Origin of the sequence: Hymenobacter sp., assembly GCF_031398885.1 — a bacterium.
GTDB lineage: Bacteria > Bacteroidota > Bacteroidia > Cytophagales > Hymenobacteraceae > Hymenobacter.
In genome coordinates this window covers 1-53,995 of record NZ_JANNOD010000036.1, presented here as the reverse complement: position 1 = coordinate 53,995, position 53,995 = coordinate 1, and the positions used below count along the sequence as shown (strand labels likewise).

Here is a 53,995-nt window from a genome sequence, read left to right as displayed (position 1 = left end):
CGGCCTCGACGCCTACGACCTGAGCTTTGCCCCCGACCTGCCCGTGGAATTCCTCGACACCGCCGGCTTCGGCTTCCAGGAAATCACCATTCCTGAAAGCCGCTCCACCGCCAACCCCGAAGAAGCCGACCTGCTCCTGCGCCGCCTGGCCCAGCTGCTGGAGCCCTACGACCAGGCCGAGCACGAAACCGACCTGCTCACCATCGGCGTCATCGCCCCCTACCGCGCCCAAATCAACTACCTGAAGGACGCCATCGAAGAAAACGACGAGCTCAATGGCCTCATGCAACACCGGATGCTCAGCGTCGGCACCGTGGACTCGTTCCAGGGCCAGGAGCGCGACATCATTGCCATCTCGCTCACTCGCAGCAACACCCACGGCGAAATCGGCTTCCTGAGCGACATCCGCCGCATGAACGTGGGCATGACCCGCGCCCGCCGCAAGCTGCTGCTGGTCGGCGACTCGTCCACGCTCAGCTCCAACCCGTTTTTCAAGGACTTACTGGCCTACGTGGAGCGCATCGGCGGCTACCGCACGGCCTGGGAACTGGAGTGACGCTGCGCTTAATGAGGAATGAAGAATGAGGAATTCGCAAGAGTCTGTAAATTTCTCATTCTTCATTCTTCACTCCTCATTCCTCATTCTTCTCAAGGCAGGTCAATCACCGACATTGTGTGCGGGGCGTCGGACTTGGTGTTGACAAAATTCTTTTCCGGCTTGTCGAAGTCCGACACGTAGAGCCGCTTGCCTTTGAGCAGCACTTCGGCCGGCTGGTCGAGCAGGCCGCCGGTACCGTCGGTGTCGCCGTTTTGGGCCAGGGTGGTCACGGCGTTGCCGTTGCGCAGGTCCACCACTTCGATGGCGTTTTCGCGCGAGTTGCAGAGGTACATTTTGTCGCTGGCCCGGTCAATGACGAGGCCGTCGACGCAGGGGATTTTCTTGCCGGTTGGCGTGAGCACTTCCTGGCTGGCCAGACTGCCGTCTGGTTTTAGAGACACTTTGTACAGCGTGCCGTCGCCAAAGGAGCCGGTGTAGAGGTTGCCCTTGCTGTCATAATCCAGCCCGTCGGCGCCGTTGTCCACGCCGGTTTCGTTGACCCGGGTGGTGAAGAAGGCCAGCAGGTGCGCGTCGCGGGTCTTGGGCTTGAGGTGCACCACGCCCTTGTTTAATTCGGCCAGGCTGAAGCGCAGAATGGCGCTGCCTTTGTCGTCGCCGGGCAGGTCCCACTGGCTGTCGGTCACGTAGATGGTGTTGCCTTTCCAGAGCACCGCGTTGGCCAGCGCGAAGCCGTCGACCACGGTTTCAATCTGGCCGGGGCGACCGTTTTGCACCCGCACGCGCATCAGGCGCGACTTGAAGTTCTTGTCGTTTTCGTACTGATTCTCCGCGTAGTACAGGTTGCCATCGGGCCCGAAGGCCAGGTCCATGGGCGCGGCTTTTTTGGTGGTGGGCTCCACCGGCAGGTTGCTGGCGTAGGGCCGGAGCGAGTCGCCCACAATCTCCATGAGCGAGGCCGGCGGGCGGTTGTCGGCCAGGTTGGGCACCGAGAGAATCAGGTGGCCGTCGGGCGCCAGCGCCAGGCCGTCGGGGGTGTTGTGGGCGTCGTCGAGCGTGAAGAGCAGCTTCGGGCTGCCGATTTGGGGCGTGTTGCCGGAACGGGCCGCGCCGGTATCCGCGGCGGTCGAAACCACGGCTTCCTTGGCCACGGCTTCTTTTTCGGTTTTGGGGTCGGTGGCGGCCTGGCAGCCGGCCAGCAGGGCGCCGCTCAGCAGCAGCGGAAGGAGCCTGTTCGGCAATGGTTTGTTCATGAGTAAGAAAGACGAAAATCAGGAGGGAGAAGCCGCAAGGCCTCCCGGCCTAACGAAACCGGGGCGGCGGGGTTTCGCCGCGCTGCCCGCCGCCCGCCCGCGGCCCGGACTGGAGGTTCGTCTTTTTCGGCGTTTTTGCGTAGTTAATTTGTCCCGAAATTTTACCCAACCCTTTCCCCGCCGGGGCCGCCCGGCATCTCATTTTATGGCCGCAATCAGCGACAAGAAAGTCGTCACCATCACCTACGACCTCAGCGTGACCGACGAAAACCAGGAAAAAGTGCTGGTCGAATCCGCCGAAGCCGACGCCCCCATGGTCTTCCTCTTCGGCCACAGCGGCCTGCCCGAGGAATTTGAAGCCCAGCTCGACGGCAAAAACCCCGGCGACGCCTTCCAGTTCAGCCTCACCCCCGAGCAGGCCTACGGCGACTACGACGACCAGGCGCTGGTCGAAATCCCCAAAGAAGTTTTCCTCATCGACGGCCAGCTGGACGAGGAAATGCTGCAAATCGGCAACTTCCTGCCCATGGCCGACAACGAGGGCAACCACATGCAGGCCAAGGTGGTAAGCATCGGCGACGCGGCCGTGCAAATGGACTTCAACCATCCCCTGGCCGGCATGGTGATGCACTTCGCCGGCAAAGTGGAGGAAGTGCGCGACGCCACCGCCGACGAGCTGGCCCACGGCCACGCCCACGGCGAAGGCGGCCACCAGCACTAGGCGCAGCCCCCGGCTGAGCAGCACGGGCATTCTTGCTTTGATTCGCCATGCTTCATTCCAACACCTCCGCCACGTACCGTTGCAGTTGCGGGAAGAACTCCCGAAAGTCGGCCTCGTAGGCTGCGTAGTTGGCTTGCAGCTCCGCCACGGCGGTTTCCATGCCGGAACCCGGCGTGGCGCGGCGGCTCAGGCCGCCCAGGGCCCGGCCAATGCCCCCGACCTCAGCATAGCCCAAGAGCCAGTTGTGCTGTACCATGTGGGGCAGGAAATACTGCACACGCGGCGGCATATCGGCCTGCCGGGCGATGAGCAGCGCGTACACGCGCCGGGTGAAATCGGCCAGGGGCTCGGCGGTGAAATCCGGGAAATTCCGGGCCAGGAAATGGTCCAGGAACATGTCGGAAATCACGCCCGCGTACTTGCCGTGGCCGGCAGCGCGCAGGCGCTGGGTGGCCCGGCGCACCACGAAGTGCTGGTCGGTGTAGGTGTCGATGGCGCGGTGCAGGCGGATGCCGGCCTGCACGGCCGGGGGGTAGCGCTCGAGCTGCTTGCCGGGCACGGAGTCGGCCATGAAGTTGCCGAGCAGCACGTCCGGGTAGGCGGGGGCGGCGGGCGAGCCGGACAGAAACAGGTGGGCGAGGAAATTCATTGGGGCTGCAACCGCCAAAGGGGCCGGAAGTCCCGGCGGCCGGGCCTCAAAGGAAACAACTGGCCGGCGGGGCCGTAAACGAAGCAGCCCCGCCGGGGGCTTGTTCTTTCGTTCATTTCCCCAAACACCCCTTTCCCATGGCCGACCAAGTTGCCGTAAGCCACGACGTGACCAAGCTCGTCGAGAAAATCAAGGACATCAGAATTGCCATGATGACCACCATCGAGAACGGCAACGAGCTGCACTCGCGCCCGATGTACACCCAGGAACCGGAAAACGACGGTACGCTGTGGTTTTTTACCGAGCAAGACTCCCAGAAAGTGGACCAGCTCCAGCAGGACCGCCACATCAACCTGGGCTACTCCAAGCCCGACGATAACCTGTACGTGGCCATTACCGGCACGGCCCACGTGGTGACGGACCGCGCCAAAATCAAGGAGCTGTGGAGCGAAGGCCTGCGCGGCTGGTTCCCCAAAGGCTCCGACGACCCCAACATTGCCCTGCTCAAAGTCACGATTGACAAAGGCGAGTTCTGGGACACCCCCAATTCGACGCTGTTGCGGGCCTACGCCTACGCCAAGGCCGTCATCACCGGTGAGCGCGACCAGCCCGGCCCCGACCGCCAGTCGGTGGTGATTCCGAAGTAAGCGGACCTCAACCGAACCAAATGCAGAAGACCGGAAGCAATTCCGGTCTTTTTTTGTTGCTTGAAATCCGCGGGCCGCTTTCCGGCGCGCCCGCTTTGCTCCCGCATGCCGCACACTACGCTCACCGTTTTCACCCTCGGGCCCGGCAACCGGCGCTGGGGCCTGGCCCAGATGGGCACTTCGCCCGGACCGCTGAAAAAGGTGGCGGGCCTGCGGTTTTTTAAGCTTTTGGGCAGCGGCGCCAACAACGGTTTCGGGCTCTGGCCCAACCTGGACCGCTACGGCTTCATGGCCGTGTGGGAAGACGAGGCGGCGGCCCATGCTTTTTTCACGCACCACAAGCTGTGGGCCAACTACCAAACGCGCAGCGTGGAGCTGTGGACCCTGCAGCTCGCGCCCCTGAAAGCGCACGGCCTCTGGGATGGCCACACGCCCTTTGATTACGCCCCCGCAACTCCCGTGCCCGTGAACGCGCCCGTGGCCGTGCTCACCCGCGCCAGCATCAACTGGCGCAAAACGCGGCGTTTCTGGCAATTTGTGGAGCCCACCAGCGCGGCGCTGGCCCAGGCGGTGGGCGTGCGCGCCGCCATCGGGCTCGGCGAACTGCCCGTGGTGCGCCAGGCCACGTTCAGCGTGTGGGAGTCGGCCCAAGCCATGCAGGAGTACGCCTACCGCGACGCCCGTCACCGGGAGGTCATCCTGCTCACCCGGCGCGAAAACTGGTACGCCGAAGAGATGTTCGCGCGCTTTGCGGTGCTGGGCAGCGCTGGCACGCTCGGCGGGGTGGCCCCCCTGGCGGGGCTGTTTGCGGCGAGCCGGGCCTAGTCGGGCAGGTTGTAGCGAAGCAGCCAGCCGGCGGCGTTCGCGGTGAGTTCAGGGTGCGGGTCGGCCTCCACGGTCACGCCGGTTTTGTTGCGGCGGGCGTCGCCGTCGGGCCCGCTGTACCACGTGAAATCGGTAAGGCTGGCGCGGGCTCCGGCGGTGCGCGTCACCCGGTCGCGGCCCGCGCCGTCGTAAATATTCACGGCGAAACCGGGGGCCACGGGCGGCACAATTTCAAATACGTCGTTGCCAGCCAGGCCGTAGAGGTTCACCTCCCGGGTGTCTTTGCGGTCATACACCCGTTCGGCCAGCAGGCTGTCGGCCGGGCCGGGCCGCCGGGCCAGCACCCGCACGCGCACCCGATTGGGGCCGGCTTCGCTGATGAGGAACCGCTCGGCTTGGTCGGTGCCCACCAGCCAGGCCTCCGCCGCCAGCACTTCGTAGAACCGCCGGGCCACGGCCGGCAGCTGCGCCCGGCGGGCGCGCAGCAAGGGCCCCAGGCGCGCCGCAATCGTCGCCCGCGTTTCGGCCGGGCCGGCGGCGAGGGCCCGGTCAATCTGCGCATCGGTGAGGCCCGCGCGCAGGGAATCGGCTTCCTGGCGGAAGTCGTCGGCGGTGAGGGTGCTCAGCAGGGTGCGGTCCAGGGCGCGGGCCGTGGTGGTGAGGCCGTCGACGGCGCCGGGCCGGATGCGGGCGTGAAAGCTGCTGTACTTGGGCACCAGCCAGGAAATCAGGCGGGTAAGAAAGCCATCGTCAAGCAGAAAAAAGGCCTGGTCGCGGTCCCGCGGGATGGGTTGGTACTGCACGCCGCCCGGCCGCGGAAAGCTGGCCCAGCGCCATTGGTCCGCGCGGCGGCTCCAGTCGCCGAGCCACACGTCGAGCAGGCGGGCCCGCAGGTAGGCCCGGGCCGCGGCCCGGGCGCCGGGCCGCTGGTGCGTGCGGGCCAGCATGTGGGCCGTGCTCACCACGGCCGGCGAGCGGCCGAAGGTGGCCCGGACCCGCTGGTCGCCATCGGGCCGCTCTTCCAGCAGGTACAGCGCGTTGGCGTAATCGGCCCGAAATTTTCCCAAAGCGGGGTCAGCGGGCAGGTACACGAGGCGCGGATTGGTGTGCAGCACCCCGGCCGCGGCGGCGAGCGGCGAGGCTATGTAGGCGCCAAACGGTTGGCCCGCGCTGGTTTGGTCCTTCATCAGCCCGCCCAGCAGCCAGCGCGGCCAGCCCGCGGGCAGGGCCGCGCTGGCGTCTTTGTCCACGGAGCGCAGCACGAACTGCCGGCCGTCGGCGGCGCCCAGGCGCAGGGTGTGGCTTTGGTAGCTGCCGCCGGCTTGCATGGGCCTGAGGCCGCCGGGCACGGCCGTGGCCAGCCGCAGCACCGGCACCGTGACCGGAGTGGCCCACAGCGCCCGGTAGTGAGCACCCCAAAAAAACTGCCAGGCGGCCCCCCGAGCGTATTGCGGGCCGGCGGCCAGCCGCACGCTGGCCGAGTCGGCGGCCCACTGCGGCGCCACGGGAGCGGCGGCCGGGGGCTCGGCGCAGCCGGCCAGAACGGCCACGGCCGCGCCCCACCACCCGCGCCAAACGGATGCGCGCAACAGAGAGTACCCGAACATAGGCAGCAAATTATCCAGCATCGGGGCGCCGCAGGGTGGGCTAGAAACCGGTGCGTGGCTTACTCTATACCGTAAATGAAGCCGCAACGGTTGTGGCCGCCAATCCCGGACCGGCGGGGAATGGCGGGGGTCCTTCCCACCCCAGCCGCCCCACCTTTGCGCCCGGGCTGCGTTAAAGGCTCATTCGTGCTTCCCCGCCTTTTCCCGGATGCTGCTTTTTTTTAATCAAAAGTCCCCGCTCCGCCCGTCCCTGCTGGCGCTGCTGGGGCTGGGACTGGCCAGCAGCGGCTGCGCGCGCCGTACTTATTTTCAGGCCGATGCCCGCACCGGCCCCGGCGCGGCTGCCCCGCTGCCGGCCCGCGCCGACTCGGTGCTGGCCACCGCCGGGCGGCAGTACGACCATCACTCGGGGCTTTACCGCTTGTTCTTGGGCCGCCACTACCGCCGCGTGTGGGCCGCCCCCGTCGCCGTGCCGGTGCTGCGGCTGGCCACGGCCGTGCCCGGCGGGCTGCAAGCCGGCAAGGCCGGCGGCGGCTACCAAAGCATCAGCATGGGCCTGGATGGGGCCCAGGGCCGGGAATACGCCCTGCGCGCCCTCGACAAAGAACCCACCCGGACCCTGCCCCTGGGGCTGCGCCGCACGTTTGTGCTCAACGCCGTGCGCGACGCCACCTCCGCGGCCCTTCCCTACGGTGCCCTCACGGTGCCTGCGCTGGCCGCGGCGGCCGGCGTACCCCACGCCCGCCCGCGCCTGGTGTACGTGCGCCCCGACGAAACCAGCCTGGGAACCATGTCGGAGCAGCTTCAAGGCAAGGTGGCGCTGTTGGAAGAGAAGTACGAAGCCCCGGCTTCCCGCACGCCCGACTTGGCCGGGGCCACCGGTTTTCTGGGGGGAGAGGCCATGCTCAAGCAGGTGTACGAGCACCCGGCGCACGCCATCGACCAACCGGCGTTTCTGCGCGCGCGCCTGCTCGACGTGTGGCTCGGCGACTGGGACCGGCACGAGCGGCAGTGGCAATGGGCCGTGTTTGAAGACCCCGGCGGGCGGGTCCGCTACCGCGCCATTCCGAAGGACCGCGACCAGGTGTATTTTCGGTTCGACGATGGGCTGGTGCCCTGGCTGGCGTCCCGGCGGTTTGCCGCCCCGCAGTTTCACACCTTCAGGGCCAAGTACGGCTACGTGGCGGGCCTCGTGAAGCAGGCCCGGTTCATCGACCAGCGCGGCCTGGCGCAGCTAACCCGCGCCGATTTTCAGCGCCTGGCCGTCGACCTCCAGCGGCGCCTGCCCGACACCCTGATTGACCGGGCGCTACGCCGCCTCCCGCCCACGGTGTTCGCGCTGGAAGGTCCGGCGCTGATTTCCGCGCTGAAAGCCCGGCGCGAAACGTTGCCGCAGGCAGCAGCAGCCTTTTACCTGACCCTGGCGCGGGCTCCCGTGGTGGGCGGCACGGCCCGGCCCGAACGGTTTGCCGTGACCCGCTACCCCGATTCGACCGCCGTGCGAATCTTCTCGCAGGCCCTCGCTCCGGGCACGGGCGGCGACTCACTGCTTTTTCAGCGCACGTATTTCGCAGCCGAAACCCGGGAGCTAACCCTCGAAGGCTTGGGCGGCGACGACGTATTTGAGGTGAGCGGCCCGGCGACCGGCCGGCTCATGGCCTTGCGCCTCTACGGCGGCCCGGGCCACGACCGGCTGCGCCTGCACGGCTCCGCGCGCGGGCTCAGGCTGTTCGATGAGGCGGGCGACCTGGCCGCCAGTGGCGCCCGCCCGCCCCGCCCACTCCCGAAAAAGCACCGCGGCTACGACCGTCTCAACGACGACTGACGGCGCCCGCGCCCAGCCAGCCCTTTTCTACCCAGGCCCGTTGAAGGCCCAATCGCATTGCCCTTTTTCCCTTGATGCTGCCCGGCTTTCCCTTTACTCGTTTGCTGTTCTGTGGAATGCTGGTTGCGCTGTGGGGCACGGGCTGCGTCCGCAAGCAATACTTTCAGTCCGATGCCCGGCCCGCGGCCACGCGCCCGCTGCCCGCGGCGGCCGACAGCGTGCGCGGCGCCACCGCCGGCCGGCAGTATGCCCGGCCCGGCCGCCTTTACCAGGCCCTGGTGGGCCGGCACCACCGCCGCACCTGGGCCGCGCCCGTAACCGTACCCGTGCTGCGCTTGGCGGCGGCCCGCCCCGGGGGCCTCACGCCCGGCAAAGTCGGCGGCGGATTTAACAGCACGAGCCTGGGCCTGAACCCAACCAATGGCCCGGCCTACGTGCTGCGCACCGTGGACAAGGACCCCATTCGGGCCACGCCTTTCCTCCTGCGCGGCACTTTTCTGGTTAACCTCCTGCGCGACAACATCTCCTCCACCAATCCCTACGGCGCGTTGGTGGTGCCGCCGCTGGCAGCGGCCTTGGGGGTAGCGCACGCCTCGCCCCGGTTGTTTTACGTGCGCCCCGACGACCCGGCTTTTCAGGGAGATTCGCTTCGGCTGTTTCGCGGGCAGCTCGCTTATCTGGAAGAAAAGTTGGCCCGGCCGCTGGACATCCCGGGCGGCGCCGCTGAAGCAATGAACAGCACCGAAGCCTTCGGAGCAGTGTTTGCTGGTCCTGGCCAACGTCTCGACCAGGTGGCCCTGCTCCGCGCCCGCCTGCTCGATGCCTGGCTCGGCGACTGGGACCGGCACCCCGGGCAATGGAACTGGGCCGGGCGGGCGGCCCTGGAACCATTGCCGAAAGACCGCGACATGGTGTTCTACCGCCTCGACGACGGCGTGCTGGGCTGGTTGATTGGCCACGTGTTTCTGCGTCACTGGACCAGCTTTCATCTGCGCTACCCCCACCCTGCTCACCTGTTTTCAAACGGTCATTACCTCGATACCCGGGGCCTGAACGGCCTCTCGCGGACCCAATTTCAAGCCACGGCAAGGCAGATGCAGCGGCAACTCCCCGACACGCTCATTAGCCGGGCCGTGCGCCGGCTGCCGCCCGCCGCCTTCGCGTTGGAAGGACCGGGTAGCATCGCCGCGCTGCAAGCCCGGCGCGACGCCCTGCCCGAGCTGGCAACTGCGCTTTACCAGCAACTGAGCCGCCGGCCGGTGGTGGGCGGCACCGCGCAGGACGAGCGGTTTGAAATCCACCGCTACGCTGATTCAACTACTGTCGCGGTGTTTTCAGAGGCCACAACTATTCCGAGTTATCGGCGCACGTTTTACTCCGCCGAAACCCGGCTCATTCAGCTGGAAAGCTTGGGCGGCAACGACACTTTCGTGGTCGAAAACCACAGCAAGGCCCAGTCCGGCAGGCAAATCCGGCTTCGGCTGTACGGCGGTGCTGGCACTGACAAATTCCAGAGCAAAACGCGCACTCCGGGAGTTAATTTTCGCCAGAATGCCGCGGCGGCCAAGCGGGCCTACGACCGGCTGCCGGAAGAATGAGCGCGTTGCTAATGTCAGCCCGGACTATGGTGTGACGACCCTCTTCGCAGTTGAGCTGCACCACGCTGCGTCGACGGCAGGCTTCGGCCTGCACCCCGGCTCAGCTTATTCAGAGTGCCGTAACGGTCGTCTCCCCACCCCAATTCAGAACATTAAAACAAACGAAGCTGGCCGGTTTTGAGGGGCTTAGCGTTGCCTTTGGCCGAGCGTCCCCCATACTTCCAGGAGTCGTCGCGCTCTTTTTGCAGCACCTGTTCAAAGTTGTTGTTGGCGGTGAAATCCTGCTCGGCACGCTCGGCGACGCGGTGTAATTTTTTGAGGGCTTCCTGCTTGTCGGTGTGGCCGATTTTGGCCTGCTCGACGGTCTGGCGCAGGGCCGAGATGGTTTGGTCGTAGACGTGGGTGGGCACGGGGAAAGGCCGGCCGCCCTTGCCGCCGTGGGCGAACGAGAAGCGGGCGGGGTCGGTGAAGCGGGCGGGAGTGCCGTGGATGACTTCGCTTACCAAAGCCAGTGATTGCAGGGTGCGCGGGCCGAGACCAGGCAGCAACAGCACGTCGTCGAAGGTGGCCGGGGCCTGCTCCTGAGCCAGGTAGAGCACCGCACCCAGGCGTTTAAGGTCCACGTCGGCAGCGCGCACCTCGTGGTGCTGGGGCAGCTTCAGGTGGCGGATTTCGCGCAGCATGCGGGCCGGCTCTTCGGCCCGCATGCTGCAGGATGGCGGCCTGGGCGGGCTGGGCCTGCTTATCGACCAGGTTAAGAATCTGGCCCTGCGGCTCGCCGCAAATACCCGCGTGGGGGTCTTCAACAAAAGAAGCCATGCCCGGCGAATGCCAGTGGTAGCGCCGGGCGCTGGCCGACTGCCCACGCATTCCTTGCTGGACCACCGCCCACTCGCCGCTGCGCGCCACCACGAACGAATGCAGATAAAGCTGGAAGCCGTCCTGCACGGCCGTGTTGTCCACTTTGGCGCTCAGGCGGCTGGCGCGGGCCAGGACCGCGCCGTCGAGGCCGGTGCGCTCGCCCACCCGCAGCAGTTCGGCGGGGGTTTGGAGCGAGTGCTTGCCCTTGCCGCCGCACACGTAAAGACCCAGCTCGTGGGCGCGGGGGGTGAGGCCGCGCTTGAGCGCGCCCATCACGGCGGTGGTCACGCCCGACGAGTTCCAGTCCATGCCCAGCACCGCCCCGAAGCTCTGGAACCAGAACGGGTCGGAGAGACGGGCCAGAAAGCCGGCGGGCCCTTCGGCTTGCAAAATGGCCTCGGTGATGGCCACGCCCAGGCGGCTCATGCGCTCGGCCAGCCAAGGCGGCACCGCGCCGGAGTAAAGGGGCAAATCGGCGGAACCGGAGTGCTTCATCATCGCGGCAAGTTAGGCTGGTTTGGTGGCAACTACCATCCACATAAGGCCGTAGGACTGCGCGATGTACGACTTCGGCGGCTGCACCCGCAGGCCGGCTTCGGTGAGGATGGCGGCGTATTCGCGGGTGCCAATATAATCAGAGAGCAGGACGGTGCCACCGGGCCGGAGCACGCGGGCAATTTCGCGGCAGGCGGCCCCGCGACCGGCCGCGTCTTCGATGTTGTGGATGCAGAGCAGCGAAACGATGACATCGAACGAGTGGCTGGGAAAATCGAGCTGGCGCGCGTCCTGGTGCCGCAGGGTGACGCGGTCGGCCACGCCTTCGAGCTGGATATTGCGCTCGGCACGGGCGCGGGTGTTGTCCGAGAGGTCGGCCGCCTGCCAGATGTCCACGCCCGTTACGTGCCCGGTGGTAAGGTGCTTGGCTGCGCCCACGGCCAGAAAGGCCAAGCCGGTGCCCACGTCGAGTACCTGCTCGTGGCCGGTCCAGGAAATCATGCGCAGCATTTGGGCGCGGTGGTTGAACTTACCCCGGACCCCGTAAGCCAGCATTGCCGTGCCGAACGCGGCGCACCCAAGCGCCAGGACCAGCAGCGGCCCCCGCACCAATCCCGGATGGGAACTGAGCAACGGCAGGCTGGGCAGGAACCACCCGGCGATGGCCGCGGCGACGGCCAGCAAGAAAAAGGTGCGAATGATGCCGGGAGCGTCAATGCCGTAGTTGGGGGTTGTGGGTTGGTAACCAGACATGGCAGGCAGGAGAAAAAGCGAATTGAAAGAACATTTGAAGCAGTAACACCGTTCTGTGCTTACTTGCCTCAATAGTGAGCGAAAAGTTAACGCACCCGGCCTCTCGTTGTTTACCCACTTCTGAAATATTTTTCTCATAACTGAGCTACCTTAATCAGATGCCTGTTTCTTCCTCCAGCCTCGTGCCCCTGATTCAGCAGTGGGAAGCCTACGCGGCCGAATGCACAGCGGCCGGTGCGGAGCCGGCCCTGGCCCCGTTCGCCGGCTGGCTGAGCCGGCAATTGGCCGTGCCGGTCCTCGACGAACCAGCGGATGCAACCGACGCGCAGTACGGGCACGTGCGGCTGGCCGACAAGGTGGGCATCCTCATCTGGCGGCTTTCGCGCTTCATGCGGGCCTCGTTCAAGCAGCATTTCGCCGCGTCGCCGTTGCAGAGCATCGACGAATTCTCGCTGCTGGCCGGGACGCACTACCTGGCCGGACCGACCAAGACCCAGCTCTTTCAGCACGACCTGCTGGAAACGACCACCGGCCTGCAAATGCTGGCCCGCCTGCAGCGGCAAGGCCTGGTGGCCGAGACCGCTGACCCGGCCGACCGCCGGCGAAAGCGCGTGGCCCTGACCCCGGCGGGGCAGGCAGTGCTGGCGCAAGCGGGCAAGCAGATGGACTACATCGCCGACGACTTGTTCCATCACCTGTCCCAGGCCGACTTGGAACAACTCGAAAGCCTGCTGCTTCGCCTCAATCACTACCACACCGCCCGCGGCTAGGCCGCTCCCACCCGCATGAGCCTGACTCGGTGCACCTGGTTCGAGCAAACCAAGCAATTGCGTGATTTTCACGACCAGGAATGGGGCGACCCGGTAGCCGATGCCGACGTGCTGTTCGAGTACGTGGCGCTGTACACATTTCAGGTGGGCGTCGGCCTGCGGGTGGTGCTGCCCAAGCGGGAGCAGTTCCGCGAGGTGCTGGCCGGTTTCGACCCGGCGCGGCTGGCGCGCTTCACCCCCTACCAAGTTGATGTGCTGCTGGATGACCCGCGCATCATCCGCAACCGGCGCAAGCTCGAAGCGGTGGTGCAAAACGCCAGCGCCTGGCTGGGGCTGCTAGCGGCGGAAGGCGGCGAGGCCGGGGTGTTAAAGTTTTTTTACGGCTTTGTAAGCGGGCGGCCGGTAGACAGCCAGCGGCCCGACGGACAGGCGCCACCGCTGCACACGCCCGCCGCCGAAGCCTTGAGCCAAGAGCTGAAGCGGCGGGGCTTCGCCTTGCTGGGGCCGGCCACCTGCTACGGGCTGATGCAGGCGGCGGGACTGGTGAATGACCACGCGGTGACGTGCTACCGGCACGGGGAATGCCAACAGCTGGGCCAGCAAATGAAATAGTGCTTCGTCTTTTTTAAAGGCCCTCGTCGAGCGAGTGCGAGCTTGTCGATTAGGTCCCCGGCCCGCTTTCCCTACCGGCACTTTGCGTTTCTGCCTATCATTACGAGCCCGTGCTAAGCCGTTTCCAGCATGTTCAGCACCAAGCGCTCGGTGGGCGAAAGCAGGTCGCCGGGTTGGGCTTCGGCATCGTGCTTGCGCAGGTAGTCAATCAGTTGGCCGGCCTTGAATAGCTCCACCACCTGCGGGTGAATGTAGTATTTGGAGCACACGGTGGGCGTGTTGCCCAGGCCGGTGGCCACCTTCTTCACGGCTTTTTTCACCACTTTTTCGGGCGCCAGGTCCGGCTCTTCGCGCAGCACGGCTTCGAGGCATTCGGCCATTTTCACGGTGCCGCCCCAGGTTCGAAAATCCTTGGCCGACAGCGCCAGTCCGGTGTGCCGCTGCAGGTATTCGTTCACGTCGCCCGACTCCAGGGCGTGGCGCTGGCCATCGGCCGAGTAGTACTGAAACAGGTGCTGGCCGGGAATTTCCTTGCACTTGCGCACCAGGCGGGCCAGGCGGGTATCGTGCAAGGTCACGTCGTGCGCCACGCCCTTCTTGCCCACGAAAGTAAAGTTGACGTCGCCCCCCTCAATGGCCACGTGCCTGTCGCGCAAGGTGGTCAGGCCGTAGCTCTTGTTCTTTTTAGCGTACTCCTGGTTGCCCACCCGAATGAAGGACTGGTCCATGAGCGTGAGCACCAGGGCAACCACCTTTTCGCGGTCCAGAGCCGCGCGTTTCAGGTCCTTGTTGAGCTGCTCGCGCAAGGGAGCGAGCTGTTCGCCGAAAGTGCGCAGGCGCGAAAATTTGGTCAGGCTGCGCATTTCGTCCCAGGCCGGGTGGTAGCGGTACTGCTTGCGGCCCAAGCTGTCGCGGCCGGTTACCTGCAAATGGGCGGTGGGGGCGGCGGCAATCCACACCTCGGTCCAGGCCGGCGGAATCACGAAGCTGCCGATGCGTTCGAGCGTGGTAGCGTCCGTGATTTTGTGTCCCCGGGCGTCGTGGTAGGTGAAACTACCGGCCCGGGTGGGCTTGCGGCCCAAACCCGGGGCCTGGTCGGTGGCGTAGCGCAGGCCCGCCATCTGGGCCTGGCGGGCGGGGTCTTTGTACACAATGTGCGCCTCGTCTTGCGGCAGCAGGCTTTTCTTACGGGTTTTGGCGCGGGGCGCGGGGGCGGTGGGCATGGAAAAAAAGTGGGCTCGCGTGGTCGGGGATGCTCGTTCTACGCAAGCGGCTTGGCCGCGGCCATTTTCAGCGCCTCTGCCCCGCCGGCCGTAGGTTTGCCGCATGAAGCTCCTTGAGGCCCTGTCCGCCTTCACCGAATGGACCGACCACCTGTTCACCCGGTATCGGGCCAAGACGGGCCGGCTGCCGCCGCTGCAGCTCGACGCTTACCGCAGCTACGGTACCGCCGCCAGGTTCTACATCAAGGGCCGTCTGCTGGCCGACCCCGGCCTCGCCCCCCAAACCGCCGCCGACTCGCGCTGGCGCAACTTCCGCAGCATGGTGCGGCGCTTCAACAGCCGCGAAGTGGCCGGGGCCGACCTCGTGGCCGAGCTGCCCGACGGCACCCAACATTTGGTCACAACCGACGACGAGGGCTACTTCACGCTCATCATCGAGCCCCGGGCCCTGCCCGCCCCGGTGGCCTACCTCTGGTACCCGGTGCCGGTGCGGCTGGCGCGCCTGCCCCCGCAGTTCCGGCCGCCGCTGCCGGAGGTGCACGGCGCGGCCAAGGTGCTGGTGCCGCCGCCCGGCGCGGAGTTCGGCATTATCTCCGACCTCGACGACACGGTATTTGAAACCATTGCCACCAACGTGCTCAAGATGCTGGTGCGCACTTTTTTTAGCAACGCCCACTCCCGCCTGCCCTTCGTGGGCGTGGCCGAGTTCTACCAGCGCCTGCAGCGCGGCCGTACCAACCGGCCCGACAATCCTTTTTTCTACGTCAGCAGCAGCCCGTGGAATCTGTACGACGTGCTCGAAGAGTTCATGGGCATTCACAAGCTGCCGCCGGGCCCGCTCCTGCTGCGCGACCTCAGCATTGCCCGCCCCAAAACCACGCCCCCGCCCGGCGTCACGGGCTCGGCCGCGCTGCACTTCGCCCACAAGCTGCACGAAATCGACGACCTGCTGGCCACCTACTCCCACCTGCCCTTCGTGCTGCTCGGCGACAGCGGCCAGGAAGACGCCCGCATCTACCGCGAAGTGGTGCGGCGCCACCCCGGCCGCATCCGGGCCATCTACATCCGCGACGTGCAGGTGCCCGCCCGCGCCCTGCTCGTGGGCCCCATTGTTGAGGAACTGAAAGTGGAGGGCGTGCCCATGCTCTTGGTGCCCGACTACGCCGCCGCCGCCGCCCACGCTCTTACGCTGCGCTTAATTGAGAATGGGGAATGACACTGCGCTTAGTGAGGAATAAGGAATGAAGAATGAAGAATTTATGCCCGATTCCTCATTCCTCATTCCTCATTCCTCATTCCTCATTCCTCATTCTTCATTCCTCATTCTTCATTCCTCATTAAGCGCAGCGCAGCGTCACTCGCTGTTGGTGTGGTCGGCGGCAACCACCCATTTGCCCTCAATCTGCCGCAGCACCAGGAGGAAGTGCCCGCCCAAATCGCCGGCCACGGGCCGGGTCAGGTGCCAGCGGCCCACCGCCTGCGCCGCGCCCGGCGCCACCAATGTTACCCGTAAGCCACTGAAATCAAGCTGGCCCATGGCGGCGGCATTCGGGTAGTTTTTCTGGTAATTGGCCAGCGTGGCCTGCCAGCCGTAAGTCGGCCCCTTTCGGCCGATAAACACCAGCGAGTCAGACTTCCAGTAGCTCTCCATGAAACCGGGGATGTCGCCCCGGTTCCAGGCCGCAGTCTGGGTAGTGAGCAGTTGCACAATGGCGTTTCGGGCGGCGCCAGGGTCGGTTTGGGCCGTCGGACGGGTACCGGCACAGCCCCCAACGGCCCCGCAGCTCAAGCCCAGGAAGCTCATCAGCACCACCAGTTGCTTTTTCATCGCGCGAAAGGGTTGGATAATTGATAATTAAAAATGTCCAAGTTGCGCAACTGCGCTCATCAAGGCAGCTTCGCGTTTGAGGCGAGAAGGTGAGCGTTAAAATTCAGACGGCAATAATTTTAACGCTCAAACTTTTTGCCGCGAACGCACACCGATCTGAACCATCCGAGTTGCGCTTTTGACTGAAGAGACTCGTTACTTCAGCATCTCCGCCACGTAGCGGGTCCCGCCCAGGCGGCGCATGTTGCGCAGCACGCGCTGCTGCTTGGTTCGCGCCACTGGCCCCGGATTGGAGGCCCGGAAGCGCAGCGGGTTGGGCAGCACGCCGGCCAGCAGGGCGGCTTGCGCGGGCGTCACCTGGCTGGCGGACTTGCCAAAGTAGCGCTGGCTGGCGGCCTCCACCCCGAACGTACAGTCGCCCATCTCGGCCACGCTCAGGTACATCTCCATGATGCGTCGCTTGCTCCACATAAACTCAATCAGCACCGTGAAATAAGCTTCGGCGGCCTTGCGCACGTAGCTGCGGCCCTGCCACAGAAACACGTTTTTGGCCACCTGCTGCGTGATGGTGCTCCCGCCCACGATGCGCGTACCGTCGCCGTTCCAGTTGCGCTTGGCCGCGTTGGTCAGGGCGTCAAAGTCAAACCCGTGGTGGAGCAGGAACCGCTGGTCTTCGGCCGCCACCAGGGCCAGGGGCACGGCCGGAGCCACTTCGGCCAGGGTGCGGAACTGGTAGCGGATGCGCCGGGTCTGCGTTTGAATGCCGTAGTAGCCGTGCCCCACGGGCGCGTGGGCGCGGCGGTCCAGCATCAACCAGGTGGCGGGCGGCGCCACCCACCGGTAAATCAGCACCCACGCCACCGACGCCAGAAACAGCGCCGCCGCTACCTGCAGCAGCAGGCGGCTGGTTTTTTTGAGCAAAAGGGAAAGGCTGGGCAAGAGGGTGGCGGACGGCATTGGGGCAAAAGTAGCGGCGTGCGCGGGGTTTCACCGTTCACTCCTACCTTTCGGCCCGGCCCCACCCGAAGCCGGCTTGTTGAGCTTCCTCATTTTTCCCACCGGCTGCGCCACCACGAGCCGCTGCCCATTAATTTCAACAACGACTAACAACTACCACCCCATTCCGCTGCGGGCATCGGGCGCGCAACTGCCAACGTTGGAAGATAAAGTCTCGGCAACGGTCCTGTAAATCACCAGTCATCCGGGCTAATTCGGCAGGCAGGTTCCAGAACAATGCAAACGCAGATTATCATTTATCACGAAGCAGAGCATGCGAAAATCAGCTTGCGTCTGCCCGCCCCGGCCATTTTTTTGCGCGGCCGCCGCAGAACCCCGCTACCCGATAGCAAGGCATAAAAAAGACCGCTACTTGTTAAGCAGCGGTCTTCTCATCATTACATCGCCGTTAGGCGTTGCTGAGGGCGCCGGCGTTCTTTTTATCAGTTTGCATGAGCACATCGGCTAGTTGCTGCGCAAATTCTTCGTTTTTAACGGTCAGGTCGTACAGCACCTTCTCATTGGAAGTCTTCACCGCAACCATGTAAGGATTTGCCTCCATGTCATCGTTGGTGTTCTTTGTGACGATGACCGACACAATTTGATTGAGGTTCAAATAGTGGACTTCCTGCCCATCGAAATCAACTTTGTAGAATGGCATTTGACTGGAATTAAGGGTGGAAAACATTGCGAATGCAGGAGGCTATACTCCAAGGAATTTGATTTAGTTGTCGTCGCAAAGCAGACTGTCCAACCGCAACCAACCAGTTTGCGCCCCGCCTGGGGCAGCCAATGGGAACAAAACAAGCGGCGGCCGCTTGGGGTAGCTACGGGGATTGCCGGATTGTGGCAGCTGCGGCATTCCCCGGGCTGGCACCCGTTGCGCCCCGGCGCACCCCTGTAGTAATTTGCCGCCGTGCATTCGTCTTAATTCATTTTTATTGATACCTGTTTTTGTAGCAGTAGCCAAAGAATAGCAACTACCCGCATGTCACGTCTGATTCCGCTGTTTCCGCTTAACCTGGTGGTTTTTCCCGGTGAAAAACTCAACCTGCACATCTTCGAGCCGCGCTACCGCCAGCTGGTGCGCGAGTGCATCGAGCAAAACACCACCTTTGGCATCCCGCCCTATCTGGATAATTCGCTCAGCGAATTAGGCACCGAAATGCGTCTGCTCAGCGTGGAGCAAACCTATTCCAGCGGCGAGCTCGACATTCGCACCAAGGCCGTGGGCGTGTTCCGCATCAACAAGTTTTACCGCCAGGCCCCCGGCAAGCTTTACGCCGGCGGCCAGGTCGAAGACGTGGTGCAGGACGACGTGGCCGACCCCGTGCTGCGCGAAATCATCACCAAGCAAGTCCGGCAGCTCTACGAAGCCCTGGGCCTGCGCAAGCTGCTCCTGGAGCTGGCTCCCAACTACTGCATTTTCGACGTGGCCCACCACATCGGCTTCAGCACCGAGCAGGAATACCAATTGCTGGCCACCACCAGCGAGCAGGAGCGTCAGGAAATCGTGCGCGACCACCTCGACACCATCCTGCCCGTCGTCCTCGAAACCGAGCGCCTCAAGGAGCGGGTGCGCCTCAACGGCCACTTCAAAAACCTGACGCCGCCTAACTTCTAAATAATGAGGTGATGAGATGAAGTGTTACCCACCTTTCGCCTCATCACTCCTTAATTCTTCAACCCAGCGGGCACGCCCTGCGGAAATTCTGCCGCAATTTCCCTTTCCAGCTCGCCAATCCGGTTGCCGGGGTCGGGATGGGTGCTGAGAAACTCCGGCGTGGAGCTGCGCCCCCCCTGCTGCGCCAGAATGTTCATCACCTCAATCATGGCGCGTGGGTCGTAGCCCGCCTTGGGCGTAAAATCAACGGCCAGCTTGTCCGCTTCCAGCTCGTCGTTGCGGCTGAAACGCATGCCGATAACCTTGGCGATGGCCGCCGCAATGGCCGCTTTGGCAACGGAGCTGCCGGGGCTGTTGGGATCGTAGGAAGCAATGGTGGCCGCGCCGGCCAGCCCCTGCGTCAGGTTGGACTTTGCCACCTGCGCCGCCGAGTGCCGGCCCACCACGTGGCCCACCTCGTGGGCCAGCACCCCGGCCAGCTGGGCCTCGGTTTTCAGGTTTTTCAGCAGGCCCTGGGTAATAAAAATCTGGCCGCCGGGCAGCGCGAAGGCATTAATGGTCTGGTCGTCGGCCAGCAGATGAAACTGGAATTTGTAGGGCGTTTGGCCGGCTTTGGTGGCGGCAATAATTCTTTGGCCCACCCCCTGCACCGCGGCCGTGGCGCGGGCGTCGGGGCTTTCGCCGCCGTACTGAGCGGCCATTTCCGGCGCGGCCTGCAGGCCCAGGGCTATTTCCTGGTCGGCGCTCATGCTCACGTGCTGGGTTTCGCCGGTTACTTCGTTCTTCGAAGTATTGAAGTAGTAGCTGAAAAGAGACACCGCCGCCACGACGATGGCAATGATGAAGCGCAGATTGAGACGCATGGCACTATACGGAAGGGTGGGAACGGGTAAGCCGCCGGCAACGCGTGCCGGGGGGCTGGCCCAATGCGCTTTTAACGCGCCCGCTCCATTCGGGTTATTCCCCGCGCCGCCGCTTGCTCAAAGCATGGTGGCGTACGCGGCCACGGCCGTGTCCGTGTTCAGCCACCGCGAGCGGTAGCCCGCGCCCGCCGGCCCGTGCAGATACAGCACGCTCCCGCCCTGGATGGCTTTCACGATGGCCGTGGTTTGGGCCACGGGCAAGGCGGGGCAGCCCTGGCTGCGGCCCAGGCGGCCGTGCGCCTTCACAAAATCCTCGCACACGTACTCGGCCCCGTGCACCACCACGGCCCGGCTTTCGGCGTTGGTGTTGAAGCCCGGGTCGAGCCCCTCCAGCTTGAGCGACAAGCCGTGCTTGCCCGTGTAAGTAGTAGATGCCGTGCGGTAGAACCCCAGGCTGCTCATCTCCGAGCCGCCTTTGTTGGAAAACGCCAGCGGCACGTCGGCCCCACTGGCTCTGCCGTGGGCCACCAGGGTATGAAACAGCACCTTGCTTTTCTCCACGTTGATGACCCAGAGCCGCTTTTGCTGGCTGGGCCGGCTGAAGTCGATGAGTGTGAGCACGGGCGGGGTCGTGGCGCGGCTGTCCGCGCGCCGCAGGTTGTAGTACCCCACCAACCCTTCCCGAAACACGGCCAGCGGCAGGCCCGCCGCCCCCAGGCCCATGGCGGCATACAGCTGCGCCGCGCGTTGTTCAAAAGCTGCCTGGAAGTAGGCCCGGCGGATTGTAAGTGGCCGCGAGGTCTGGGCCGCAGCGGGCGAAGCCGCCGCCAGCCACGCGAGCAGCAACCCCATATTAAGCAATTTAATCAGCATCGGGCGGTAACAAACTAATGGAAGCAACTTCGGTTTTGAATTCGGCACTATACAAGCTTAGTCCAAAAATAGTGCTTATTTTCGCCAGATATCGGTGCCTCTTCCTACTTTCTTCTTATTTTACAGCTACTTCCCCTCATGTTTTTATTTCGCAGGCTGTTGATGGCGACCGGAATAGCTGCGTGCGGCCTGCCGGCGGGCTGCGGCCACGCGCTGCCCCAGCTGCCGGGCTTCGACGCGGCAGCCTGGCGCGCCGACCCCTACGCCTGCCGCGACCAGCGCCGCGTGGCGGTGCCCGTGCTGGTGCGCAACAAGGAACGGCTCTACGAAGCCCGTGCCAACGACGTAACGGCCCTGCTGGGCCCCCCCGACGAAGAAGAACTGCGCGCCGGCACCGAGAAAGTATACTACTACTACCTGGAGCCCGGCACCCAGTGCGAAGCCCGCCACGCCCGTTCGGGAGCCGCCTGTCTCAGCCTCCGTTTTGGGCCCATCGGCACGGTTACCGAAGTCCTGAGCGACCCGTTGGCTTCGCAAACCCCATAAAAAAAGGCTCCCCAATTGCTTGGGGAGCCTTTTTTATCAAAACAGGTCAATTAGCCCAGGCCGTTGCCAGTGTTGGCGGGTACAGTTGCGGGTTGTTCGTTCTGCTGCTGCAGTTGGCTGAGCTGGGAAGGGGTCAGAATGCGGCTGCACTCCTGCTCGAACTGGGCTTCCAGTTCGGCCGTTTTGGCGGCCCGGGTGGCTTCATCGTTTTTGTACTGGCGGTTGATGTTTTTCAAACCGGCAAGCCTGGTGCGATTCAGCGGCAGAAGCTTCAAAAACTGCCCTTCGTTGAGATGCAGACGATTGGTCATGTCCCGGGTGATGGTCAGGGCATCGCCGGCCGGGGCCCGCCCCACGGTAGGCGTGGCGCGCTCCGAATGGCGGTCAGACATCTGCGCCCGTGCCGAGAACGAAACCAGGGCAAAGGCAAAAAGCAAGGTGGCAGCGATGGACTTGCACATACAACGGGTTAGAGCGGGTATGGTAGTTAAGTTTTGCCGCTAAACGCATGCAAGATAGCGTTTATTTTCTAATAAATCTAATTTTTCTAATAATAAATAGCAATAACCTGTTGTGGTGTCACTGAAACGGCTTTGTCTACAGTCTGTTCAAGTTGGGTCATTACCCCCTGGAAAAACTAGTCCAGGCTGGTTATGGGCTGATGGTCGGGGCTTTTGAAGTACTGCATGGCGATGAGGGAGGTGATGACCCCCGTCATGGTGCCCAGAAGAATGATGCCGAGGCCGCCGATGAGCACGCCCAGGTCCGCCCCGAATAAGTCGCGGGCTTCAATTTGCTGCACTGCCGACTTGCTGATGCTGCCCAAAAGCCAAAAGAATGCGCCCAGCAGCACCGATGCCGTGAGGGCCGTGACAATGCCCGTGCTGAACCCCTGGAAGTACGAAAGCCGGTTGCCGCGCGCCCGCTTCATGCGCATGATGGCGAACACCACGCCCCCGGCCAAGATGACGACGTCAAGGGTGCCGGCCTCGATTTTATCAAGAAAGCCGGCCAGGGCGGCAATGCCGGTATACACTATCAGGACAGCCGCGGTGAGCAGGCCCGTGCGAATGCCGTTGGATTCAGAAGTAAGTTGCGTGTCGGCCATGACCGGGGAAACTAAATATGGGTGGAGAAAGGCCGGCGTTGCCAGCAGTCGCGTTTTTATACTCGTTTTCGGCTTCAGAAGTTATGAGAAGGGCTTTTTTTTACGGAAGCCGCGCACCCGCCGGCAGCGGCAGCGGGCACTAATTTGACTGCTAGTTAGTTATTTCGGCCCAACCGGACCACTGCTTTGCTGGCCCCGGCTTGGGCCCGGGTCCTGTTGCGTAATTTTGCGCCCTGCCGCGCATGGGTGCGCGGGGTTCGGGAGCTACCGCTACTATTTATTGACTGAATGATTTCCACCACCAACGTAAGCCTGCGCTACGGCAAGCGCATCCTGTTTGAAGACGTTACCGCCAAGTTTCTGCCCGGCAACTGCTACGGCCTCATCGGCGCCAACGGCGCGGGCAAGTCCACCTTTCTGAAGATTCTCTCCGGCGAGCTGGAGCCCAACACCGGCTCGGTGGAAATGCCCGCCGGCCAGCGCCTGGCCGTGCTCAAGCAGAACCAGTTTGCTTACGACGACCAGCCCGTGCTGCAAACCGTGATTCAGGGCCACCAGCGCCTGTTCGCGGTGATGACCGAGAAGGACGCCCTCTACGCCAAGGCCGACTTCAGCGACGCCGACGGTGAGCGCGCCGCCGTGCTGGAAGGGGAATTTGCCGACCTGGAGGGCTGGAACGCCGAATACGAAGCCGCCGAGCTGCTTTCCGGCCTCGGCATTGTCGAAGACAAGCACCACGCGCTGATGGCCGACCTCGGCGCCAGCGAAAAAGTGCGCGTGCTGCTGGCCCAGGCCCTGTTCGGCAACCCCGACGTGCTGCTGCTCGACGAGCCGACCAACAACCTGGACGCCGAGAGCGTGCTCTGGCTCGAAAATTTTCTCGACGGCTTCCAGAACACGGTGATTGTGGTGAGCCACGACCGCCACTTCCTGGACGCGGTGTGCAACTACATGGCCGACCTGGACTTCGGCAAAATCACGATGTACCCCGGCAATTACTCGTTCTGGTACGAGAGCAGCCAGTTGGTGCTGCGCCAGCGCCAGGATGCCAACAAGAAAACCGAAGACCGCCGCAAAGAGCTTGAAGAATTTGTGCGTCGTTTTTCGGCCAACGCCAGCAAGAGCAAGCAGGCCACCAGCCGCCAGAAACTGCTCCAGAAGCTCACCCTGGAAGACATCAAGCCCAGCTCGCGCCGCTACCCCTACATCGCCTTTAAATCGGAGCGCGAGCCCGGCAACCAACTGCTGAGCGTGGAGAACCTGAGCGCCCGGGTCGACGGGCAGACGGTGTTCAAAAACGTGAGCTTCACGCTCGACAAGAAGGACAAGGTGGCCATTGTGGGGCGCGACGACCGCGCCGCTTCCCTCATGTTCGACATTTTGTTTGGCGAAGCCACCCCGGCCACCGGCGAGCTTAAGTGGGGCACAACCATCACGCCGAGCTATTTTCCAAAGGAGAATAACGACTTTTTTAGTTCGGGCGAATTAAACCTTGTCGACTGGTTGCGTCAATACTCCGAGGAAAAGGACGAAAGCTTCATCCGCGGTTTTCTGGGCCGGATGCTGTTTTCGGGCGAAGAGTCCCAGAAGAAAAGCAACGTCCTGAGCGGGGGCGAAAAAGTGCGCTGCATGCTCTCGAAGATGATGCTGCAGAGCGGCAACGTGCTGGTGCTCGATGACCCGACCAACCATTTGGACCTGGAAAGCATCACGGCGCTGAACAATGCCCTGCGCGACTACCCCGGCTCCCTCCTGTTTGCTTCGCACGACCTGCAATTCATCGAAACCGTGGCCAACCGCATCATCGAACTCACGCCCGACGGCATCCTGGACCGCCGCATGAACTACGAAGAATACCTGGCCGACGAAACGCTAAAATCGCAGCGCCAGAAGATGTACAAAATGGCTTAGCGCCGCGCAGGCAAGTTGCGGAACAATAAATTTCCTTCGCGGGCGCTTTCACCTCACCCCGCTGCTTTCCGTTTTCCTTACTCATTTATCCCCATGAAACGTCGTCTGCTTCCGTTGCTGTTGCTCGTGGGCGTTGCCAGCCTGCCCGCCCACCGTGCCCTGGCGCAGGACAAGCCCGTGCTGAATTCGGCTCCTCCCGGCCCACCGCCGGCCGCGCCGCGTCCCGAGCCGGCGCCGGCACAGACGCCCGCGCCCGCCGTGGAACCAACTGCGCCCCGCCCCGCCCCGGACTCCCCCGCGGCGCAGCCAACACCTCAACCCACTCCCGACAGCCCCTCGGGACTCAATTTCCCGAGTCGCACCGGGCCGGGAACGGGCAGCAAGGCCGACCAGCCGCAAAAAAAGAAATTCATCTACACGAATTTTGGGCTTGGGTACACTTCCAGTGACCTGGCTCAGTTCAACGTGAGTGCAGCGCCGGCGTTGGGGTTTCGGCTCACTGACAAGTTCGCAATCGGGCCGGGAATTTCTTATGCCTACAGCAACTTCTCGTTGTCGCAAGAAAATTTTATTAATATATACGGCTTTCCCTACCCAAGTCCGAATGGCAGCTTGACCCCAAGTGGCTCCAACAATCTTTCTACCAGCAGCATCGGCGTCAAAGCTTTTGCGCAGTACATCGTATACAAGGAGTTTTTTGTACACGCTGAATACGAGGTAACCAACGCTCAGTTGCCTTACCGGGATGACAATTTATACTTCTACAAACAAAACAAAACGGTGACAACCGCACTTGGTGGCATCGGGTATCGGTCTTACGTGGGCGAAAACGCGGCCGTTGATATAGTTGGTCTTTACAATTTTAATAGCTCACTCTATTCGTTGTATCCCGGATTTGTTCTGCGATTTAGCTTTCTGTTTAACATCGGGAAGTAAGCTATTGAGACTGCTTGCACACAAAAAAGCCGCTCCATATCTGAAGCGGCTTTTTTGTGCTTTCTACTGACTCGGTTTTGAGCTATTACACAGGATTCCGGCCGCTGATTACACGCAGAAGCACGGCGATGATGGCAATGACCAGCAGGACGTGGATGATGTTTCCCATCCCAAAGCTGTTGAAGCCGATGAAGCCAGCGAGCCAGATGATGATGAGGACGACGGCGATAATGTAAAGGAGATTGCCCATGACGAAAGATGAAAAGAAGGGGTGAAAGAAAAGGGGGAAGGCTTTTGCGGCATTGTACGCGGCCTCCGGTAAAAGGATATAATTATCTGGAAATAGTCGGGCGGCGGGCAAACAAAAACGCAAGTTGGTGGTGGGGCAGTAGCTTTGTCCGGGCGGTCCCTGGCCGCTTTTTTTCTTCCCTCTCCCCTTTTTCCCGCTTGTATATGAACGTCGCCGTTATTGGCTCCGGCACCATGGGCAATGGCATTGCCCACGTGTTTGCGCAGCACGGTTTTGCTGTCGCCCTCATCGATATCAGCCAGCCGGCCTTGGACCGCGCCGTGGGCACCATCACCAAAAACCTGGACCGCCAGGTAGCCAAAGCCAGCCTGAGTGAAGACGACAAGGCTGCCACCCTGGGCCGGTTGCATACCTTCACCTCGCTCGAAGCCGGCGTGGCGGGCGCGGCCCTGGTGGTGGAAGCTGCCACCGAAAACGTGGACCTGAAGCTCCAGATTTTCCGCGACCTGGACCAGTACGCCCCCGCCGACGCCATCCTGGCATCCAATACGTCTTCCATCTCCATCACCAAGATTGCGGCCGTAACCAAGCGTCCGCAGCAGGTGATTGGCATGCACTTCATGAACCCCGTGCCGGTGATGAAGCTGGTGGAGGTGATTCGCGGCTACGCCACCTCCGATGCCGTGACGGCGCGGGTGATGGACCTGGCGCGCCAACTGGGCAAAATCCCCACCGAGGTGAACGACTACCCCGGTTTCGTGGCCAACCGCATTCTGATGCCCATGATTAACGAGGCCATCATTGCGCTGTTCGAGGGCGTGGCCGGCGTGGAAGAGATTGACACGGTGATGAAGCTGGGCATGGCCCACCCCATGGGCCCGCTGCAACTGGCCGACTTCATCGGCCTCGACGTGTGCCTGGCCATTTTGCGGGTGCTGCACGAGGGCCTGGGCAACCCTAAATACGCCCCTTGCCCCCTGCTGGTAAACATGGTGATGGCCGGCCGCCTGGGCGCGAAGTCCGGCGAAGGCTTTTATCAGTACGCCCCCGGCTCGAAGGAGCTGGTGGTAGCCGAGCGGTTCCGGCGGTAGGGCAAAGCGCCCCGCCGCGCCGGCCGAAGTTCCCGTACCGCGTAGTTGGGCAAGCGGTACGGGAACTTCGGCCGGCGCGGCGGGGCTTTCCTTTTCCAAAATCCGATGTAAGGAAATAACCCGCGCGGCGTCTAACGCGTTGTAATTTATTCCCGACAAACATTCTCCCTATTTTATGGAATTAGCAACATTCGGAGCCGGCTGCTTTTGGTGCGTCGAAGCCGTATTTCAGAATTTAAAAGGCGTTGAAAAAGTGGTTTCCGGCTATGCCGGGGGCCGCAATAAAAACCCTACCTACAAAGAGGTATGCAGCGGCCTGACGGGCCACGCCGAAGTCATCGAAATTACGTTTGACCCGGGCGTAATCAGCTACAAAGAGCTGCTGGAAATTTTCTGGAAAACCCACGACCCCACCACCCTCAACCGCCAGGGGGCCGACGCCGGTACCCAGTACCGTTCGGTGATTTATTATCACAGCGACGAGCAGAAGCAGCTGGCCGAGCAGTACAAGCAGAAGCTCAACGAAGGCCGCGCTTTCCCCGACCCCGTGGTCACGGAAATCACGGCCGCGCCGGAATTCTATCCGGCCGAAAACTACCACCAGAACTACTTCAACCTGCACGGCCACGAGCCCTACTGCCAGTTTGTGGCTCGGCCCAAAGTCGACAAGGTGAAAGCCCTGTTCGGCGAGAAACTGAAGGCGGGGGTCTGAGCCGCGGATTGGTCGGAGTCCCCGGATTTTGGTAACGATTGACGAAGAGTAGTCAAAACAAGAAAAGCCGCTCGTGTGAGCGGCTTTTTTTACGAAGCGAGTACGCCCCGGACAGGCTGCTGGCTCATGGGATGGGGTAATAATCCCTGAAATCAGGGGATTCCGACCAATCCGCGGTTCAGACAGACACCCCGAAGTCCCGCAAGGCGTCGTTCAATGACGTTTTCAAATCGGTGCTCGGTTTGCGTTGGCCAATGATGAGGGCGCACGGCACCTGGTACTCGCCGGCCGGGAACTGCTTGGGGATGGAGCCAGGAATTACCACCGAGCGCGGCGGCACGTAACCGCGGTACTCCCTGGGCTCGGGGCCCGTCACGTCGATGATTTTGGTGCTGCCCGTGATGGTAACGCCCGCGCCAATTACGGCCTCCTTGCCGATGCGGCAGCCTTCCACCAAAATGCTGCGGGAGCCAATGAAGGCGCCGTCTTCGATGATGACCGGGGCTGCCTGCACGGGCTCCAGCACGCCGCCCAGGCCCACGCCGCCGCTCAGGTGCACGCCCTTGCCCACTTGCGCGCACGAGCCCACGGTGGCCCAGGTGTCGACCATCGTGCCCTCGCCCACGTGGGCGCCGATGTTCACGTAGCTGGGCATGAGGATAACGCCGGGAGCCAGAAAAGCGCCGTAGCGGGCCGTGGCGGGCGGCACTACGCGCACTTGCTGGCCGGCGTAGTCGGTTTTGAGGCGCATTTTATCGTGGTACTCGAAGGGACCCACGGCCTGGGTCTGCATCTGCTGCAAGGGAAAGTACAGGATGACGGCTTTCTTCACCCAGTCGTTCACCAGCCAGTCTTGGCCGTCGGCGGTGGGCTCGGCCACGCGCAGCCGGCCCTTGTCCAGCTCTTCAATAACGTGCGCAATGGCGGCCACGGTGTCGGGGTGTTGGAGCAGGGCACGGTCGGCCCAGGCTTGCTCAATCAGGGTTTGGAGGTCGGACATGGGGGTGCGAGGTAAGCAACTGCGAAAGCCGCCGGAGAATGCCGGGGCTTCTTAGCAGCCGCAAAACTAGCATCTTTGGCCCGTGCTCGGACCCGATTCTTCTCGTTTGGTGGTGCTGCTGGCTTCCGTATTGAAACCGGTTGACGATACCCGCATGCGGGGAAAGTTTGCCGAAACCTTGTTGGAGCGCCCCCATACGCAGGTCCACGTGGCCGGCCGGGACGCGGTGGCCAGCCTCCGTTCCGCAACCGCTGCCGGCCACCCACGAATTTTCCTGCACCCCATTTTTGCGGGGTCGCGGCTCAGCCTGGGCCGGCTGGCGGCGCAGTGGCGCTACTGGCGGCTGCTGCGGCGAGTGGCCCCGGGGCTGGTCATCGTGCACGCGCCGGAGCTGCTGCCGCTCACCGTACTCTGGCAGCGCTTGGGCCGCGGCCGCAGCTTCGTTTACGATGTCCGGGAGAATTATGCCCTGAACGTGTCGACCCAACGCGTGTACCGCGGGCTGGTGCGCCGCGGCTTGGCCAGCGGGCTGCGCTGGGTCGAAACCCGGGCGGCCCACCGGGCCGCCGGAATCATTCTGGCCGAAGCGAGCTACCGGGTGGAGCTGCCCTTCTTGGGCGCGGTGCCGGCGGGCCGCCTCGTCGTCCTCGAAAACAAGTACCACCCCGCCCCGGGTGAAGCGCCCCTGCCGCCCCCCCGGCCGGCGCCCACCGCGCCGCTGCGGCTGCTGTATTCCGGCACCATTTCGGAGCTCAACGGCGTGGGGGAAGCCATTGCCTTCGCCGCCCAAATGAGTCGTGCGTGGCCCGCCGGGGCGCACCTGGCCATCGTGGGCTATTGCCAGCAGCCAGCCTTGCTCCGAAAGATTCAGGAAGCAGTGGCCCAAAATCCTGCGGGGCTGACCTTGGTGGGCGGCGCCGAACCCGTGCCCCACGCGCGCATCGTGGCCGAAATTGGCCGCAGCCACGCGGGCCTGCTGCCCTACCGGCCCCACCCCAGCACGGAACGCTGCCGGCCCACCAAGCTGTTTGAGTACCTGGCGCACGGCCTGCCCATCATCTCCTCCCCCAATGCGCTGTGGAACGACTCGCTGCGCCAGCATGGCGCCGGCCTGCAAGTAGACTTTGGCCGACCGGTTGACGGCCCCGCGCTGGCGTCGGCGCTGCAACACCGCGTCTTCTACCCGGCCGGGGCGCCCGCCGATGCGCGGTGGTCGACCGAGGGTAAAAAATTGTGGCTTTTTCTGGATTCTCTCATTTAACCTGCCACCTTTGCGCCCATTTTACGCCAACTACGCGGCCTGGCGTGAAATCAAAGCATCAATAGCAAAGTCGGTTTTTCTCATCACGTATTCCTCATCCCTCCTCAGTTCATGGCAACTTTACGTCATTCTTACATCGCCGGAGTCGGCCATTACGTCCCGAGCCGGGTTGTGACAAACGCCGAACTGGAGCCGATGATGAACACCTCCGACGCCTGGATTCAGGAGCGTACCGGTATTCAGGAGCGGCGCTGGTTTGAGGAAGGCAAGGACACCACGGCCAACATGGGCGCCCACGCCGCCCGCCGGGCCCTGGACATGGCGGGCGTCGCGCCCAACGACGTGCAGCTGATTGTGTTTGCCACGCTCTCGCCCGACTATTTCTTCCCTGGCTCCGGCGTGCTGCTGCAGCGCGAGCTGGGCATGACCAACAACGCCCCGGCCCTGGACGTGCGCAACCAATGCTCCGGCTTCATCTACTCCCTGTCGGTGGCCGACCAATTTGTGCGCACCGGCATGTACGACACCGTGCTGGTGGTGGGCTCCGAAATCCACTCTTCCGGCCTCGACAAGTCCCCCAACGGCCGGGGCGTCTCGGTCATTTTCGGCGATGGCGCCGGCGCGGTGGTTCTGCGGCCCGCCCCGGCGGAAGGCCAGGGCCTCCTGAGCACGCACTTGTACGCGCAGGGTGATTACGCCGAGGAGCTCATCGTGAAAGAGCCCAGCTCGAACCGCGACAACCGCAACCAGCGCATGATGGAAAACGAGCAGGACCTCTACCCGTACATGAACGGCCAGAACGTGTTCAAGCACGCCGTGGTGCGCTTCCCGCAGGTCATCAAGGAAGCCCTCGACCAGAACGGCTACCAGCCTGCCGACCTCGACCTGCTCATCCCGCACCAGGCCAACCTGCGCATCACTCAGTTCGTGCAGCACAAGATGGGGTTGACCGACGACAAAGTGTTCAGCAACATTCAGCGCTACGGCAACACCACCGCCGCCTCGGTGCCCATTGCTTTGAGCGAAGCCGTGCAGGAAGGCCGCATCAAGCGCGGCGACCTGGTGTGCCTGGCCGCTTTTGGCAGCGGCTTCACCTGGGCGTCGGCGCTCATTAAATGGTAGCCACGATAATTAAAAATTGAGAATTAAAAATTAAAAATAGGGGCCGGAATGGGTCATGCGCGCATTTACCCTGATTTTTAATTCTTCATTTTTAATTTTTAATTCCATTCATGCCCAGCCACACCGAGGAAAATTACCTTAAAGCCATCTACAAGCTGGCCGAAGCCGAGCCGGATGCTGCGGGGGTGAGCACCAACCGCATTGCCGCGGCCCTGGCCACCCGGGCGGCTTCGGTGACGGACATGCTGCGCCGGCTCGCCGACAAGGGACTACTAGCCTACGAGCGCTACCGCGGCGTGCAGCTCACCGCCGAGGGCCAGCGGGTGGCGTTGCTCACCATCCGCAAGCACCGGTTGTGGGAGGTATTTCTGGTGCAGCAGCTGGGCTTCAATTGGGACGAGGTGCACGAGGTGGCCGAAGAGCTGGAGCACGTGCAGTCGCCGCTGCTCATGCGCCGGCTCGATGCCTTCCTGGGCCACCCGGCGCTCGACCCGCACGGCGACCCCATTCCGGCCGAAGACGGGGCCATGCGCCGCCCCGCGCATCGCCTATTGGCCGACCTGGGCGTGGGCGAGCGCGGCACGCTGGCCGCCGTCAAAAACACTTCCGCGCCCTTCCTTCAGTACCTGGATAAAGTTGGCCTGCAGCTCGGCGCCGCCATTGAAGTGCTGGACAAGGTAGCGTTTGATAACTCCTTTGAGCTCTGGATAAACCACGAGCGCACCGCCTTGGTCTCGGCCGAGGTCAGCCGCAATTTGTTTGTAACGCAATGACCCCGCTTTTCTCGGACACCATTGCCGCGCTGTCGACGCCGCTGGGCGCGGGCGCGCTGGCGGTGGTCCGGCTCTCGGGCCCGGCCGCCGTGGAAATTACGTCGGGCATTTTCTCCAAGAAAAACCTGGCCAACCAGCCCGGCCACACCCTGCACTACGGAGCCCTGCGCGACCCCGCGACTGGCGAAATCGTGGACGAAGTGGTGGTGGCCCTCTACCGCGCTCCGCGCTCCTTCACCCGCGAAGACACCGTGGAAATCAGCTGCCACGGCTCCGACTACGTGGTGCGCCAGGTGCTGGCCCTGCTGCTGCGCCAGGGCGCCCGCCTGGCCGAAGCGGGCGAGTTCACCAAGCGGGCCTTCCTGAGCGGGGCCCTGGACCTGGCCCAGGCCGAAGCCGTGGCCGACCTCATCGCCGCCGACTCGGCCCTGAGCCACCGCGTGGCGCTGAACCAGTTGCGCGGCGGCTTCTCCCAGGAGCTGCGCGACCTGCGGGGCCGGCTCGTCGCGTTTGCCGCGCTGCTGGAGCTGGAGCTGGATTTTGGCGAAGAGGACGTGGAGTTTGCCGACCGCACCGGGCTGGCCCGCCTGCTGGCCGACGTGCGCGGCGTGGTGGCCGGGCTGCTCCGCTCCTTCGAGCTCGGCAACGTTATCAAAAACGGCATCACGGCCGTCATCGCCGGGCGGCCCAACGCCGGCAAGTCCACGCTGCTCAACGCCTTGCTGCGCGAGGAGCGCGCCATCGTATCGGCCATTCCGGGCACCACGCGCGATTTTATTGAGGACGAAATCAGCATCGACGGCTTGCGCTTTCGCTTCGTGGACACCGCCGGCCTGCGCGACAACCCCGCCGACGAGGTGGAAGCCATCGGCGTACGCCGGACCCGGCAGCGGGTGCGGCAAGCGGCGCTGCTGCTTTACTTGTTTGACCTGACCGAAATGAGCCCGCCCGAAGTGCTGGCCGAAATCCAGGAACTCACCGCGGGGCTGGCGCTGCCCGTGCTCGCCGTCGGCAACAAGACCGACCTGGCCACCCCCGCCGCGCTGGCGGCTTTTGCAGCCGGGTTTCGGGCCGCCACCGCCGGCCCCGCGGCGGGGATGCCGCTGGTGCTGTTGGCGGCGGGCCAGAACCACGGCCTACCGGAGCTGCAGACGGCTTTGCTGGCCCAGGTGCGGGGCTCGGTGCTGGAAAACACGGCGTCGGCCACCATCGTCACCAGCGTGCGCCACGCGCGGGCCCTGGAAGTGGCGGCGGCGCACCTGGCGGCGGTGCAAGCGGGCCTGGACACCGGCCGCGGCACCGAGCTGCTGGCCGCCGACCTGCGGCACGCCCTGGCCGCTTTGGGAGAAATCACCGGCGAGATTTCCTCCGAGGACCTTCTGACCAGCATTTTCACCCAATTCTGCATTGGGAAGTGACGGATGGGGGCCGACCCACGGTTTTTTCCCGAACCTCCGCTCCCGTTCCGGGGTAATAAGGGCCAAGCCAACGGCCGGGAAATTTCCCGGCTCGCGGCTTATGCCTTAGTTTCGCGTTGAATTTCTCTCTCATCCCTCCCGCCCATGGCAGAATCTGCTGAACTTATCCTCGACGGCAAATCCATTAGCTTGCCCGTCATTGAAGGCACCGAACACGAAAAGGCATTTGACATCGGCAAGCTGCGCGACCAAACCGGCTACGTCACCCTGGACTCGGGCTACAAGAACACCGGCGCCACCAAAAGCGCCATCACCTTCCTCGACGGCGAAGAAGGCATCCTCCGCTACCGCGGCTACCCCATTGAGCAACTGGCCGAGAAGTCGAGCTTCCTGGAAGTGGCTTACCTGCTGATTTACGGCGCGTTGCCGACCCAGGCCGAGTTCGACGACTTCAAGTACCGCATCACCCAGCACACCCTCATCCACGAGGACATCCGCAAGATTCTCGACGGGTTTCCCTCGTCGGCGCACCCCATGGGCATCTTGTCGTCGCTGGTGTGCTCGCTCACGGCGTTCTACCCCAAGAGCATTGCCCCCGAAATCAGCAAGGAAGAGCTGGATTTGAACATCGTGCGCCTCATGGCCAAGATTTCGACCATCGCCGCCTGGAGCTACAAAAACTCGGTGGGCCACCCGCTCATCTACCCGCGCAACGACCTCGACTACTGCGGCAACTTCCTGTACATGATGTTCAGCTTCCCCACCGAGAAGTACCAGCTGAACCCCGTGGTGGTGAGTGCCCTCAACAAGCTGCTCATCCTGCACGCCGACCACGAGCAGAATTGCTCCACCAGCACCGTGCGCCTCGTGGGCTCGGCTAACGCCAGCCTCTACGGCTCGGTGTCGGCCGGCATCAACGCCCTGTGGGGCCCGTTGCACGGCGGTGCCAACCAGGAAGTGGTGGAAATGCTGGAGGCCATCCAGGCCGACGGTGGCAACACCCAGAAATGGGTCGATAAGGCCAAGGACAAGAACGACTCATTCCGCCTCATGGGCTTCGGCCACCGGGTGTACAAAAACTTCGACCCGCGCGCCAAAATCATCAAAGTAGCCGCCGACGAGGTATTGAAAGCCCTGGGTATCAACGACCCGCTGCTGAAAATTGCCGGCGAGCTGGAGCAGGCCGCCCTCACCGACCCGTACTTCGTGGAACGCAAGCTGTACCCGAACGTGGACTTCTACTCGGGCATTATCTACCGGGCGCTGGGCATTCCCACGGAGATGTTCACGGTGCTTTTCGCCATGGGCCGCCTGCCCGGCTGGATTGCCCAATGGCGGGAAATGCGCGAAAACAAAGAGCCCATTGGCCGCCCCCGCCAGATTTACACCGGCGAGCTGGAGCGCGACTACCAGGACATCAGCGCCCGGTAAACGGGTTTCTGGTTGTTCGTTTCTGATTGCTAGTTGCCCGAACCATCCGCGTGGTTCGGGCATTTTTTTGGCTCGGCTTCAACGCCCGGCTTTAACCAGAAACCAGACACGAACAACCAGCACCCTGCTCCTACTTCAACCGGTGCGCGGTGAAGTTGGTGCGCAGCTTGTGGTAAGCCACCAGCTGCTGGGGCTTGAGCAAGTTGATGAGCTCAATTTCGTAGCGCTCCTGGGCCAGCGCCAGGCGGTTGTCGCGCTCTTCGGCGCTGGCCCCGTTGAGCAGGATTTCCAGGTCGCGGCGCTCCGTGAGCATGTTCAGGTGCAGCTGCTTCACGGCCAGGTACTGAGCCTCGTTGAAGTGAATGCGATGCGCCAGGGCCCGGGTGAGGGTGGTAGCGCGGCTCATCATGGCGTGAGAGTAAGCGCCTTCGCCAGGGCCCGCGACAGCGGCCGGGGCCGCGCTCACACCCACAGCAATGCACGTGGCCAAGAACAGGTTTTTCATGGGTTGGGGAATGATGGTAAAAATGAGTGAATGACCAATTCCTCAGGGTTTGGCCGATTCAAACGTAAGCAGGATATTCTGTTGAATGGAAAATATTCTTTTTGTCATTTTTTTAATTAATTGATTTTTCTTGGTGCGTATAAACCTCTCACAGATAACGAGTAACGTGATTTTAAAAAAACCCGGTGATGAAGCAAAAAAAAAGCTCGCCAACGGGCGAGCCATATTTTTTTGAGCACAAATCCTATTAAATTTTCACGTTTTTAAAGCCTCACTTTAGGTAAAACCGGGCAATGCTCACCTGGCCGCGGAGCCCCAAGGCTGCGAGTGCCAGCAAATTCCGACTAGAGAATGTGCAACTCGATGCGCCGATTGAGCCGGCGGTGCGGTTCGGTGTCGTTAGCAGCCAACGGGCGGCCCTCGCCGTAGCCTTTGGAGCGCAGCCGGTTGACGGAGATGCCGTGCCCCGACAAGTACTCAACGACCGATTGGGCCCGGCGCTGCGACAGTTGCAGGTTGGTTTCCGGGGTGCCCACGTTATCGGTGAAGCCCGACACCTCAATCTGCACGTCGCGGTACTGGCGCAAAAACTCAATCAGGCGGTTGAGTTCGGTGCGCGACTGCGGCTTAAGGTCGTACTTGTTGGTGTCAAAAAACAAGTTATTCAGCACCACGCTGCGCCCAGCGCGCACGGGCTCCAGGTAAATGTCCAGGGCCTGCGGGTTGAAGGTGTGCTGGTCCGAGTAATCGAAGCTGAGGCTTTTGAGCAGGTACTTGTCGGCCGCGGCGTACATGGCGTAATGGTGGCCTTCGTTGAGCACCACGGTGTAGTCGCCGTATTCCGGGTCGGAAATTACGAACTGGGTCAGCACGTCGGTGTCGAGGTCGTAGAGTTTGACTTCGGCTTTCAGGGGTTTTTTGGTGTTGGCGTCAAACACCCGGCCCTGGGTATAGGTGCTGGTTTCCCGGGCCTTCACGGGCGGGGGCACGGCGAAGCTGAACAATTCCACGGGCCGCTCGCGCACCAGCCGGGAACCGGCCGCCGGCTCCTCCGTGGCCCGGCTGCGCGAGCAGAAACCCTTTTGATTGTCCGAGGTGATAAAAAGCGAGGCTTCGTCTTCGAAGGTGTTGAGCGGGTAGCCCAGGTTGCGCGGTTCGCCCCAGGTCGCGGCCGGGGTTTTCTCGCACCGAAACACGTCGAGCCCGCCCATGCCCACCAGCCCATCGGTGACGTAGTACAGCGTGGTGCCGCTAGCGTGGATGAAGGGCGCCATGTCCTTGCCCACGGTATTTACGGGCGTGCCGAGGTTTTTGGCCCCGGTCCAAGTGCCGTCGGGCTGCAGGGTCGTCACGTAAATATCTTCTCGTCCCTGGCCGCCGCGCCGCGTCGAGGTAAAGTACAGCGTGCGCCCGTCGGCCGAGAGCGAAGGCTGCGAATCCCACTCGGTGGAGTTCACGTTGGCCCCCAGGTTCACGGGCGGGCTCCAGTTGTTGCCGGTGCGGCGCGAAATGTACAGGTCGCAGTTGCCAATGGCCTTGGGCCGGTCGCAGGAGGCGAACACCAGCGTTTTGCCATCGCCCGAAATCGAGCCGGCCCCTTCGTTGTAGCTGGAATTAATGGCCGGCGAGATGGGCACCGGCTCGCCCAACGAGCCGTCCTTGTTCTGCCGGCTTATGTACAGGTCCTCGCCGCTGCTGGCGGCCGGCCGGCCCGTGAACAGCAAGAACCGGTTGTCTGCCGTCAGGGCCGGGAAATACTGAAACTTGAAGCTGTTCATGGGCGCGGCCAGCGGCACCGGCGCCTCGCCCACGGGCTGCTTGATGGCCTCGAGCGCAAACTCGCAGGTTTTGAGCTGCCGCTCCGATTTGGCCATGTTGCGCTGCGTTTTGGGGGCCACCTTCAGCAAGCGCCGGTAGGCGTCGAGCGCGGTTTGGTACTCGCCGTAGCTGAGGGCGAGGTCGCCCAAGAGCTGATACTCCGAGGCGTGGGACGCATCGAGCGCCACCTTCGTCAGACCGTCGCGGTAGGCAGCAAAGGCGCCGCGGTTGTCGCCCACCGCCTTCAGCAGCGACCCTTTCAGCAAGTACGCGTCGCCAAACGACGGAAACTTCTCGTTCAGCTGATTCAAGGTTTCAATGGCCTTGATGAAGTCCCGTTCCTTGACCTGAAGCTGGGCTTTTTGCAGCAGGCTGCGGGCCTTGGTGTTGGTGGGCGTCGGGACCTTGACGGGAAGCTGGCTCCACGCTTCCCCCATGGAGGCCAGCCACAGCATCCACATCATTCCGAGGCGCAGGGCCCCCAATACGGTCATGCAACGCATAGGGAAAGCTAAGGAATGTCGAGGTATTTGTGGGTTTGCAGCGATACCTGCCACCGCGGGTGCCGCTTTACGTACTCCACCAATTCGGGCGTCATGCGGGCGGCGCGGCTCCACTCGGGCTGCAAATACAGGCGGGCCGAAGCCGGCACCAACGCCGCGTGTTCCTCGGCCCAAGCAAAATCGTGGCCATTAAACACGACCACCTTCAACTCGTGGGCCGCGGCGAGCACGTCGGGCCGTGGGGCCTTGAACTTCTTGGGCGACACGCACACCCAGTCCCAGGTGCCCGACAACGGGTGCGCGCCCGAGGTTTCGAGCCAGGCGCGGCACCCCGCCGCGTGCAGCGCGGACGTGAGCGGGCCCAGGTCGTGCATCAACGGCTCGCCGCCGGTGACGACCACGTCGCGGCCGGGGTAAGCAAGCACGGCTTCGACCAGTTGCGCCAGCGACTGCCGGGGGTGCGCGGCGGCATCCCACGATTCCTTGACGTCGCACCAATGGCAGCCCACGTCACACCCCCCCAACCGGATGAAGTACGCGGCGCGGCCGGTGTTGTACCCTTCGCCTTGAATGGTGTAGAACTGCTCCATCACGGGCAGCAGGGCGCCCGCTGCGGGCGCGGCCTCAGCCCGGGAGGATGCAATAATTTCGGGAGAAAGTAAGCTCACTGGTATCATAACATAAAAGCACCGGGAAGCGCCGCTACCCGAACGCCGGCAAGAAGAAGCACCGTTCCCAATGCCGGACATTAAAAGTACGGCTTGGCCCTACAATAACCAAATATTCCTAAAATCAAGCCGCCGAATGCGGATATATTTCCCCCTTGGCGGCCCGCAGCGTATTCAGTAATAACATCGCAATGGTCATGGGGCCCACTCCCCCGGGCACGGGGGTAATGGCCGAAGCCAACGGGGCCACCTCGGCAAAATTCACGTCCCCTTTCAGGGTGTAGCCGCTTTTTTTGGTCGCGTCGGCCACGCGGGTAGTGCCCACGTCAATCACCACCGCGCCGGGCCGTACCATGGCCGCCGTCACAAACTCGGGCCGCCCAATGGCCGCGACCACAATGTCGGCCGTCCGGCAGATTTCGGCCAGGTTCTGCGTCCGCGAATGACATAAAGTAACCGTGCAGTTGGCCGTGTCCAAATTCTTAGCCAGCAATATACTAACCGGCGTGCCCACAATGTTGGACCGGCCAATGACCACGGCGTGCTTGCCGCTGGTTTTAATGCCCTGGCGGCGCAGCAGCTCCACGATGCCGGAGGGCGTGGCGGGCAGCAAAGCCGGCAGCCCGGCCACCATGCGGCCAATGTTCATGGGATGAAAGCCGTCCACGTCTTTCTCGGGCCGAATGGCTTCGATGACCTTGTCAGGGTTGATGTGGGCCGGCAACGGGAGCTGCACGATGAAGCCGTCAATTTCCGGGTCGCGGTTCAACTCGTCTACTTTGGCCAGCAGCGCGGCCTCGCTGATGTCGTCTTCGTAGCGCAGCAGCGTGGAGGCAAAACCCACCCGCTCGCAGGCCAGCACCTTGTTACGCACGTAGGTTTCCGAGCCGCCGTCGTGGCCCACGAGGATGGCGGCCAGGTGCGGAACTTTGGCCCCCGCTGCTTTCAGAGTAGCCACCTCGGCCGCTATTTCGGCCTTGATATCTTCGGCGGTTTGCTTGCCGTCGATGAGGCGGTGGGTTGCGGGCGGTGCATCAATATTCATAGGCTGGGGCATTCTGTTGCTCAAATTGGTTTAAAAGTCAATATCTTGGCTGAAGCAAACGCAAAGCCTATTCTCACAATTTTACCTTTTCACCACTTTCATCAATGGAAACCCAACCCTCAGCGGCCGGTATCGGCTTCTTTTTTCTGATCGAGCTGGCCATCATCGCATTAGTCGTAGCCGGTTTATGGAAGCTTTTTGTCAAGGCTGGCAAGCCGGGCTGGGCCGCCATCATTCCGATTTACAACACCATTGTGATGCAGGACATCGTGGGCCGGGAAGGATGGAAAATCATCCTTCTTTTCATCCCGCTTGTCAACATTTACTTTATCATCACCTTGTATGTCAGCTTCGCAAAGTCGTACGGGAAAACGGGCATTGGCAATTATTTGGCAATCATCTTCCTGGGCATCATCTTCATTCCACTTTGGGGCTTTTCTGACGAAGTGAAGTATGTAGGACCGATAGAAGGTGCTTCTTCCGACGTAGCTCCCTCAGCCGCCTACTAAAACTGGAAATCTAAGCACGCAGCAAAAAGGCGGCCCCGGGTGGGGCCGCCTTTTTGCTGCTCAGTCAATTTTCAATACTGCCAGGAACGCTTCTTGCGGAATTTCCACCGAGCCCACGGAGCGCATCCGCTTCTTGCCTTCTTTCTGCTTCTCCAGTAGCTTGCGCTTCCGGCTGATGTCGCCGCCGTAGCACTTGGCAATGACGTTTTTGCGCAGGGCCTTCACGGTTTCGCGGGCGATGATTTTCTGGCCGATGCTGGCCTGAATGGCGATGTCGAACATCTGGCGGGGCAGCAGCTCCCGCAGCTTCTCGCAGAGGCGCTTGCCCCACTCGTAGCTCTTGGAGCGGTGCACAATGGCCGAGAGGGCGTCCACCTTCTCGCCGTTCAGCATCACGTCGAGCTTCACCATGTCGGCCTCGCGGAAGCCAATCAGCTCGTAGTCGAGCGAGGCGTAGCCGCGGCTGATGGTTTTGAGCTTGTCGAAGAAGTCGAACACGATTTCGGACAGCGGCAGCTCAAACGTCATTTCCACCCGCTCCGAGGTGAGGTAGGACTGGCCCTTGATGATGCCGCGCTTATCCATGCACAGCGTGATGATGGGCCCCACGTAGTCCGAAGCCGTGATAATCTGGGCCTTGATAAACGGCTCCTCAATCAGCTTGATAAGGTTGGGCTCCGGCATTTCCGACGGCGCGTTGATGGTCAGCAGCTGGTCTTTAGTGCCGATGGCGTGGAACTGCACGCTGGGCACCGTGGTGATGACGGTCATGTTGAACTCCCGCTCCAGGCGCTCCTGCACAATTTCCATGTGCAACATGCCCAGAAAGCCGCAGCGGAAGCCGAAGCCCAGCGCCACGCTCGTTTCGGGCTCCCAGACCAGCGAGGCGTCGTTGAGCTGGAGCTTTTCCATGCTGGAGCGCAGCTCTTCGTACTCGGTGGTTTCGACGGGGTAAATGCCGGCAAACACCATCGGCTTCACGTCGGCGAAGCCCTGGATGGCGTCCGGCGTGGGCCGGCTCACGTGGGTGATGGTGTCGCCCACTTTCACTTCGCGGGCTTCCTTGATGCCCGAGATGAGGTAGCCCACGTTGCCGGCGCTCATCTCCTGGCGGGGCTCCTGGTTCAGGCCCAGGATACCGATTTCGTCGGCCCCGTACTCCTTGCCCGTGGCCATGAACTTCACCTTGTCGCCCTTGCGCATGGTGCCGTTCTTGATGCGGAACAGCACTTCGATGCCGCGGTAGGAGTTGAACACCGAGTCGAAAATTAGGGCTTGCAGCGGGGCCTGCGGGTCGCCCTTGGGCGCCGGAATCCGGTCGCAGATGGCGTTCAGGATGGCTTCGATGCCGATGCCGGTTTTGCCCGAGGCGTGGAGGATGTCCTGCGGCTTGCAGCCAATCAGGTCCACGATTTCATCGGTCACCTCCTCCGGCATGGCGTGGGGCAGGTCGATTTTGTTGAGCACCGGAATGATTTCCAAATCGGCCCCGATGGCCAGGTAAAGGTTGGAAATCGTCTGGGCTTCGATGCCCTGCGAGGCGTCCACGATGAGCAGGGCGCCCTCGCAGGCCGCAATGCTGCGGCTCACCTCGTAGCTGAAATCGACGTGGCCGGGCGTGTCAATCAGGTTCAGCGTGTAGATTTCCCCCTTGTAGGGAAACTGCATCTGGATGGCGTGGCTCTTGATGGTGATGCCGCGCTCGCGCTCCAGGTCCATGTTGTCGAGCAGCTGGGCCTGCATGTCGCGCTTGGCCACGGTGCTGGTAAACTCCAACAGGCGGTCGGCCAGCGTGCTCTTGCCGTGGTCGATGTGGGCAATGATGCAAAAGTTGCGGATATTCTTCACAGGAGGCGGTTTTTCAGTTTACGAAGGTACGAACCGGAGGGCGCAAAAGCCAGGCGGTTCCTGGCGCGGGGAGTTCGGGCAATTCCGGTTGGCGGCTTAGTTTTGCTGATTGCCCGGTTGGTTCAATTTCACCCATGCAACCAGAAACTTCTGCGCTGCCCCCCGCCCCGCTGATAACCAGCAACCGCAAGTTTTTGATTGCGGCCCTCAACGGCACGACCCTGTACGTGCTGGCGTATTACCTGGTGTGGGGCGCGCACCAGGTGGCCAAAGTGGGGCTGTCGGACTTCTACAAGCTGCGGGGCACCTGGGACCCGAGCCGCATCGTGTACACCATGGCCGACGGGGAATGGTGGCCCACGGCCATCATCACCACCAACGGCATCGGGCCGGCGATGTGCCTGCTGCTGGGGGTGCTGGCCCTGCGCTGGTACTGGTTGCGGGAGCGCGCCCGGCGCGGGCAGCTCAAGCTGCTGCTGCTGTGGGTGGCGTTCCACGCGTGCAATGCGGTATTTGGGGCGTTGCTGGCCGACACGTTCACGCAGTCGGGCTTCTGGTACGTGTCCGACTGGCTGCTGCGCCTGGGCAACGCGGCCAACGTGCTGCTGGCGCTGCTGGCCGGCTTGGTGCAGCTGGTGCTGGGCTACTTCGGGGCGGTGGCGTTCCTGCAGGCGCACGATTCCAAGACGGTGATGCGCCACGCCAACCGCCGGCTGATGGTGGGGTGCACCCTGGTGGTGCCCTGGGTGGCGGGCGGCGCGTTCGTGGCGTTGGCCAAGCTGCCGTACCTCACCGTGCACGAGGCCCTGCACCTGGGCATGATGGGCTTGCTGGTGCTGCCCCTGTCCCTGGGCTGCCTCAACGAAGTATTTGCCGAGACGGTGCGCCGCCCGCAGCCCACTCGCGTGGCCTGGGGCCCGGTGGCGGTGGCGGTGGTGCTGGCCTTGACCTGGCGGCTGGCGCTAAGCCCTCCCGTGGCATTTGGGCTGTAGTTTTTCTCGTTAAGTAGCAGGCGGCGAAGCGGGACGGCTGAGCTGGCCCCTGCGGGAGGACCTGTTCGGCGGGTGGACCGGGGCACCCGAAACGTCCTTTGGGAAGAGCACGGCTGCTTTTGGCTGGCCTCGGTGCTATAGTCGCAAAGATGATTGGGTATAGTCGCAAAGAGAAGCCGGGGGTTGACCGCCGCCGCCGGAATGCCGTTGTTTGTGCGGTAATCTCTCCTTAATTAACCCCCCAAACAGCCATGGGTATTACCCTCGCACAAGCCCAAGCCGCGGTGCAAGCCGCTCACCAGAAAGCCCTTGCCATGGGCGTAAAAATGAACATTGCCGTGGTCGACGCCGGCGCCAACCTTGTGGCCTTCGCCCGCATGGACGGTGCCTGGCTCGGCTCGCTCGACATTTCCGTCAAGAAGGCCAAAACGGCCCGCTTCTTCGACATGCCCACCGGCGCCATTGGCGGCCTTTCGCAGCCCGGCGGCCCGCTCTTCAACATTGAGCATTCCAACGGCGGCCTCATCACCTTCCCCGGCGGCATTCCCATTAAGGACGGCAGCGGCCAGGTCGTCGGCGGCATTGGCGTGTCGGGCAGCACCGTGGAAGACGACCACGCAGTGGCCGAGGCCGGCCAGCAGGCCGTGGAGGGCAAGTAGCCCGCAGTTTTCGTCCTAATCAGCCCGCCAGGCCAGGCCGGCCGGGACGTCGCGCTGCGGCAGTCACTCAATCGTTCCCAGCCTTTGATTGCTGCCCCAGCGCGACGTCTTGGCCGGCTCGACAGGGCGTTATTTTTTTTCCAGCATCCCCCACTCCTAATCCCCAGCATCATGGCTAGCAACAGAGGCGTAGTGTACCTGAGTCCCGGTAAGGTTGAGGTCCAGAGCATTGATTTTCCCGAGTTGAAAAACCCGAAGGGCAAAAAAATTGTCCACGGCGTCATCTTGAAAGTGGTTTCCACCAACATCTGCGGGTCGGACCAGCACATGGTGCGCGGCCGGACCACGGCCCCGGCCGGCCTGGTGCTGGGCCACGAAATCACGGGCGAGGTGATTGAGGCCGGCGAGGACGTCGAGTTTTTGAAGAAGGGCGACCTCGTATCGGTGCCGTTCAACGTGGCCTGCGGGCGCTGCCGCACTTGCAAGGAGATGAAAACCGGCATCTGCCTGACCGTGAACGAAGGCCGTGCCGGGGGCGCCTACGGCTACGTGGACATGGGCGGCTGGGTGGGCGGCCAGGCCGAGTACGTGCTGGTGCCCTACGCCGACTTCAACCTGCTGAAGTTTCCGAATAAGGACCAGGCCATGGAGAAAATCCACGACCTGACCATGCTGAGCGACATTTTCCCCACCGGCTTCCACGGCGCGGTGAAGGCCGGGGTGGGGCCGGGCACCACCGTGTACATCGCCGGGGCCGGCCCGGTGGGGCTGGCCGCTGCCGCCTCGGCGCAGCTGCTGGGCGCCGCCGTGGTGATTGTGGGCGACATGAACAAGGCCCGGCTGGCGCACGCCCGCTCCTTCGGCTGCGAAACCGTGGACCTGAACGAGGACGCCAACCTGGCCGACCAGATTGCCCAGATTTTGGGGGTGCCCGAAGTCGATTGCGCCGTTGATTGCGTGGGCTTTGAGGCCAGCGGCCACGGCACCCAGGCCAAAACGGAGGTGCCCGCCGCCGTGCTCAACTCGTTGATGGAAATTGCCCGCGCGGGCGGCTCCATCGGCATCCCCGGCCTGTACGTCACGGCCGACCCCGGCTCGCAGGACCAAGCGGCGCAGAAGGGCAGCCTGTCCATCCGCTTCGGCCTGGGCTGGGCCAAGAGCCACTCCTTCCACACCGGCCAGACGCCCGTGATGAGCTACAATCGCCAGCTCATGCAAGCCATTCTGTACGATAAAGTGCAGATTGCCAAAGCCGTGAACGTTGAGGTCATCACCCTCGACCAGGCGCCCGAGGGCTACGCCGAGTTCGACAGCGGCGTGGCGAAGAAATTCGTCATCAACCCGCACGGCCTGATTCCCGGTGTGAAAAAGCCCAAAGCCGCCAAAGAAACCGCTGCCGCTTGAGCATCTGCTGAACCTGAACCAACAGCCGGACCGCCAATGGGCGGCCCGGCTGTTGGCGTTTGGGCCTGTTTTATCGCAGAGGCCGTCAACACGCTTTGGCCGTAACTTGCTACCTCACTCATCCCCTTGCTGTCATGAACGCACTCTTCGCCGATGAGCCGTTGGTTTTGGACGACCCTTACATAAGCCGCATGAGCCCGGCGGAGTTCTTCGACTTCTGCCAGCAGCACCGTAAGTGGCGCATTGAGCGCAACGCGCAGCACGAAATTCTGATTATGGCCCCGACTTTCTCGCTCACCGGCAAGCGCAATGCCCGGCTCATCACCCAGCTCGGCATGTGGTGGAACCAGCACCCCGAAGCGGGCGAAATCTTCGATTCCAACGCGGGTTTCACGCTGCCCAACGGCGCCGTGCGCTCGCCCGATGCTTCGTGGGTGCCCGCCGCGCAGTGGAACGCGCTGAGCCCGGAGCAGCAGGAGAAATTCGCGGCCGTCTGCCCGCCGTTTGTGGTAGAGCTGCGTTCAAAAACCGATTCGCTGAAAATATTGCTGGCCAAAATGGAAGAGTACCGCGAGAATGGCACCGCGCTGGGCTGGCTGCTCTCCTGCGACGACGAGACGGCCTATATCTTCCGCGCCGAGCAGGCGGGCTACGAAACCGTGCAAGGGTTTGAGCGGGAGCTTTCGGGCGAGGACGTGCTGGTGGGGTTTGTGCTGGATTTGCGGAAGCTGCGCTAAGCTCAAGGCCCTTGCTGTTCGCTTTGTCCAAAACGCCCCGGCCGCCCCGCCGGGGCGTTTTCCGTACCTTCGTCGTCCCCAAAAACCCTCCCACTATGCACCCCGCTCCCACCGCGCCCTACAAGCTCCAGAACCACGTCCGCATCGTCACGGCCGCCGCCTTGTTCGACGGGCACGACGCGGCCATCAACATCATGCGCCGCATTATTCAGAGCAGCGGTGCGGAGGTGATTCACCTGGGGCACAACCGCTCGGTGCAGGAAATCGTGGACTGCGCCATCCAGGAAGATGCCCAGGCCATTGCCCTCACCAGCTACCAGGGCGGACACAACGAGTATTTCAAGTACATGTTTGACCTGCTGAAGGAGCGCGGCGCGGGCCACATCAAAATCTTCGGCGGCGGCGGCGGCGTGATTCTGCCCACGGAAATAGCCGAGCTGCAAGGCTACGGCATCACCCGCATCTACTCGCCCGATGATGGCCGGGCCATGGGCTTGCAAGGCATGATTAACAACCTATTGGAGCAGGCCGACTTCCCCACCGGCCAGCACTTGAACGGCGAGGCCGGCCACGTGAAGGAGAAGGACGCCCGCAGCATTGGGCGCCTGATTTCGGCAGCCGAGAACTTCCCCGAGGAGTTTGAGCTGGTCAAGTCGCAGTTGTCAGTTGATAGTTGTCAGTTGGTAGTGGCGGGCGAAAAAGTCAACCCGAACGACCTGACAACTGACAACGAACAACGGACAACTAAAGAAGCCCCCATCTTGGGCATCACCGGCACGGGCGGCGCGGGCAAGTCGTCGCTGGTAGATGAGCTGGTGCGGCGTTTCCTGATGGATTTCCCGGACAAGACCATTGCCATTATATCCGTCGACCCCAGCAAGCGCAAGACGGGCGGGGCCCTGCTCGGCGACCGGATTCGGATGAATTCCATCAACTCGCCGCGGGTGTACATGCGCAGCCTGGCCACGCGCCAGAGCAACCTGGCGTTGAGCAAGTATGTGCAGGATGCGGTGGACGTGGTGAAGGCCGCCAACTACGACCTGATTATCCTCGAAACCTCCGGCATCGGCCAGTCCGACACCGAAATCATCGAGCACTCCGACGCCAGCCTGTATGTGATGACGCCCGAGTACGGCGCGGCCACGCAGCTGGAGAAAATCGATATGCTCGATTTTGCCGACGTCATTGCCCTCAACAAATTTGACAAGCGCGGCGCCCTCGACGCCCTGCGCGACGTGCGCAAGCAGTACCAGCGCAACCACGGTCTGTGGGACTCGCCCATGGACGAAATGCCCGTGTTCGGCACCATTGCCTCGCAGTTCAACGACCCCGGCATGAACCGCCTCTACCGGGCCGTGTTGAAGATGCTGGAAACCAAAACCGGCGCCACCTTCGCCTCGCAGCTGGAAACCACAGTGGAGGATTCGGAGAAGATTTACATCATCCCGCCGCACCGCACCCGCTACCTCTCCGAAATTGCCGAAAGCAACCGCGCCTACGACCAGCGCGTGCGCGAGCAAGCCCACATTGCGGAAGTTGCAGGGGCCTTTGCCAAGCTCGAAGAGCACTACCGCGCCGAGAAAAAAGACGGCACCGTGGAGGAATTCGGCAAGAACAAGCAAACCCAGCTCCGCCGCCTTGATGCCGATAGCCAAGCCATTCTGGAGAACTGGGAAGGCACGCTGCAAAACTACCGTAATCCGGAGTACGTGTACTCGGTGCGAGGCAAGGAAATCCGGGTGCAGACGCACACCAAGTCGTTGTCGGGCAATATGATTCCGAAAGTATCAGTGCCGCGCTATACGGGCTGGGGCGACCGCCTGCGCTGGGCCATGCAGGAGAACTTTCCCGGCGAATTCCCCTACACGGCCGGCGTGTTTCCTTTCAAGCGCGAGGGTGAGGACCCAACACGCATGTTTGCCGGCGAGGGCGGACCGGAGCGGACAAACAGGCGCTTCCACTACGTGAGCCTGGGCCTGCCCGCCAAGCGCCTGAGCACGGCCTTCGACTCGGTGACGCTGTATGGCGAAGACCCAGACGTGCGGCCCGATATCTACGGTAAAATCGGCAACGCCGGCGTGAGCATCGCCTGCCTCGACGATGCCAAGAAGCTGTATTCGGGCTTCAACCTGGCCAACCCCAGCACGTCGGTGTCGATGACGATAAACGGCCCGGCGGCTACGCTGGCGGCCTTTTTCATGAACGCGGCCATCGACCAGCAGTGCGAGTTCTACATCAAGGAAAACGGGCTGGAAGCGGAGGTTGATACCAAAATTGACCAGATTTACGCCGCTACCGGTCTGGCCCGCCCCCGCTACCAGGGCGAATTGCCGGCCGGCAACGACGGCCTCGGCCTCATGCTGCTCGGCGTGACCGGCGACCAGGTGCTGCCCGCCGACGTGTACGCCACCATCAAGGCCAAGACGCTGACGCAGGTGCGCGGCACCGTGCAGGCCGACATTCTGAAGGAAGACCAGGCCCAGAACACCTGCATTTTCAGCACCGAATTTGCCCTGCGCCTGATGGGCGACGTGCAGGAATATTTCATCACCGAAAAGGTGAGGAATTTCTACTCCGTATCCATCTCCGGCTACCACATTGCCGAGGCCGGGGCCAACCCGATTACCCAGCTGGCCCTTACGCTGAGCAACGGCTTCACGTTTGTGGAATACTACGTGAGCCGGGGCATGAGCGTCAACGACTTCGCGCCGAACCTGAGCTTCTTCTTCTCCAACGGCATCGACCCGGAGTACGCCGTGATTGGGCGGGTGGCGCGCCGCATCTGGGCCAAAGCCATGAAGCTGAAGTACGGCGCCGACGCCCGCAGCCAGATGCTGAAGTACCACATCCAGACCTCGGGCCGCAGCCTGCACGCCCAGGAAATCGACTTCAACGACATCCGCACCACGCTGCAGGCGCTGTACGCCATTTACGACAACTGCAACAGCTTGCACACCAACGCCTACGACGAGGCCATCACCACGCCCACCGAGGAATCGGTGCGCCGCGCCATGGCCATTCAGCTCATCATCAACCGGGAGTTGGGGCTGGCCAAAAACGAAAACCCGCTGCAAGGCTCCTTCATCATCGAGGAGCTGACCGACCTGGTGGAAGAGGCCGTGCTGCTCGAATTCGACCGCATCACGGAGCGCGGCGGCGTGCTCGGGGCCATGGAAACCATGTACCAGCGCGGCAAAATCCAGGAGGAAAGCATGCACTACGAGATGCTGAAGCACACCGGCGAGTACCCCATCATCGGGGTGAATACCTTCCTTTCGTCGAAGGGCTCACCCACGGTGGTGCCGGCCGAAGTCATCCGCGCCACGGAGGAGGAAAAGCAGTACCAAATCGACATGCTCCAGCTGCTGCACCAGCGCAACGCCGACCAGGCCCCGGCGCGCCTCCAGCAGCTCCAGCAAATAGCGGTGGCCAACGGCAACCTCTTCGCCGAGCTGATGGAAACAGTGAAATACTGCTCGCTCGGCCAGATTACCAACGCGCTGTTTGAGGTCGGCGGCCAGTACCGACGCAATATGTAGCCCGCAGATTAAACGGATTTTGACGGACGCTTTTCAACTGAATTATGGCTTACAGTGATTTTTCCGTTTTTGACTTACGGCAGCAATTCAATGTGCAGTTTCGCACGGAAACACTTTTTCCACAGCTTACTCCCATAGAGCCGACCAATTGGTTACGGGAAGCTTTGCGTAAGGGCCAGGAATTGGGTTTCAACAGCGAAAAGTCTCGCTCGGAACGGCTGGTAACTCCCGTGTTGATGGAGGTAAGCGACTTGAATCATCACTCATTTTCTATTTATTCGGGGATGAATCTGGATGTGGACATCGGGGCGGGGCTGCGGGGCGAATGTGATTTCATCTTTTCTTTCAGCCGCATTCAGGACTTTATTGCGTCGCCGGTCTTCTGCATTGCCGAAGCTAAAAAGCAGGACCTGGAAATGGGCACAATCCAATGCGCGGCGCAGCTCATCGCGGCCCGTCGCCTGAATGAGCAAGAGAAAAACCCCATCCGCACCATCTACGGCTGCTCTACGACGGGCATCGAGTGGCGCTTTTTGAAGTACGAAGGCGACGAGTTCATTTTGGACGAGCAACGCTATTTTCTCACCGAACTCCCGGCGCTATTGGGGGCGATACAAGCAGTGATAGATGCGTCGCAACTGGCCGCTCAAAAGCCCTAGAGGCCTTGTCACTTATGAAAACGACTAAAGCCCCAAAGTCATTCGATGCGGTGAACATGATGCGCGACATCCGCACCAAGATTTCTCAGGAAACCGAAAACATGAGTTTTCAAGAATTGCAGCAGTATATTAAGCAGCAGCTGGAATCTTCTAATTTACATCCTACGCCCGTCGCTCAATAAAACCCGCTGCACCAGCGCCACGCCGACCAGGCCCCAGCGCGCCTCCAGCAGCTCCAGCAAATCGCCGTGGCCAACGGCAACCTCTTCGCCGAGCTGATGGAAACAGTGAAATACTGCTCGCTCGGCCAGATTACCAACGCGCTGTTTGAGGTCGGCGGCCAGTACCGACGCAATATGTAAACCGAGTTTAGTAAATCAAAAAGGCGTGCTACCTTGCTTGGGTGGCACGCCTTTTCATTTCTTAATGCCTCGAATGAATCAGATTGAAATTATAAGAAATAAGAAACTCCCGCCAGATTCACTCGATAATAAGGGTGATAAGTTTCTCGCGCTATTTGCACCTGCAATAGGCTGCTTAGGATTTGGATTAGCCTTATTTTTCAATTGGGGGCCGCTCAATGAACCAGAGTATGTAAAGGCGTATTGTTTCACCTTCTTCTTAGCGCTTGCGGCTTATACAATCTATGCTTTTAATACTGAAAGAAACATAGATAAAGTAGTCACAGGTTTGAGCCTAGCCGAAAACTTACTTCTGGTAAATCAGTCGCTTAAAGAATTAAAATGGGCCGATGTGAACATTGATGACAAATTCACAAAAACAGTTCAAATTGATTCATGGGGCATGAACAAAGGATATAAGTTGGTGATAATTATTGATGATGACGCTGTGTATTTCAATGTCAGAAACCGTGGTTCTTACAAAGGCAGACTTCCTTACGCATTTGGAGGAAATACTTTTTATGCTTTGAAGTTTCGCAATAAAATAATCACGACAAACCTTAAATTGAAGCAAGCTTAGCCTCCTTACTCGCCATACCAAGCGTAGTTTCGAAACACACTAAGCTTCAGCAGCGGCTTTGAGAGGCGCCAAGGGCATTGGGGCGGGCGCAGGGGCCATTTGAGCGCGTCACTAAGACAAACGAAGCTTCGGCAGCGGCGGTGGGGAGCGCGGGGTGCCCAACTTTCGCCTCCGCCCTGGATTAGGACCTTGAAACTCCTCCCGCTGCTTCATGGTCCGGCGCAACTCCCCCAACGACATCCGGCAGCTCGCCGACCTGAACCAGTTGAGCGAAATCGTGGTCGATAAGCGGCTGGGCAAACGCGCCGAGGCCAAGAAGAGCCGCCGCAACCGGCACTACGAAAAGCAGTTCATTAAAAATGCGCTCACGGCCCGCCTCGACGGCGACGAAGAATGAGCACCTGTGGCGCGTTTTACCAGAAATGAGTTGCCGGGTTTTGCTTTAAAAACTGCTTCAGGGAAGTACCTCCAAACTGGCGCGAGTATGAGCAAAGCCACCACTCGCCCCAGTGCCCAGTGAAGCAGGAATCCCCGAACTTTGCCGGCCTATGAAGCACCTGATTGACCTGGCTAGCTGGAACCGGCGCGAGCATTTTGCCTTCTTCTCGGCGTTTGAAGAGCCTTTCTTTGGTCTGGTGGCCACCGTGGACTGCACCCGTGCGCTGGCCGAAGCCAAGCGGCTGGGAGTGCCGTTTTTCTTGTACTACCTGCACACAGCCTTGCAGGCGGTGAACCAGGTAGAGGCCTTCCGCTACCGCATCGAGGACGGGCAGGTGTATTGCTATGACCGAATCCATGCTTCGGCCACCATAGCCCGGGCCGACCACACGTTTGGGTTTTCTTTTATCGAGCAACACGACGAGTTGGATGCCTTTATGCCCGCAGCCACGACCGAAATCGCGGCCGTGCAGGCCAGCCAGGGCCTGCGGCTGAACGCCACCACCGGCCGGCCCGACGTCATCCACTTCTCGGCCCTGCCGTGGGTGCGCTTCACCGGCCTCACCCACGCCCGCAGCTTCCGCCACCCCGACAGCTGCCCCAAGATTTCAGTGGGCCAGACCTACGCGGAAGGCGCAGCCACGCTTATGCCGGTGTCCATCAACGTGCACCACGGGCTGGCCGATGGCTACCACGTGGGGAAGTTTCTGGCGGCGTTTCAGGAGTTGTTGGGGTAGTAAATGAATAGCGGCATAGCCTAAATCGTGCAGTAGTTCACGCGAGATGCTTCGCTGCGCTCTGCATGACCGGACGGTTAAGTGCATACACGGGCTTAAAGTAAACCGGCCTCAAGTGCGACTATAGGCGCATGACCATCACCATCGCCCCACACTCCGACCAGCCCCTCACCGTCAGCCGCCTCGGCTACGGCACCATGCGCCTCACCGGCCCCGACATCTGGGGCGAGCCTGCTGACCGGCCCCAGGCCCTGGAAATCCTGAAAACCGCCGTGGCTGGCGGCGTGAATTTCATCGACACCGCCGACTACTACGGCGAGGACGTGACGAACCGCCTGATTGCGGAAGCCTTGCATCCGTACCCGGCCGACCTGGTTATCTGCACCAAGGTGGGCGCTACCCGCCGACCCGATAAAAGCTGGGTGCCCTTCAACACGCCCGCTAACTTGCGCACCAGCATCGAGAACAACCTGCGCACCCTGAAGCAGGAGCAGATTCAACTGGTGCACCTGCGGCTGATGGGCCACGGCCCGGTGCCGCTGGCCGAGCAGCTCGGGGCCATGTTTGAAATGCAGCGCGAAGGCAAAATCCGGCACGTGGGCCTGAGCAACGTGAGCCGCGAAGAGCTGGAAACCGGCCTCGAGCTGGGGCCCATCGCGACCGTGGAGAACATGTACGGCTACGCCCAGCGCAATACCCTGAGCGGCCCGTACGGCGAGACGCGGGGCGGCGAAGAAGTCCTGGACCTGTGCGAGCAGCACGGCATCCCGCTCATTCCCTTTTTCTCGCTGGTGCACGGCTTGCCCAATGCGAGCAACAAACTGGTTGAAGTAGCGCAGAAGCACGGCGCCACCGAAGCCCAGATTAACATCGCCTGGCTGCTGCATAAGTCCCCCTGGATACTGCCCATCCCGGGCACGTCGTCGCTGGTGCACTTGCGAGAAAATCTGAAGGCGGCGGCTATTCAACTGAGCGCGGAGGACCTGGCGGACCTGGGCTAGCAGCGGCGGGGCAGGCCGCAAAGCTGGCGCCGGGACCGCTGCGCCGAACAAACCACGAACCGGCTGTATTTTCGGCGCCATGAAACGCAGCTTTTGGTACGGCCTCGGAACCCTGTTGCTGGGCGGTTTTTGCCCGGCCGGGCCCGCGCACGCCCAATTCCTGACGGGAGTGTGGCAGGGCGTGGAAGCCGACCCCGGGGCGACCCTCTTCTGGCCGGCAGTATTGCGCGTGCAGGCCGGCAAGGGCACCGCTGTGTTTGGCGTGCTCTACCAGGAAGTGGGGGGGCGACCCGCCAATTCGGCTACTTTTCAGATGCAGGGCCGCCGCACCAGCACCGGCCTGCAGCTCAACCACCTGCGGCTGCTAGAAGAAACCCAGCCCACCGACACCGGCTTCTGGTGCCAGGGCGCCATCACCTTGCGCTACGACGCGGCCCAGGAAAAGCTGACCGGCCGGGCCACCTACCGGCCGGATGGCGACTGCGACGCCGGCCTGTTCACGTTCTACCGCGTCAAGCTGAAGTCGACGGCGACCGTGGCAGCCGGAGTTTTGAGCACCCTGCGCGTGACGGGGCGCGACGTGCGCTGGTACGCCGATGCCGCCCTAAAACAACCCGTAGCCACGGGCAATACCTACCGCGCCAAGCTGAGCAAAACCACGACGTTCTACCTCGCCCAAGGCTACTACTCCACCAGCCAAAGCCCGGTGGTGCCCATCACCATCCGCGTGACCGGGGCCGCCGCCCCCAAAGCGGTAGCGCCCACCCGCGCGCGGCCCGTGCGCCCCGATACATTACGCCCTTCCCCCGCGCCCATTTTGGCGCCCAGGCCCGTGGTGCTGCCCACGGTACTGTTTCGGGTGGGCACCGCCGAACTGCTGCCCGAGGCCCGCCCGGCCCTCGACCAGCTGGCCGCTGAGCTGCGGGCCCAACCCACGGTGCAGCTGCGCGTGGCCGGCCACACCGACCGCGTGGGCGAGCCCGAAAAAAACCAGGCCCTGTCCGAGCAGCGGGCCGAGGCGGTGCGGGCTTATCTTGTGGCGGCAGGCGTGGCCGCCGGCCGCATCAGCACCGTGGGCTACGGCGACGCCCGCCCGCGCTACCCCTCGCCCGACGCTCGCAACCGGCGCGTGGAAGTAGAAGCAGCGGAGTAGCGTCAGGGCCGCGGCCGACCCCAATTTCACAGTTAGTGCATGCCCCACCAACACTTCCTCCTCCACAAGCCCTATGGCTACCTCAGCCAATTCGTGGGCGAGGCCAAGAAGAAAAAGCTGGGCGAGTTCCACGATTTCCCCCCCGGCATCATGGCCATTGGCCGCCTCGACGAGGACAGCGAAGGCCTGCTCCTGCTCACCACCGACGGGCGCATGAGCGAGCTGGTGCGCGGCAAGAAAATCGAAAAAGAGTACTACGCCCAAGTTGATGGGTTAATTGACGACCAGGCCATCGAGCACCTGCAAACCGGCGTCGAGATTGGTATTCACGACGTGAAGTACCTCACCAGCCCCTGCGCCGCCCGCCGCCTCGACCCCGCGCCCGCCTTCGCACCGCGCACCCGCAAAATTCGCGACGACCGGCACGGCCCCACCAGTTGGGTGTCCATCACGCTCACCGAAGGCAAGTACCGCCAGGTGCGCAAGATGACGGCGGCCGTGGGCTTCCCCACGCTGCGGCTGCTGCGGGTGCGGGTGGGCAGCCTCTGGCTGGCGGATTTAGCGCCGGGCGCCGTAGTGGAAGTGGCAGATTTTGGGGTTTAGGCGATGGGGTGATGAGGTAATGGGGTGATGAGGGAACGGTCATGCTGAGCGCAGCCGA

General features: G+C 62.4%; 54 protein-coding genes and 1 pseudogene. 34 read left to right on the top strand and 21 right to left on the bottom strand.

Annotated features, from left to right (window positions below):
* Window positions 1–556: C-terminal helicase domain-containing protein (locus RMO51_RS06170; RefSeq protein WP_310392981.1), on the top strand; the 556-nt coding region annotated here is incomplete at its 5' end.
* Window positions 557–648: 92 nt separating this feature from the next.
* Here RMO51_RS06170 and RMO51_RS06165 read toward each other — a convergent pair.
* Window positions 649–1,809 (bottom strand): SMP-30/gluconolactonase/LRE family protein, encoded by a 1,161-nt coding sequence (locus tag RMO51_RS06165; protein WP_310392980.1) that lies wholly within the window; start codon window positions 1,807–1,809, stop codon window positions 649–651.
* A gap of 205 nt (window positions 1,810–2,014) precedes the next feature.
* Between RMO51_RS06165 and RMO51_RS06160 the strand changes: the two genes are divergently transcribed.
* Window positions 2,015–2,530, top strand: coding sequence for an FKBP-type peptidyl-prolyl cis-trans isomerase (locus RMO51_RS06160; protein WP_310392979.1), 516 nt, complete (start codon window positions 2,015–2,017; stop codon window positions 2,528–2,530).
* 52 nt (window positions 2,531–2,582) lie between these two features.
* On the opposite strand, the gene RMO51_RS06155 is transcribed toward RMO51_RS06160, so the two are convergent.
* Complete coding sequence (locus RMO51_RS06155) at window positions 2,583–3,179, bottom strand: acyl carrier protein phosphodiesterase (protein ID WP_310392978.1); 597 nt, start codon at window positions 3,177–3,179, stop codon at window positions 2,583–2,585.
* 137 nt (window positions 3,180–3,316) lie between these two features.
* On the opposite strand from RMO51_RS06155, the gene RMO51_RS06150 reads away from it, so the two are divergent.
* Together RMO51_RS06150 and RMO51_RS06145 are read left to right on the top strand one after the other, a co-directional pair.
* Window positions 3,317–3,826, top strand: coding sequence for a pyridoxamine 5'-phosphate oxidase family protein (locus RMO51_RS06150; protein WP_310392977.1), 510 nt, complete (start codon window positions 3,317–3,319; stop codon window positions 3,824–3,826).
* 105 nt (window positions 3,827–3,931) lie between these two features.
* A complete protein-coding gene (locus RMO51_RS06145) occupies window positions 3,932–4,651 on the top strand; it encodes a spheroidene monooxygenase (protein ID WP_310392975.1) in 720 nt (239 codons plus the stop codon).
* Here RMO51_RS06145 and RMO51_RS06140 read toward each other — a convergent pair.
* On the bottom strand, window positions 4,648–6,258 hold the full coding sequence (locus RMO51_RS06140; RefSeq protein ID WP_310392974.1) for a hypothetical protein: 1,611 nt from the start codon (window positions 6,256–6,258) through the stop codon (window positions 4,648–4,650). The two genes, RMO51_RS06145 and RMO51_RS06140, sit on opposite strands and share 4 nt — an antisense overlap.
* A 208-nt stretch (window positions 6,259–6,466) precedes the next feature.
* On the opposite strand from RMO51_RS06140, the gene RMO51_RS06135 reads away from it, so the two are divergent.
* Window positions 6,467–8,083 (top strand): hypothetical protein, encoded by a 1,617-nt coding sequence (locus tag RMO51_RS06135; protein WP_310392972.1) that lies wholly within the window; start codon window positions 6,467–6,469, stop codon window positions 8,081–8,083.
* A 116-nt stretch (window positions 8,084–8,199) separates the two neighbouring features.
* Window positions 8,200–9,681, top strand: a complete 1,482-nt coding sequence (locus RMO51_RS06130) for a hypothetical protein (RefSeq protein ID WP_310392970.1) — start codon at window positions 8,200–8,202, stop codon at window positions 9,679–9,681.
* A 152-nt stretch (window positions 9,682–9,833) separates the two neighbouring features.
* Here the strand turns inward: RMO51_RS06130 and RMO51_RS06125 are convergent, their stop codons facing one another.
* From RMO51_RS06125 to RMO51_RS06115, 3 genes and pseudogenes are all read right to left on the bottom strand, one after another.
* Window positions 9,834–10,547, bottom strand: coding sequence for a DUF763 domain-containing protein (locus RMO51_RS06125; protein ID WP_310392968.1), 714 nt, complete (start codon window positions 10,545–10,547; stop codon window positions 9,834–9,836).
* Window positions 10,519–10,968, bottom strand: a pseudogene (locus tag RMO51_RS06120) (DUF763 domain-containing protein); the annotation flags it as partial. The pseudogene RMO51_RS06120 and the gene RMO51_RS06125, both read right to left, overlap by 29 nt.
* 81 nt (window positions 10,969–11,049) lie before the next feature.
* Window positions 11,050–11,790 carry a class I SAM-dependent methyltransferase gene (locus RMO51_RS06115; protein WP_310392967.1) on the bottom strand — a complete coding sequence of 247 codons (741 nt, stop codon included), beginning with the start codon at window positions 11,788–11,790 and terminating at the stop codon, window positions 11,050–11,052.
* A gap of 158 nt (window positions 11,791–11,948) precedes the next feature.
* On the opposite strand from RMO51_RS06115, the gene RMO51_RS06110 reads away from it, so the two are divergent.
* Together RMO51_RS06110 and RMO51_RS06105 are read left to right on the top strand one after the other, a co-directional pair.
* Window positions 11,949–12,560: a MarR family winged helix-turn-helix transcriptional regulator gene (locus RMO51_RS06110; protein ID WP_310392966.1), complete on the top strand. Its 612-nt coding sequence runs from the start codon at window positions 11,949–11,951 to the stop codon at window positions 12,558–12,560.
* Between the two features lie 15 nt (window positions 12,561–12,575).
* The gene (locus RMO51_RS06105) at window positions 12,576–13,172 is read left to right on the top strand and encodes a DNA-3-methyladenine glycosylase I (protein ID WP_310392964.1); all 597 of its coding nucleotides are present in this window, start codon (window positions 12,576–12,578) and stop codon (window positions 13,170–13,172) included.
* A 113-nt stretch (window positions 13,173–13,285) separates the two neighbouring features.
* Here RMO51_RS06105 and RMO51_RS06100 read toward each other — a convergent pair whose 3' ends face one another.
* Window positions 13,286–14,395: a DNA topoisomerase IB gene (locus tag RMO51_RS06100; RefSeq protein WP_310392963.1), complete on the bottom strand. Its 1,110-nt coding sequence runs from the start codon at window positions 14,393–14,395 to the stop codon at window positions 13,286–13,288.
* Window positions 14,396–14,498: 103 nt separating this feature from the next.
* On the opposite strand from RMO51_RS06100, the gene RMO51_RS06095 reads away from it, so the two are divergent.
* Window positions 14,499–15,611: a phosphatase domain-containing protein gene (locus RMO51_RS06095; protein ID WP_310392961.1), complete on the top strand. Its 1,113-nt coding sequence runs from the start codon at window positions 14,499–14,501 to the stop codon at window positions 15,609–15,611.
* A 138-nt stretch (window positions 15,612–15,749) separates the two neighbouring features.
* Here RMO51_RS06095 and RMO51_RS06090 read toward each other — a convergent pair whose 3' ends face one another.
* The 3 genes from RMO51_RS06090 to RMO51_RS06080 all read right to left on the bottom strand — a co-directional run bounded on the left by RMO51_RS06090 (window position 15,750) and on the right by RMO51_RS06080 (window position 17,907).
* Entirely contained in the window at window positions 15,750–16,223 is a 474-nt protein-coding gene (locus RMO51_RS06090; protein ID WP_310392959.1) for a nuclear transport factor 2 family protein, read from the bottom strand.
* 195 nt (window positions 16,224–16,418) lie between these two features.
* The gene (mtgA, locus tag RMO51_RS06085) at window positions 16,419–17,180 is read right to left on the bottom strand and encodes a monofunctional biosynthetic peptidoglycan transglycosylase (RefSeq protein WP_310392957.1); all 762 of its coding nucleotides are present in this window, start codon (window positions 17,178–17,180) and stop codon (window positions 16,419–16,421) included.
* Window positions 17,181–17,628: 448 nt separating this feature from the next.
* Window positions 17,629–17,907, bottom strand: a complete 279-nt coding sequence (locus RMO51_RS06080; RefSeq protein WP_310392955.1) for a hypothetical protein — start codon at window positions 17,905–17,907, stop codon at window positions 17,629–17,631.
* 300 nt (window positions 17,908–18,207) lie between these two features.
* Between RMO51_RS06080 and RMO51_RS06075 the strand changes: the two genes are divergently transcribed.
* The gene (locus tag RMO51_RS06075; RefSeq protein WP_310392953.1) at window positions 18,208–18,843 is read left to right on the top strand and encodes an LON peptidase substrate-binding domain-containing protein; all 636 of its coding nucleotides are present in this window, start codon (window positions 18,208–18,210) and stop codon (window positions 18,841–18,843) included.
* A 50-nt stretch (window positions 18,844–18,893) separates the two neighbouring features.
* Here the strand turns inward: RMO51_RS06075 and RMO51_RS06070 are convergent, their stop codons facing one another.
* Window positions 18,894–19,706 (bottom strand): M48 family metallopeptidase, encoded by an 813-nt coding sequence (locus RMO51_RS06070; protein WP_310392951.1) that lies wholly within the window; start codon window positions 19,704–19,706, stop codon window positions 18,894–18,896.
* A 117-nt stretch (window positions 19,707–19,823) separates the two neighbouring features.
* Entirely contained in the window at window positions 19,824–20,579 is a 756-nt protein-coding gene (locus RMO51_RS06065; protein WP_310392950.1) for a murein L,D-transpeptidase catalytic domain family protein, read from the bottom strand.
* 138 nt (window positions 20,580–20,717) lie between these two features.
* On the opposite strand from RMO51_RS06065, the gene RMO51_RS06060 reads away from it, so the two are divergent.
* The gene (locus RMO51_RS06060; protein WP_310392948.1) at window positions 20,718–21,125 is read left to right on the top strand and encodes a hypothetical protein; all 408 of its coding nucleotides are present in this window, start codon (window positions 20,718–20,720) and stop codon (window positions 21,123–21,125) included.
* Window positions 21,126–21,175: 50 nt separating this feature from the next.
* Here the strand turns inward: RMO51_RS06060 and RMO51_RS06055 are convergent, their stop codons facing one another.
* A complete protein-coding gene (locus tag RMO51_RS06055; protein ID WP_310392946.1) occupies window positions 21,176–21,586 on the bottom strand; it encodes a hypothetical protein in 411 nt (136 codons plus the stop codon).
* Between the two features lie 176 nt (window positions 21,587–21,762).
* Window positions 21,763–22,233: a DUF4199 domain-containing protein gene (locus tag RMO51_RS06050; RefSeq protein ID WP_310392944.1), complete on the bottom strand. Its 471-nt coding sequence runs from the start codon at window positions 22,231–22,233 to the stop codon at window positions 21,763–21,765.
* Between the two features lie 288 nt (window positions 22,234–22,521).
* Between RMO51_RS06050 and RMO51_RS06045 the strand changes: the two genes are divergently transcribed.
* Both RMO51_RS06045 and RMO51_RS06040 read left to right on the top strand, forming a co-directional pair.
* On the top strand, window positions 22,522–24,144 hold the full coding sequence (locus RMO51_RS06045; protein WP_310392943.1) for an ATP-binding cassette domain-containing protein: 1,623 nt from the start codon (window positions 22,522–22,524) through the stop codon (window positions 24,142–24,144).
* 93 nt (window positions 24,145–24,237) lie between these two features.
* The gene (locus tag RMO51_RS06040; protein ID WP_310392941.1) at window positions 24,238–25,080 is read left to right on the top strand and encodes a hypothetical protein; all 843 of its coding nucleotides are present in this window, start codon (window positions 24,238–24,240) and stop codon (window positions 25,078–25,080) included.
* Between the two features lie 85 nt (window positions 25,081–25,165).
* Here RMO51_RS06040 and RMO51_RS06035 read toward each other — a convergent pair whose 3' ends face one another.
* The gene (locus RMO51_RS06035; RefSeq protein ID WP_310392986.1) at window positions 25,166–25,330 is read right to left on the bottom strand and encodes a lmo0937 family membrane protein; all 165 of its coding nucleotides are present in this window, start codon (window positions 25,328–25,330) and stop codon (window positions 25,166–25,168) included.
* A gap of 203 nt (window positions 25,331–25,533) precedes the next feature.
* Here RMO51_RS06035 and RMO51_RS06030 point away from each other — a divergent pair, with 203 nt between their 5' ends.
* On the top strand, window positions 25,534–26,421 hold the full coding sequence (locus RMO51_RS06030) for a 3-hydroxybutyryl-CoA dehydrogenase (RefSeq protein ID WP_310392939.1): 888 nt from the start codon (window positions 25,534–25,536) through the stop codon (window positions 26,419–26,421).
* A 175-nt stretch (window positions 26,422–26,596) separates the two neighbouring features.
* Window positions 26,597–27,133, top strand: coding sequence for a peptide-methionine (S)-S-oxide reductase MsrA (msrA, locus tag RMO51_RS06025; RefSeq protein ID WP_310392937.1), 537 nt, complete (start codon window positions 26,597–26,599; stop codon window positions 27,131–27,133).
* Window positions 27,134–27,311: 178 nt separating this feature from the next.
* Here the strand turns inward: msrA and RMO51_RS06020 are convergent, their stop codons facing one another.
* Window positions 27,312–28,133: a 2,3,4,5-tetrahydropyridine-2,6-dicarboxylate N-succinyltransferase gene (locus tag RMO51_RS06020; protein ID WP_310392935.1), complete on the bottom strand. Its 822-nt coding sequence runs from the start codon at window positions 28,131–28,133 to the stop codon at window positions 27,312–27,314.
* An 82-nt stretch (window positions 28,134–28,215) separates the two neighbouring features.
* Between RMO51_RS06020 and RMO51_RS06015 the strand changes: the two genes are divergently transcribed.
* The 5 genes from RMO51_RS06015 (at window position 28,216) to RMO51_RS05995 (ending at window position 34,138) form a co-directional block, all read left to right on the top strand.
* Window positions 28,216–29,394, top strand: a complete 1,179-nt coding sequence (locus RMO51_RS06015) for a glycosyltransferase (RefSeq protein ID WP_310392934.1) — start codon at window positions 28,216–28,218, stop codon at window positions 29,392–29,394.
* Between the two features lie 111 nt (window positions 29,395–29,505).
* Entirely contained in the window at window positions 29,506–30,516 is a 1,011-nt protein-coding gene (locus tag RMO51_RS06010; protein WP_310392932.1) for a beta-ketoacyl-ACP synthase III, read from the top strand.
* A 110-nt stretch (window positions 30,517–30,626) separates the two neighbouring features.
* Window positions 30,627–31,289: a metal-dependent transcriptional regulator gene (locus RMO51_RS06005; protein WP_310392930.1), complete on the top strand. Its 663-nt coding sequence runs from the start codon at window positions 30,627–30,629 to the stop codon at window positions 31,287–31,289.
* The gene (gene mnmE, locus RMO51_RS06000) at window positions 31,286–32,707 is read left to right on the top strand and encodes a tRNA uridine-5-carboxymethylaminomethyl(34) synthesis GTPase MnmE (RefSeq protein ID WP_310392929.1); all 1,422 of its coding nucleotides are present in this window, start codon (window positions 31,286–31,288) and stop codon (window positions 32,705–32,707) included. Before RMO51_RS06005 ends, mnmE begins: the two co-directional genes overlap by 4 nt.
* 144 nt (window positions 32,708–32,851) lie before the next feature.
* The gene (locus RMO51_RS05995; RefSeq protein ID WP_310392927.1) at window positions 32,852–34,138 is read left to right on the top strand and encodes a citrate synthase; all 1,287 of its coding nucleotides are present in this window, start codon (window positions 32,852–32,854) and stop codon (window positions 34,136–34,138) included.
* 130 nt (window positions 34,139–34,268) lie between these two features.
* Here the strand turns inward: RMO51_RS05995 and RMO51_RS05990 are convergent, their stop codons facing one another.
* The 4 genes from RMO51_RS05990 to RMO51_RS05975 all read right to left on the bottom strand — a co-directional run bounded on the left by RMO51_RS05990 (window position 34,269) and on the right by RMO51_RS05975 (window position 38,677).
* A complete protein-coding gene (locus tag RMO51_RS05990) occupies window positions 34,269–34,643 on the bottom strand; it encodes a hypothetical protein (RefSeq protein ID WP_310392925.1) in 375 nt (124 codons plus the stop codon).
* A 344-nt stretch (window positions 34,644–34,987) separates the two neighbouring features.
* Complete coding sequence (locus tag RMO51_RS05985; protein ID WP_310392923.1) at window positions 34,988–36,955, bottom strand: OmpA family protein; 1,968 nt, start codon at window positions 36,953–36,955, stop codon at window positions 34,988–34,990.
* A 17-nt stretch (window positions 36,956–36,972) separates the two neighbouring features.
* A complete protein-coding gene (locus RMO51_RS05980; RefSeq protein WP_310392984.1) occupies window positions 36,973–37,554 on the bottom strand; it encodes a 7-carboxy-7-deazaguanine synthase QueE in 582 nt (193 codons plus the stop codon).
* A gap of 202 nt (window positions 37,555–37,756) precedes the next feature.
* Complete coding sequence (locus tag RMO51_RS05975; protein ID WP_310392920.1) at window positions 37,757–38,677, bottom strand: tetrahydrofolate dehydrogenase/cyclohydrolase catalytic domain-containing protein; 921 nt, start codon at window positions 38,675–38,677, stop codon at window positions 37,757–37,759.
* Between the two features lie 104 nt (window positions 38,678–38,781).
* Between RMO51_RS05975 and RMO51_RS05970 the strand changes: the two genes are divergently transcribed.
* Window positions 38,782–39,186, top strand: coding sequence for a DUF5684 domain-containing protein (locus tag RMO51_RS05970; RefSeq protein ID WP_310392918.1), 405 nt, complete (start codon window positions 38,782–38,784; stop codon window positions 39,184–39,186).
* A gap of 60 nt (window positions 39,187–39,246) precedes the next feature.
* Here the strand turns inward: RMO51_RS05970 and lepA are convergent, their stop codons facing one another.
* Window positions 39,247–41,034, bottom strand: coding sequence for a translation elongation factor 4 (gene lepA / locus RMO51_RS05965; RefSeq protein ID WP_310392917.1), 1,788 nt, complete (start codon window positions 41,032–41,034; stop codon window positions 39,247–39,249).
* Window positions 41,035–41,168: 134 nt separating this feature from the next.
* Here lepA and RMO51_RS05960 point away from each other — a divergent pair, with 134 nt between their 5' ends.
* The 13 genes from RMO51_RS05960 to RMO51_RS05900 all read left to right on the top strand — a co-directional run bounded on the left by RMO51_RS05960 (window position 41,169) and on the right by RMO51_RS05900 (window position 53,937).
* Window positions 41,169–42,026: a hypothetical protein gene (locus RMO51_RS05960; RefSeq protein ID WP_310392915.1), complete on the top strand. Its 858-nt coding sequence runs from the start codon at window positions 41,169–41,171 to the stop codon at window positions 42,024–42,026.
* A gap of 251 nt (window positions 42,027–42,277) precedes the next feature.
* A complete protein-coding gene (locus RMO51_RS05955; protein WP_310392913.1) occupies window positions 42,278–42,685 on the top strand; it encodes a heme-binding protein in 408 nt (135 codons plus the stop codon).
* 171 nt (window positions 42,686–42,856) lie between these two features.
* Complete coding sequence (gene fdhA, locus RMO51_RS05950; RefSeq protein WP_310392911.1) at window positions 42,857–44,089, top strand: formaldehyde dehydrogenase, glutathione-independent; 1,233 nt, start codon at window positions 42,857–42,859, stop codon at window positions 44,087–44,089.
* A gap of 134 nt (window positions 44,090–44,223) precedes the next feature.
* On the top strand, window positions 44,224–44,826 hold the full coding sequence (locus tag RMO51_RS05945; RefSeq protein ID WP_310392909.1) for a Uma2 family endonuclease: 603 nt from the start codon (window positions 44,224–44,226) through the stop codon (window positions 44,824–44,826).
* A 95-nt stretch (window positions 44,827–44,921) separates the two neighbouring features.
* Window positions 44,922–48,365, top strand: coding sequence for a methylmalonyl-CoA mutase family protein (locus tag RMO51_RS05940; RefSeq protein WP_310392907.1), 3,444 nt, complete (start codon window positions 44,922–44,924; stop codon window positions 48,363–48,365).
* Between the two features lie 44 nt (window positions 48,366–48,409).
* Window positions 48,410–49,024: a hypothetical protein gene (locus tag RMO51_RS05935; RefSeq protein ID WP_310392905.1), complete on the top strand. Its 615-nt coding sequence runs from the start codon at window positions 48,410–48,412 to the stop codon at window positions 49,022–49,024.
* Between the two features lie 14 nt (window positions 49,025–49,038).
* Window positions 49,039–49,206 (top strand): hypothetical protein, encoded by a 168-nt coding sequence (locus RMO51_RS05930; RefSeq protein ID WP_310392904.1) that lies wholly within the window; start codon window positions 49,039–49,041, stop codon window positions 49,204–49,206.
* A 253-nt stretch (window positions 49,207–49,459) separates the two neighbouring features.
* A complete protein-coding gene (locus RMO51_RS05925; protein ID WP_310392902.1) occupies window positions 49,460–50,005 on the top strand; it encodes a hypothetical protein in 546 nt (181 codons plus the stop codon).
* Between the two features lie 211 nt (window positions 50,006–50,216).
* The gene (locus RMO51_RS05920; RefSeq protein WP_310392900.1) at window positions 50,217–50,402 is read left to right on the top strand and encodes a hypothetical protein; all 186 of its coding nucleotides are present in this window, start codon (window positions 50,217–50,219) and stop codon (window positions 50,400–50,402) included.
* 151 nt (window positions 50,403–50,553) lie between these two features.
* Window positions 50,554–51,180, top strand: a complete 627-nt coding sequence (locus RMO51_RS05915) for a chloramphenicol acetyltransferase (protein WP_310392899.1) — start codon at window positions 50,554–50,556, stop codon at window positions 51,178–51,180.
* Between the two features lie 131 nt (window positions 51,181–51,311).
* Window positions 51,312–52,181 (top strand): aldo/keto reductase, encoded by an 870-nt coding sequence (locus tag RMO51_RS05910; RefSeq protein ID WP_310392898.1) that lies wholly within the window; start codon window positions 51,312–51,314, stop codon window positions 52,179–52,181.
* Window positions 52,182–52,260: 79 nt separating this feature from the next.
* Window positions 52,261–53,334: an OmpA family protein gene (locus RMO51_RS05905; RefSeq protein WP_310392896.1), complete on the top strand. Its 1,074-nt coding sequence runs from the start codon at window positions 52,261–52,263 to the stop codon at window positions 53,332–53,334.
* Window positions 53,335–53,373: 39 nt separating this feature from the next.
* Complete coding sequence (locus RMO51_RS05900; protein ID WP_310392895.1) at window positions 53,374–53,937, top strand: pseudouridine synthase; 564 nt, start codon at window positions 53,374–53,376, stop codon at window positions 53,935–53,937.
* Window positions 53,938–53,995 lie beyond the last annotated feature (58 nt).

What these genes read in the sequence shown, in the direction of transcription:
- RMO51_RS06165 (WP_310392980.1), bottom strand. Translation starts at nt 1,809, where the DNA reads ATGAACAAACCATTGCCGAACAGGCTCCTTCCGCTGCTGCTGAGCGGC.
- RMO51_RS06160 (WP_310392979.1), top strand. Translation starts at nt 2,015, where the DNA reads ATGGCCGCAATCAGCGACAAGAAAGTCGTCACCATCACCTACGACCTC.
- RMO51_RS06155 (WP_310392978.1), bottom strand. Translation starts at nt 3,179, where the DNA reads ATGAATTTCCTCGCCCACCTGTTTCTGTCCGGCTCGCCCGCCGCCCCC.
- RMO51_RS06150 (WP_310392977.1), top strand. Translation starts at nt 3,317, where the DNA reads ATGGCCGACCAAGTTGCCGTAAGCCACGACGTGACCAAGCTCGTCGAG.
- RMO51_RS06145 (WP_310392975.1), top strand. Translation starts at nt 3,932, where the DNA reads ATGCCGCACACTACGCTCACCGTTTTCACCCTCGGGCCCGGCAACCGG.
- RMO51_RS06140 (WP_310392974.1), bottom strand. Translation starts at nt 6,258, where the DNA reads ATGTTCGGGTACTCTCTGTTGCGCGCATCCGTTTGGCGCGGGTGGTGG.
- RMO51_RS06135 (WP_310392972.1), top strand. Translation starts at nt 6,467, where the DNA reads ATGCTGCTTTTTTTTAATCAAAAGTCCCCGCTCCGCCCGTCCCTGCTG.
- RMO51_RS06130 (WP_310392970.1), top strand. Translation starts at nt 8,200, where the DNA reads ATGCTGGTTGCGCTGTGGGGCACGGGCTGCGTCCGCAAGCAATACTTT.
- RMO51_RS06115 (WP_310392967.1), bottom strand. Translation starts at nt 11,790, where the DNA reads ATGTCTGGTTACCAACCCACAACCCCCAACTACGGCATTGACGCTCCC.
- RMO51_RS06110 (WP_310392966.1), top strand. Translation starts at nt 11,949, where the DNA reads ATGCCTGTTTCTTCCTCCAGCCTCGTGCCCCTGATTCAGCAGTGGGAA.
- RMO51_RS06105 (WP_310392964.1), top strand. Translation starts at nt 12,576, where the DNA reads ATGAGCCTGACTCGGTGCACCTGGTTCGAGCAAACCAAGCAATTGCGT.
- RMO51_RS06100 (WP_310392963.1), bottom strand. Translation starts at nt 14,395, where the DNA reads ATGCCCACCGCCCCCGCGCCCCGCGCCAAAACCCGTAAGAAAAGCCTG.
- RMO51_RS06095 (WP_310392961.1), top strand. Translation starts at nt 14,499, where the DNA reads ATGAAGCTCCTTGAGGCCCTGTCCGCCTTCACCGAATGGACCGACCAC.
- RMO51_RS06090 (WP_310392959.1), bottom strand. Translation starts at nt 16,223, where the DNA reads ATGAAAAAGCAACTGGTGGTGCTGATGAGCTTCCTGGGCTTGAGCTGC.
- mtgA (WP_310392957.1), bottom strand. Translation starts at nt 17,180, where the DNA reads ATGCCGTCCGCCACCCTCTTGCCCAGCCTTTCCCTTTTGCTCAAAAAA.
- RMO51_RS06080 (WP_310392955.1), bottom strand. Translation starts at nt 17,907, where the DNA reads ATGTTTTCCACCCTTAATTCCAGTCAAATGCCATTCTACAAAGTTGAT.
- RMO51_RS06075 (WP_310392953.1), top strand. Translation starts at nt 18,208, where the DNA reads ATGTCACGTCTGATTCCGCTGTTTCCGCTTAACCTGGTGGTTTTTCCC.
- RMO51_RS06070 (WP_310392951.1), bottom strand. Translation starts at nt 19,706, where the DNA reads ATGCGTCTCAATCTGCGCTTCATCATTGCCATCGTCGTGGCGGCGGTG.
- RMO51_RS06065 (WP_310392950.1), bottom strand. Translation starts at nt 20,579, where the DNA reads ATGCTGATTAAATTGCTTAATATGGGGTTGCTGCTCGCGTGGCTGGCG.
- RMO51_RS06060 (WP_310392948.1), top strand. Translation starts at nt 20,718, where the DNA reads ATGTTTTTATTTCGCAGGCTGTTGATGGCGACCGGAATAGCTGCGTGC.
- RMO51_RS06055 (WP_310392946.1), bottom strand. Translation starts at nt 21,586, where the DNA reads ATGTGCAAGTCCATCGCTGCCACCTTGCTTTTTGCCTTTGCCCTGGTT.
- RMO51_RS06050 (WP_310392944.1), bottom strand. Translation starts at nt 22,233, where the DNA reads ATGGCCGACACGCAACTTACTTCTGAATCCAACGGCATTCGCACGGGC.
- RMO51_RS06045 (WP_310392943.1), top strand. Translation starts at nt 22,522, where the DNA reads ATGATTTCCACCACCAACGTAAGCCTGCGCTACGGCAAGCGCATCCTG.
- RMO51_RS06040 (WP_310392941.1), top strand. Translation starts at nt 24,238, where the DNA reads ATGAAACGTCGTCTGCTTCCGTTGCTGTTGCTCGTGGGCGTTGCCAGC.
- RMO51_RS06035 (WP_310392986.1), bottom strand. Translation starts at nt 25,330, where the DNA reads ATGGGCAATCTCCTTTACATTATCGCCGTCGTCCTCATCATCATCTGG.
- RMO51_RS06030 (WP_310392939.1), top strand. Translation starts at nt 25,534, where the DNA reads ATGAACGTCGCCGTTATTGGCTCCGGCACCATGGGCAATGGCATTGCC.
- msrA (WP_310392937.1), top strand. Translation starts at nt 26,597, where the DNA reads ATGGAATTAGCAACATTCGGAGCCGGCTGCTTTTGGTGCGTCGAAGCC.
- RMO51_RS06020 (WP_310392935.1), bottom strand. Translation starts at nt 28,133, where the DNA reads ATGTCCGACCTCCAAACCCTGATTGAGCAAGCCTGGGCCGACCGTGCC.
- RMO51_RS06010 (WP_310392932.1), top strand. Translation starts at nt 29,506, where the DNA reads ATGGCAACTTTACGTCATTCTTACATCGCCGGAGTCGGCCATTACGTC.
- RMO51_RS06005 (WP_310392930.1), top strand. Translation starts at nt 30,627, where the DNA reads ATGCCCAGCCACACCGAGGAAAATTACCTTAAAGCCATCTACAAGCTG.
- mnmE (WP_310392929.1), top strand. Translation starts at nt 31,286, where the DNA reads ATGACCCCGCTTTTCTCGGACACCATTGCCGCGCTGTCGACGCCGCTG.
- RMO51_RS05995 (WP_310392927.1), top strand. Translation starts at nt 32,852, where the DNA reads ATGGCAGAATCTGCTGAACTTATCCTCGACGGCAAATCCATTAGCTTG.
- RMO51_RS05990 (WP_310392925.1), bottom strand. Translation starts at nt 34,643, where the DNA reads ATGAAAAACCTGTTCTTGGCCACGTGCATTGCTGTGGGTGTGAGCGCG.
- RMO51_RS05985 (WP_310392923.1), bottom strand. Translation starts at nt 36,955, where the DNA reads ATGACCGTATTGGGGGCCCTGCGCCTCGGAATGATGTGGATGCTGTGG.
- RMO51_RS05980 (WP_310392984.1), bottom strand. Translation starts at nt 37,554, where the DNA reads ATGGAGCAGTTCTACACCATTCAAGGCGAAGGGTACAACACCGGCCGC.
- RMO51_RS05975 (WP_310392920.1), bottom strand. Translation starts at nt 38,677, where the DNA reads ATGAATATTGATGCACCGCCCGCAACCCACCGCCTCATCGACGGCAAG.
- RMO51_RS05970 (WP_310392918.1), top strand. Translation starts at nt 38,782, where the DNA reads ATGGAAACCCAACCCTCAGCGGCCGGTATCGGCTTCTTTTTTCTGATC.
- RMO51_RS05960 (WP_310392915.1), top strand. Translation starts at nt 41,169, where the DNA reads ATGCAACCAGAAACTTCTGCGCTGCCCCCCGCCCCGCTGATAACCAGC.
- RMO51_RS05955 (WP_310392913.1), top strand. Translation starts at nt 42,278, where the DNA reads ATGGGTATTACCCTCGCACAAGCCCAAGCCGCGGTGCAAGCCGCTCAC.
- fdhA (WP_310392911.1), top strand. Translation starts at nt 42,857, where the DNA reads ATGGCTAGCAACAGAGGCGTAGTGTACCTGAGTCCCGGTAAGGTTGAG.
- RMO51_RS05945 (WP_310392909.1), top strand. Translation starts at nt 44,224, where the DNA reads ATGAACGCACTCTTCGCCGATGAGCCGTTGGTTTTGGACGACCCTTAC.
- RMO51_RS05940 (WP_310392907.1), top strand. Translation starts at nt 44,922, where the DNA reads ATGCACCCCGCTCCCACCGCGCCCTACAAGCTCCAGAACCACGTCCGC.
- RMO51_RS05935 (WP_310392905.1), top strand. Translation starts at nt 48,410, where the DNA reads ATGGCTTACAGTGATTTTTCCGTTTTTGACTTACGGCAGCAATTCAAT.
- RMO51_RS05930 (WP_310392904.1), top strand. Translation starts at nt 49,039, where the DNA reads ATGAAAACGACTAAAGCCCCAAAGTCATTCGATGCGGTGAACATGATG.
- RMO51_RS05925 (WP_310392902.1), top strand. Translation starts at nt 49,460, where the DNA reads ATGAATCAGATTGAAATTATAAGAAATAAGAAACTCCCGCCAGATTCA.
- RMO51_RS05920 (WP_310392900.1), top strand. Translation starts at nt 50,217, where the DNA reads ATGGTCCGGCGCAACTCCCCCAACGACATCCGGCAGCTCGCCGACCTG.
- RMO51_RS05915 (WP_310392899.1), top strand. Translation starts at nt 50,554, where the DNA reads ATGAAGCACCTGATTGACCTGGCTAGCTGGAACCGGCGCGAGCATTTT.
- RMO51_RS05910 (WP_310392898.1), top strand. Translation starts at nt 51,312, where the DNA reads ATGACCATCACCATCGCCCCACACTCCGACCAGCCCCTCACCGTCAGC.
- RMO51_RS05905 (WP_310392896.1), top strand. Translation starts at nt 52,261, where the DNA reads ATGAAACGCAGCTTTTGGTACGGCCTCGGAACCCTGTTGCTGGGCGGT.
- RMO51_RS05900 (WP_310392895.1), top strand. Translation starts at nt 53,374, where the DNA reads ATGCCCCACCAACACTTCCTCCTCCACAAGCCCTATGGCTACCTCAGC.